This window comes from Roseomonas sp. TS2, from assembly GCF_058833935.1.
Genome location: NZ_JCACVY010000003.1, coordinates 55,667 through 102,752, shown reverse-complemented (window position 1 = coordinate 102,752; position 47,086 = coordinate 55,667). Strand labels below are relative to the sequence as shown.

The window sequence follows — 47,086 nt, the reverse complement described above, 5'->3', positions numbered from 1 at the left end:
CCGTGAGCGCCTCCGGGCCGGGCGGCACAGCCCCGGCCTCCGGCGCGGCCAGCGCCTCCAGCCGGGCGCGCAGCGCCGCGTCGTCGCCTGGCGGCTCGGCGCCGGTCTCGGCCAGGCCCGCCATGATGGTGCGGATGGCGTCGATCGAGGCCAGCACGGCGCTGACGCCTTCCGGCGTCACCGCCCGCTCGCCATCGCGGTAGAGGCCGAGCAGGTTCTCGGCCGCGTGCGCCACCCCCTCCAGCCGGGACAGGCCGAAGAAGCCGCAGGTGCCCTTGACGGTGTGCACCAGCCGGAAGATGCGGGCCAGGGTCTCGCCATCCGGCGCGCGTTCCAGCTGCACCAGGGCGGTGTCCAGCTCGGCCAGCGCCTCGTTGGTTTCGGTGAGGAACTCCGCGATGAGGTCGTCCACGCCCTTGATCCGTCTGCTGCCGCTGGAGGTCGGTCGAGGGGCGTGTCTGCCGGCAGTCTGTTAACCTCTTCTGTCCCGGCCGGTGGGAAAGCGGTCGGCGGGCCGGAATATTTCCGCCACGCGCCGCCTGCTTTCGCGGCGATCGTCAACATGTGGTTAGCAAAACGACCTCAGCCTTCCTCTGCCGCCCAAGGACCGGGCGGAGACGGAGGGTGCGGCGGATGATCCGCGCGGCGACCATCCATCCGGCCAGACCGCTCCACAAAAGGCAGGGGCGCTGGCCACGCCGCCCGAAAACTGGGCGGCGTCGGACAACAGGAATTCAGCCATGGCCCTCAATTCGGTCATCACCAATGCCGGCGCGATGGTGGCCCTGCAGTCGTTGAACAAGACCAACGACATGATGGACGTCACCCAGAAGCGCATCTCCACCGGCTACCGCGTCGCCGACTCCAAGGACGACGGTGCCGCTTTCGCCGTGGCGCAGAAGGTGCGCGGCGATGTGGCGGGCCTGACCAGCGCGAACGAGCAGCTCGGCGGCGCGACCGGCCTGCTCGACACCACGCTGACCGGCCTGAAGAGCATCTCCGAGACCCTCTCCAACGTGAAGTCGGTGATGACCAAGCTCGCCGACGACAAGATCGTTGGCGAGGAGCGTGCGAACTACGAGAGCCAGTATGCCCAGCTGCGCCAGCAGGTCGGTAGCTTCGTCAACGACTCCAGCTACAACGGCTCGTCGCTGCTGGGGACGTCGGCTGCTGCGGACGGCGCAACGGCGGCCGCCGGCACCAACTTCAAGGTGGTGCGCAGCGAAAAGCTGGCGACCTACGACCTGACCGGTCAGGACCAAGGCAACTTCGACCTGAGCGCTGTCAAGGACGACGCCGCGGCCACGCCGCCGGTGACCGGTGGTGTCTATGATCCGGCCACGGAAAACACTGCGGCGTTGCAGGCCGCCGCCTGGAAGACTGCGCTTGAGAACGATGCCGCTGGCGGCTTTGCCTTCGTCGAGAAGAACGTCAACGACGCATTGAACAAGTACGGTAACGACAGCAAGGCGATCAGCAACCAGGTCTCCTACAACAAGAGTAAGATGGAAGCTCTGGAGACCGGCCTCGGTGCGCTGATCGACGCGGACCTCGCCAAGGAATCCGCGCGCATGCAGTCGCTGACCATTCGCCAGCAGCTCGGCACCACCTCGCTGAGCACGGCGAACCAGGCGCCGTCCTCCCTGCTGAGCCTGTTCCGCTGATCGCGCCGCGGCGCTGACAGGACTCTGAAACAGCCGGGGGCCAAAAGGCCCCCGGCCACACTGCCAAGACGGGGCCGCCCGGCCCCAGCCGTCAAAACGAGAGGCTGGCACCGTGTACGCACAAAATCCCCAGGCCCTGCGCGCCTATGGCGCCGTGCAGGCCGCGCGGCCATTGCGCGAGCAGGAGGCGGAAGTCTACGCCATCCTCTCCGGCCGGCTGCGCGAGGCCGCCGCCAGCGGCGATCCCCTGGCCTTCACGCGCGCCCGCGCCGATGCGCGCCGCCTGTTCACCACGCTCCAGACGCTGGTGCTGCACGAATCCTGCGAATTGCCGCGCGAGCTGCGTGGCCTGATTGCCTCGGTCGCCGCCGCCGCGCTGCGCGACATCGAAGGCGGGGAGACCGATCTCGTGTTCCTGGCCGATATCTGCGACGATTTCGCCGCCGGCCTGCGCGCCCGCCCGGCCGTGGCGGCCGTGGCATGAGCGGCCGGCAGGAGGCCACTCCCGGCCAGGGCCGGCTGGTGCTGGACCTGCGCGCGGGCGACCGCATGCTGGTCAACGGCGCCGCACTGCAGTTCAAGACGCGCACCAGCGTCATGCTCTCCAACCGCGCCCGCTTCCTGTTCGGCAAGCAGATCATGGCGCCGGAGGAGGCGCGCACCCCGGCGCGGCGCGTCTATTTCGCCATCCAGGCCGCCTACATCGCCGAGGAGCATGAGCGCGCCGACTATATCGCCGAAGCGCGGCGGCTGGCGGGCGAGTATTCCGACGCCACCACCTCCGCCAAGGCGCGCCGCCTGCTGGCCGAGGCCATCGCGGACCTGGAGGCGAGCGATTGCTGGGAGGCGATGCGCCGCGTGCGCACCCTCTTCGCGCATGACGACGCGGTGCTCGGCCTCGCCGCCGTGGCGGGCTGAGCCGCCGCCATGGCCGTGAACCCCTACCTGCTGACGCTGTTCGGCGGCGCGGCGGAGACGAGCACGGCCATGTCTCCGGGCGAGACGGTGGCCTTCTACAACCAGTCGCTGAAGAACGCCGACAAGGAGACGGAGCGCCTGCGCGCCGACCCCATGGTCAAGCGCGACCTGGCGACGCTGTTCAAGGCGATCGACAAGGCGAAATCGCCCGAGGAGCTGCTGCGCAACCCGGAGGCGCGGCGCGTGCTGATGCAGGGCCTCGGCCTCGCCGACCAGGTGGAGAACGCCGGGCTGGCCATCAAGGCGCTGACCTCCGACCCCACGCAGAAGGACTCGCTCGCCCGGCAACTGCCGGATGCGCGCTGGGCCGGAGCGGCGGAGCAGCTCGGCTTCGCCAAGGATGGTCTCGCCAAGCTGAAGGACCCGGAGTTCCGCGCGGTGATCGCCGACGGGCTGGTGGAGTACAAGCGGCTCACCGCCATCTCCGACCGCAGCCAGGTGGTGGCGGATGCGCTGGTCATCCAGGCCCGGCCGGACACCAAGCCCGACATCTACACCGTGCTGGGCGACAAGGTGATGCGCCGCGTCGCCACCACCGTGGCGGGGCTGCCCAGCGAGCTGGCGCTGCAATCGGTGGAGGCGCAGGCGCGCAGCCTTTCCGCCCGCTTCGACACGGAGCAGCTGGCGGACCCCAAGAAGCGCGAGAAGCTGATCCAGCGCTATCTGGTCACCGCCTCCAGCAACGGCTTCAGCCTGAGCGTCTGAGCCACGCTGCGGATACAAAGACGGCCCCGCCGCGTTGCGCGCGGCGGGGCCGTCTTTGTATCCGGGGGAGGTGCGGCACCTCCCCCGCCGATGATCAGAAGCGGCGCTCGAACACCGTCACCACATCGCCCGGCTGCAGCAGGGTCTGCCGCTCGGCACGGAACTCGCGCGGCTGGCCGTCCGCGCCGATGCGGGTCAGGCCCACGTAATCGGTCACGGCGCGGTAGTTGAAGCCACCCGAGACGGCCACGGCGGCGAGTGCCGTCATGCCCGGCTGGTAGGGGGTCTGGCCGCCGCGCTCCACCATGCCCAGCACGAAGACCGGGCGGTATTCCTGGATCTCGACGGCGACGGACGGATCGTTGAACAGGTTGCGGCTGCGCAGGCTGCGCACGATCGCCGTCTCGGCCTCGCCCGTGGTGCGGCCCGAGACGGGGATGGCGCCGACCAGCGGCAGGGCGATGGTGCCCGTGTCGGTGATGCGGAACTCGCCCGTCAGGCGCGGGTCATTGAAGACGGTGACGCGAAGCTGATCGCCGGGGCCGAGCTTGTAGGGGCCCGCGGCGGTCTGCGGCAGGGGAGGGAGGTCGGCGCCCGGCGTCGCGCAGGCAGCCAGGGCGAGCAGGGCGCCCATGGCCAGGCCACGCAGCCCTGCGCGGAAGCCTTTCACCGAAAAAGCAGAACGAGGCATTTCTCACTCCCGGAATCTGGAAATCTGAGACAAAGCTCTACAGATGAACCGAACCTGAGCGAAGCAGAAATGGGTCGCTGCTCGATCAATAGTTGATGAGTACCAGATTCATTACAAAGAGAAGCGCAGCCGCACCTGGAACTGGTTGATACCGTATTCCCGCACGCCTTCCGGCGCGTCGAGCCGCTCGGTGTGCTGGTAGCTGGCCAGCAGCGCCATGTTGCGGTTGATCAGGTACTGCGCGCCGACCAGGGCGATGCCGTCGGTGACGGTGCCGCGCTCGGGGTAGTCGCGGTGCTCCGCCCGCAGCTCGCCCGTCAGGATGACGTTGCGCAGGAACTCATGGTCCACCGTGACGCGGCCGAGGGTGCGCGTGTAGCTGACATTGCTGGCGCGGATGGATTCCTCGATGGTCCGCTGCAGCGCGAAGGTCACTGTCGTCAGCTGCGAGGGAACCATGATCAGCTGGCCCTCGAAGGCGGGGCCGGACAGGTTCTTCAGCGTCGGGTCGTCGTAGCTGCGCTCGCGGTAGCCGGCGGTGAAGCGGGCCTGCCAGAGGCCGGTGAAATCGTACTGGAAGCCGGCCTGCGCCTCCCAGGTGAAGGAGTCGCGGCCGCGCTGCTCGCTGCGCTCGTAGGCGATGTCCTGCACCCGCACGAGGCCCAGCAGGTGGCGGCCCTCGACGACGCTGTAATCGGCCTCCAGCTCGCCCTGCAGCGAACTGTAGTCGTTGCTGGAGTTGATCTCCCGCTGCTCGCCGCTGATACGGTCCTCGTAGCGGATCATCCGGTACTCGGCCGAGGGCTTCAGCGACAGGCGGTTGAAGGCGGCGACGCCGCCCACCTCGAAGATGTGCTGGTCGTAGGGAACGGGGCGGCTGAAGCCGCCCTCCTGCACGTCGAAATTGTCAACGTCGAGATGCGCGCGCTGGTAGTTGTAGCGGCCGAAGACCGAGGAGGCACGGCCGATGTCGTAGCGCCCGTTGACGCCCACGGTATAGTCGTTCCAGTTCAGGCTGCTTTCGCGGAAATGCTGCCGGGAGGTTTGCGACGCGGTCAGGCCCAGCGCGTGGCGGGTCCAGAAGCTGTTGGCCGAGACGTTCAGCGTCTCGGTGAAGAACGCGTCCCCCTTCTCGTCCTGGCGGCCGGGCTGGAGGTTGTCGTCGTAGCCCAGCCCGGCTTCGAGCGAGCTGTCGATGCGGAAGCCGCTGAGGCGCACGCCGGCCGGGTCGTAGTCGGGGCGCTGGCGGGTCATCACGGTGACGCCGCGCGCCGTGGCCTCCGGGCCGATCGTCGCCGTCTGGGCGGCGGCCTCCAGCGGTGCAAGGGCCATCAGGCCGGGCAGGCACAGCAGGCCCAGGGCGGCGTGGCGGCGGCGCCGGCTCACACCGCCCTTCGCGGCGGCGCGGATCGTTGCGACCTCTCCCATGGCAGTCCGGAACGTGTTCTTTGGAGGCATCGGAGCGATCCCAACTTCAATTCGGCCGTGGCACCGCTCCATTGTGGAAACGGCGCAACATTTTTTCACGGAATCGGCTCAGATCAAGCCTTCTCTTCGCCTTCTAAGCGGCGGATAGCGCGGAGTTGCGCTTTTCCGGAAGGCTGCGTCCCTGGGGCAACGCCCACCCTGTCGCGGAAGCGGGGGGCTGGCAAGGCCATGGAGCGGGCCGGCGCCGCGGCGGCGGCGCTTTCCGGCCCGCTGTGGCCCTGCCGCGTCACCGCCCGGCCCGCTTCACGACTCCAGGCCGCCGCTCCCCGGGCCGTCGCCCAGCGTCATGAGGCTGGCATTGCCGCCGGCCGCGGTGGTGTTGATGCTGACGGAACGCTCCACCACCAGCATCTCCAGCGGCAGGCTGCCGCCGGGCCCGGCGGCGAGCACGGGGACGAGCGGGCCTTCCAGGGCCGCGGCGGCCTGGCACAGGGCCAGCCGCCCGGCCTCGTCGCCCTCGTGCAGCACGGCGGCGCAGCCGGCGGGGTCCGGCATGGCGGCAGGGGTGATCCAGGCGCGCAGCGGCTCCGGCAGGGAGGGCTGCAAGGCGGCGGGGGCCAGCAGGCGGACGGTGTTGCCGGCCATCAGCGCGGCATCGACCAGCCGGGCCAGCCCGGCCTCGGTCGTGACGCAGCAGAGCACCGGTCCGCGCGGGTACAGCCCGTGGCGGTTCTCCTCGCCCACCGGGCCGGGCAGCAGGCGGGGCGGCGCCAGCGGCGCCGGCGTGTCGGGCACCGGAAGGCCGCGACCGCCCAGCCATTCGCGCCAGAGCCGCGCCGGCTCCGGCAGGCTGCCCTCGGGCAATCCCATCGCGGCCGGGCAGGCGGCGAGCAGCCGGCGCAGGTAGAGCGGCCCGCCGGCCTTGGGGCCGGTGCCGGAAAGCCCGTGCCCGCCGAAGGGCTGCACCCCCACCACCGCGCCGATCTGGTTGCGGTTGACATAGATGTTGCCGGCCGGGGCCTGCTCCGCCAGCCGCCGGATGGTCGCGTCGATGCGCGAATGCACGCCGAAGGTCAGCGCGTAGCCGGTGGCCCGCAGGTCCCGCAGGAGGTCCCCCAGCGCCTCGCGGCGGAAGCGCAGCACGTGCAGCACCGGGCCGAACACCTCCCGCTCCAGCGCCGCCACCCGGTCGATCTCGATCAGGGTTGGCGCCACGAAGCTGCCCCGCGCGCAGTCCTCCGGCAGCGCCAGTGCGTGCACGGCGTGCCCCCTGCCGCGCATGGCCTCGACATGCGCCACGATGCCGGCGCGCGCCGCCTCGCTGATGACGGGCCCGACATCGGTGGAAAGCCGGTCCGGATTGCCGACCGAGAACTCCGCCATAGCGCCCTTCAGCATGGCCAGGATGCGGTCCGCCGCCTCCTCCTGCAGGCAGAGCAGGCGCAGGGCGGAGCAGCGCTGCCCGGCGCTGTCGAAGGCCGAGGCGAGCACATCGGCCACCACCTGCTCGGCCAGGGCGGAGCTGTCCACCACCATCGCGTTCTGCCCGCCCGTCTCGGCGACCAGCGGGACAGGGCGGCCATCGGCGCCGAGTCGCCCGGCGAGCTGCCGCTGGATCAGCCGCGCCACATCGGTGGAGCCGGTGAACATCACGCCCTGCACGCGCGGGTCGGCCACCAGCCGGGCGCCCACCGCGCCATCCCCGGGCAGGAGCTGCGCCGCCTCGGGCGGCACGCCCGCCTCGTGCAGCAGGCCGATGGCAAGGCTGGCGGTCAGCGGCGCCTCCTCCGCCGGCTTGGCCAGCACGGCATTGCCCGCCGCCAGCGCCGCCGCCACCTGGCCGGTGAAGATGGCCAGCGGGAAGTTCCAGGGCGAGATGCAGGCGACGGGGCCGAGCGGCCGGTGGGTCCCGCCGCCGAATTCCCGCGCCTGGGCGGCGTAGTAGCGGAGGAAGTCCACCGCCTCGCGCACCTCGCCCACGGCGTTGGGCAGCGACTTGCCCGCCTCCCGCACGAGCGGGCCGAGGAGGGCGGGCAGGCGCGCCTCCATCAGCCCGGCGGCGCGGTCCAGACAGTCGGCGCGGCGGGCGGCGGGCAGCGCCGCCCAGCCCGGCGCGGCCTCGGCGGCGCGGGCCAGGGCGGCCTCCACCGCGGCCGGCGTCGCCTCGGCCACATGGCCCACCACGTCCCGCCCATCGGCGGGGTTGCGCACGGGGCGCGGCGGGGCGGCCTCAGGCCCTTCAGCGGGCGGCACCGGCGCGGCCCGCAACGGCGCCGTGCCCGCGCGCAGCGTGCGGGCCAGCGCGGCCAGGCTGTGCTCGTCCGAGAGGTCGAGCCCGGCGGAATTGCGCCGCGACGCGCCGAACAGGTCCGGCGGCGCCGCGATGCCGTCATGCGGCCGGCCGGGCGGGACGAGGGCGGCGGCGGCGGCGACAGGGTCCGCCGCCAGCGCCTCCACCGGCACACGGGCGTCGTGGATGCGGTTCACGAAGGAGCTGTTGGCGCCGTTCTCCAGCAGCCGGCGCACCAGATAGGCCAGCAGCGTCTCATGCGTGCCGACCGGCGCGTAGATGCGGCAGGGCCGGTCCAGCTTCGCCGGGCCGACCACCTCTTCGTAGAGCGGCTCGCCCATGCCGTGCAGGCACTGGAACTCGTACTGGCCCGGCCGGTAGCGCTCCGGCCCGGCCATGGCGTGGATGGCGGCCAGCGTCCGCGCATTGTGCGTGGCGAATTGCGGGAACACCGCCTCCGGCGCGTCCAGCAGCCGCCGCGCGCAGGCGAGGAAGGAGACATCCGTGTGGATCTTGCGGGTGAAGACGGGGAAGCTCGCCAGCCCGTCCTGCTGGGCGCGCTTGATCTCGCTGTCCCAGTAGGCGCCCTTGACCAACCGCACCATCATCCGCCGCCCCGTGCGCCGCGCGAGGTCGATGACGAAGTCGATCACGTAGGGCGCGCGGCGCTGGTAGGCCTGCACCACGAAGCCGACGCCGTCCCACCCCGCCAGCCTGTCGTCGTGGCAGAGCGCCTCGAGCAGGTCGAGCGACAGCTCCAGCCGGTCCGCCTCCTCGGCGTCGATGTTGAGGCCGATGTCGTAGCGCCGCGCCAGCACGGCCAGCCCCGCCACGCGCGGCAGCAGCTCCGCCATCACCCGCCCGCGCTGCGCGCGGCTGTAGCGGGGGTGCAGCGCCGAGAGCTTGATGGAGATGCCCGGCCCCTCCTGGATGCCGCGCCCGGCCGAGGCGCGGCCGATCGCATGGATGGCGGCCTCGTAGTCGCGCAGGTAGCGGGCGGCGTCCTCCGCCGTCGCCGCCGCCTCGCCCAGCATGTCGTAGGAGTAGCGGAAGCCCTGCCGCTCCCGCGCCCGGCTGTTGGCCAGCGCCTCGGCGATGGTCTGGCCGGTGACGAACTGCTCGCCGAGCATCCGCATGGCGAGATCGACGCCGTGCCGGATGGCCGGCTCGCCGGCGCGGCGGAGCAGCCGGGTCAGGCTGGCGCCGAGCCCCGCCTCGCCCTCCGGCGCGGCCAGCCGGCCCGTCACCACCAGCCCCCAGGTGACGGCGTTGACGAAGAGCGAGCCGGAATGGCCGAGATGCCCCCGCCAGTCGCCGCCCGCGATCTTGTCGCGGATCAGCGCGTTCCGCGTGGCGGTGTCGGGGATGCGCAGCAGCGCCTCGGCCAGGCACATCAGTGCCACGCCCTCCTGGCTGGAGAGCGAGAATTCCTGCATCAGCGCCTCCACCCCGCCCTGGCGCGGCTTGCCGCGCAGGGCCTGCACCAGGCGCCGCGCCAGGGCGGCGGCCTGTTCCTCCTGAGCCGGCGGCAGGGCGGCGGCGGCCAGCAGGGGCGGCAGGCACTCCGGCTCCGGCCGCCGGTAGGCGGCGGTGACGGCGTCACGCAGCGGCCCCTGCGTGGGGAGCCCCTCCGCCAGGGCGAGGAAGGGTGTTGGCAGGGATTCAGCGCTCATCATGCGGTCTTTCGGCAGCACAGGGCCCGGGAGCCGGAGGAGCCGATCCTACCGCCGCGCTGGGTTGATCGACACGCGGCTTTCGGCGATTGGGCAGCATGATCGGCGCCACGGAGCCGGGTTGATAGTGAAAGCTTCGGATGATGGACCGTACAGACCGCATGATCCTTTCCGTTCTCCAGCGCGAGGGCCGGATCACGAATCTGGAACTGGCCGAGCGGATCGGCCTCTCCCCCACCGCCACCAGCGAGCGGATGCGGCGGCTGCTGAAGGAGGGCGTCGTCACCGGCTTCGGGGCGCGGCTGGATCCGCACCGGCTCGGCTTCGGCCTGCTCGTCTTCGTCGAGGTGCTGCTCGACAAGACGACGCCGGATGTCTTCACCCGCTTCGCCGCGGCGGTGAACCGGGCGCCGGAGGTGCTGGAATGCCACATGGTGGCCGGCGGCTTCGACTACCTGGTGAAGACGCGGGTGCAGGACATGGCGGCCTACCGGCGCTTCCTGGGGGATGTCCTGCTGGCCCTGCCCGGCGTGCGGGAGACACGCACCTATGCCGTGATGGAAGAGGTGAAGAGCGACGGCCCGCTGCCGCTCTGAGCGGGGCCGGAGCCGCCCGTTCCGGCCGGATGATTCCACCGGCCGTTCCCCCTGCTGCGCGTGCCACGCCGGGCGGGGCTACGGCCAGGCCGTAAGAATGGGTGGCGCGCCTCTGGCTGCGAATATCGCCCGGGCCGGCCGCCGCGGGGCGGCGATCGCCCGCCGGCCCGCAGGATGGCGCCGCTCTCCCCCGGCTCCCCGGCCCCGCCTCTGGAGGCGCGTGGTATCGATAACAAAAATTCTTGTCCGACAATCTGGTTCTGCGCGAGGATGGCGCCAAGCAAGACCCACCGCGCGAGGAACGATCCCATGGCTCCCATCAGCCGCCGCACCCTGCTGGGGGCGGCCGCGGCCCTGCCGCTGGCCGCCCCCGCCCTGGCCGCCTATCCGGAGCAGCCGGTGCGCGTCGTCGTGCCCTGGAATGCGGGAGGGCTGGCGGATGTGCTGATCCGCATTCTGGCGCAGCCGCTCTCCGCCGCGCTGGGCCAGAGCGTGGTGATCGAGAACCGCCCCGGCGCCAATGGCGCGGTGGGCACCCAGGCCGTGGCCCGCGCCGCGCCCGACGGGCACACGCTGATCCTGGCCAATGCCGAGACGCACGCGATCAACCCGCTCATCTACCCGAGGCTGGCCTACAACGCGGTGTCGGATTTCACGCCCGTCACGCTGTTCGCGCGCGGGCCCTTCGCGCTGATCCTGCGGCCGGGGCTGGGGGCGGAGGATCTCGCCGGCTTCCTCGGGCTGGTGCGGTCCAGGCCGGGGCAGGTCAGCTTCGCCTCCTGGGGCATCGGCAGCACCTCCCATCTGGCGATGGAGGCGCTGGCCCAGCAGGCGGGGCTGCAGATGCTGCATGTGCCGTTCACCGGCGCCGCGCCCGCCAGCACCGCCGTGTTCGGCGGGCAGGTGGACTGCATGTTCCTCAATGCCGGCCCGGCCGAGGCGCTGGCGCGCGACGGCAAGGCGCGCATCCTGGCGCTCGGCGCGGCGGAGCGGCTCGACCTGCTGCCGAACACGCCCACCATGATCGGGCTCGGCGTGCCGGTGGAGAGCGGAAACTGGTTCGGCCTTCTCGGCCCGGCGCGTATGCCCGCCTCCATCGCCCAGCGCCTCGCCACGGTGATGGCCGAGGCGCTGGCCGCGCCCGCGCTGCGCGCGGCGTTCCGCGGCCAGGCCGCCATCCCCGCTGCCACCTCGCCGGAGGAGACGGGCCGGTTCATCGCGCAGGACGCGGCGCGCTGGGCCTCGGTGGTGCGCGACCTGAACATCCGGCTGGAATGAGGGCCCGCCCGGCCGGGGAGGGGACCCTCCCTGGCTACCCTCCCTGGCACCTTGATCCTGGCCGGCGCCGCCTCAGCGGGCGCGCACCTCCACCCCCGCCCACTGCTCCACAACCTTGACGATGGAGGTGAAGTCGCTCTCCGCCCCGAAGGAAGCGCTGGTCACGGCCAGCATCTGCCGCACCGCGCTGCCCACCACCATCGGCACGCCCATCGCCTCCGCCTCGTCCACGCAGAGCCGCACATCCTTGTGCGAGAGCCCCGTGGCGAAGCCGAAGTCGAAGCTGCGGGGGATGACGGCGCGGGGGAACTTGTCCTGCGTCGCGCTGTTGCGGCCGCTGCTGGCGTTGATCACCTCGCACATCAGGGCCGGGTCCAGCCCGGCCTTCACGCCCATGACGATGGCCTCCGAGGAGATCGCCAGGGTGGCGGCGGCGAGGAGGTTGTTGCACAGCTTCATCACCTGCGCCTGGCCGGCCTCCTCCCCGCAGAAGAAGGGCCGCCCCAGCACCCGCAGCACCGGCTCCAGCGCCGCGAATTCGGCGCGGGGGCCCGAGACCATCAGCGCCAGCGCGCCCTGCTCGGCGCCGGTGATGCCGCCGCTCACCGGCGCGTCGAGGGCGACGCGGCCCTGCGCGGCGAAGGCGCCGGCCACCTGGCGGGCGATGCGCGGCCCGGTGGTGGACAGGTCGATGAAGCGCCGCGCCCTCTGGCCGTGCAGCAGCCCCTGCGGGCCCAGCCCCACCGCCTGCACCGCCTCCGGCGTCGGCAGGCTGCCCAGCACGATGTCCGACTGGTCGGCCAGCGCGGCGGGGGTGGCGGCGCGGCGCGCGCCCCGGGCCAGCAGCGGCGCCAGCGCCGTCTCCGCCGTGTCGCACACCACCAGCGGATACCCGGCCTCCAGCAGGCGCAGCGCCATGCGGCTGCCCATCTGCCCCAGCCCGACAAAGCCCAGAACCGGCTTCGACATCCTGCGTCCTCCCTGGGCCGTGCCGGCCCCTGGTCCGGGTCTAGGCAGCGTCCGGGCAGCGCACAAGCCGAATCATGATACCGGTATCATCAAAACCGCCATCTCTGGTTCAGGTGCTGGCGCGCTGGATGATCTCGAAGCGCAGATCCACCCGCACCGGCCCGGCCGACCGGCCCTGGATGCGGTCGAGCAGGATCTCCGCCGCGCGGCGGCCGATCTCGGCGCGCGGCAGGCGCAGGGTGGTGATGGGTGGCACCATCTGGCCCAGGATCTCGATGTTGTCGAAGGCGGCGATGCCGACGCGGCCTGGCACCGCCCAGCCGCGCCGCTGGCACTCGAACAGGGCGCCGACCGCCAGCACGTCGCCGGCGAAGAAGATGGCATCGGCCGGCACCGGACCTTCCGCCAGCCGCACCACCGCCTCGGCGCCGGAGGGCAGGCCGGGCGGCATTTCCAGCATCAGCCGCGGCTCCGGCGGCAGCCCGGCCTCGGCCAGCGCGGCACGGTAGCCGCCCTGGCGCGCCAGGGCCCGGTTGTTGCCGGCCGCCGGCAGGCTGACGAAGCCGATGCGCCGGTAGCCCAGCCGGTGCAGGTGCAGCGTCATGGCGCGCGAGGCCTCGTGGTTGGAGTAGCTCACCACCATGTCGAGCGGCTTCGGCGTCAGCGTGCCCGTCTCCACGACGGGGATGCCGGCGCGGCGGATCATGGCCCGTGCCGCCGCGGTGTGGCGGGTGTTGTGCAGCACCAGCCCCGCCACGCGCTGCGCCAGGAAGGCGGTGACCAGCGCCTCCTCCTCGGCGTCGCTGCCGCCGCAATCGGCGACCATGAGCTGATACCCGTTGCGCCGCAGCACCTCCGAGATGCCCTGGATGGTCGGCGCGAACAGCGAGTTCTCCAGGCTCGGCACGATCAGCCCGATGACCCGCGAATGCCGGGAGGAGAGGCTGCCCGCCAGCCGGTTCGGCACGTAGCCCGCGGCCTCGATCGCCGCCATCACGCGCTGGCGCACCTCAGCGGAGACCTTGCCGGGGTCGCTCAACACGCGGGAGACGGTCATGGTGGAGACGCCGGCGCGCTGCGCCACGTCCCGCATCCGCACCCCGCCCGGGGGCGGCCCGGCGGCATCGCCGCCATCATCCGGCACGGCGCGGCGCCCCGGCCTGTGTCATCGCCCGGCGATCTCCGGCCGGGCAGGGAAGGAACGACCAGCAATGGCTGAGCATGACGAAGACACCTACGAGATCCATGCCGTCAAATACGCGCGGCACGACCGGCCCGCGCATGAGAACTTCTTCGGCGGCGACCCGCATGACAACGCGCCGATGCCGCTCGACTATTTCGTCTGGGCGGTGGTCGGCCGCAAGCGCAGCTTCGTGCTGGACACCGGCTTCAGCGCCGAGGTGGCGGCGCGGCGCGGGCGGCGGCTGCTCTGCACCCCGGCCGAGGGGCTGCGGCGCATCGGCATCGAGGCCGGCGGCGTGGCCGATGTGGTGCTCTCCCACATGCATTACGACCATGCCGGCAACCACGACATGTTCCCCGCCGCCCGCTACCACATCCAGGACCGGGAGATGGCCTACTGCACCGGGCGCTGCATGTGCCACGGCCTGCTGCGCGCGCCCTTCGAGGCTGCGGACGTGAAGGCGATGGTGGACCGCGTCTTCGCCGGCCGCGCCAGCTTCCATGACGGCAGCGTGGAGCTGGCGCCCGGCATCAGCCTGCACCATGTCGGCGGGCATTCGCTGGGGCTGCAGGTGATGCGCGTGCGCACGCGGCGCGGCTGGGTGGTGCTGGCCTCCGATGCCACGCATTTCTACGCCAACCTCCAGCAACGCCGGCCTTTCCCCATCGTCGCCGACGTGGCGCAGATGCTGGAGGGCTACGACACGCTGCACCGCCTGGCCAGCTCGCCCGACCACATCATCCCCGGCCACGACCCCCTGGTGCTGGAGCGCTACCCGGCCTCCGCACCGGGACTGGAGGGGATGGTGGCCCGGCTGGACGCCGTGCCCCGCCCGGCATAGCGGGGCGCGGGCGGCTGGTCGCGCGCTTCATGTGGCGGACCAGCCGCCATCCACCGGCAGGGCGGCGCCGGTCAGGTCGCGGCCCGCCTCGCTGCAGAGGAAGGCGACCAGCCCGGCCACCGCCTCGGCGGCGATGAAGCGGCCGCTCGGCTGCTTGCCGGCCAGGATGTGGCTGGAAGCCGCGGCCCGGTCCAGGGCGCCGCCGGCCATGGCGGCGCGGATGCGCTCCTCGATGCCCGGGGTCAGCGTGGTGCCGGGGCAGAGGGCGTTGCAGGTGATGCCCTGCCGCGCCGTCTCCAGCGCCACGGCGCGGGTGAGGCCGATCAGCGCCGTCTTGGTGGCGACATAGCCGGCACGGTCTGTGGCGCCGACCAGCCCGTAGATCGAGGACATGTTGACGATCCGGCCCCAGCCCCGTGCCCGCATCCCCGGCAGGGCAAGGCGGATGGTATGGAAGGCGGCGGTGAGGTTCACCGCCAGATCCGCCTCCCAATCCTCCGGCGGCGTCGCCTCGATCGGGGCGAAATGCCGGGTCGCCGCGTTGTTGACGAGGATGTCGACTTCGCCCGCCTCGGCCATCATGGCGGCGATGGCGGCGGCGTCGGCCAGGTCCGCCCGGTGGTAACGCACGGCCACGCCGTGCCGCCGGGACAGGCCGCCGCACAGCTCCGCCGCCGGCCCTTCCGCGAGCAGGCCGTGCAGGACGATGTCGCATCCCATGGCCGCCAGGGCACCGGCCACGGCCAGGCCCAGCCCGCCGGTCGAGCCGGTGACGAGGGCGCGGCGCCGGCCGGTGCCTGCGCCGTCCTGTTGCACGCGCTGCCGCAATTGACCGTGCCTCCCGGATGGTCCAGGCTTGATATCGGTAACATAAGCCGAGGGCAAGCCGGGGAGAGCGCGGGAAGGGCCTGCGCCTCCCGGCGGCGCGGCCCGCAGCGGGGGGATCATCATGGGTGGAGACGGGCACGCTCCCTATGCCGGCGAGATCCTCGGCCGGTTCATCGCGGCCTCGCGCTGGGAGGAGATTCCCGCCTCGCTGCGGCATGAGGGCCGGCGTGCCCTGCTGAACTTCTTCGGCGGCGCGCTGGGCGTGGCGCGTGACCCGGCGGTGGAGACGGCGCTGCGCGTCATGGCGCCTTTCTCGGGCGGCGGCCATGCCACGGTGATCGGCCGCGCCGAGCGGCTGGACGCGATGGGCGCCGCCTTTGTCAACACCATCGCCGCCAACCTGCTGGATTACGACGACACGCATCTGGAGACGGTGATCCACCCCACCGCCCCCGTGGCGCCGCCGCTGCTGGCCCTGGCCGAGCAGCGCGGCCTGGGCGGCAAGGCGGTGCTGCATGCCTTCCTGCTGGGCGCCGAGGTGGAATGCCGCCTCGGCTGTGCCGTCTCGCCCGGGCATTATGCACGGGGCTGGCACATCACCTCCACCTGCGGCGTGTTCGGCGCGGCGGCGGGCTGCGCCCGGCTGCTGGGGCTGGACGCCGCGCAATGCTGGGCGGCGCTCGGCATCGCCGCCAGCCAGTCGGCCGGGCTGGTGGAGAACCTGCCGAGCGCGGCCAAGAATGTCGGCATGGGCAATGCGGCGCGCAACGGCCTGCTGGCCGCGCTCCTGGCCCAGGCCGGCTATGGCGCCGCGCCGGCCGCCATCGAGGGGCCGCTCGGCTGGGCGCGGGCCATGGGCGACGCCCCCGATCTCCGCCGCGTCACCGGGGGGCTCGGCACCCGCTGGGAATTCGCGCGCAACACCTACAAGCCCTACCCGAGCGGCATCGTCTTCCACGCCCTCATCGATGCCTGCCTGGCGCTGCGCGTGCCGGGGGAGGCGATCGCCGAGGTGGTGGTGGCCGGGAACCAGCTCCTGCTCGACCGCGGCGACCGGCCCGTGCGGAACGAGCGCGACGCGCGGGTGAGCATCCACCACACCGCGGCGGTGGTGCTGGCGCGGGGCGAGGCCGGGCCGGCGGCGTTCTCCCTCGCGGCGGTGCGGGACCCCGCCGTGGCGGCGCTGCGCGGCAGGGTGCGGGCGGTGCTGGACGACGGGCTGCCGCGCGGCGCGGCGCGTGTCACGCTGCGCACCGGCGGCGGGGAGGAGCGCAGCATCACCGTGACGGCACCGCGCGGCAGCGAGGGGCAGCCGCTCACGGATGCGGAGCTGGAGGCGAAGTACCGCGCCAACGCCAGCCTGGCCGGCATGGCGGCACGGGCGGAGGAGCAGATCGGGCTGCTCTGGTCGCTGGAGGACAACCCCGATATGGCTGGGTTGATGCGCGGCTTCGCGGCGGCCGCCTCGCCCAGATGACGGCGCCTCCGCGGCGGTCCGGGCGCGTCCTGCCGCGCTGGCCGGCGGCCGGAGCCACGGGCGCGGCGGGCGGGGAAGGCCAGGGGGTGGTTGCTTTTGCCCGCCGCCCTCCACTATTCTCACGTTCCGGTGATAGGCCGTGTGGCGTTTCAGGTGACGGACGGATTGTCGATGACCACCTCGGCCCTGCGTCACGCCTCGGCTCGTGGCGGTATGATGGAAGCGCGCTTCCAGGCGCTGGCGGCTGGGCTGGACGCCTCCCCGCTCGGATGTTGCCTCTTCGGGAGCGACGGGCAGCCCTTTTACCTCAACCGCGCCATGATCCGGCTGATCGGCGGATCGGAGGACAGCCTCTCCGGCAGCGGGGGGGCTGATAGCCTCGCGGCGCTGGCCGCCTTCCTGGACGAGCCCCTTGCGGCGGTGCTGCGTGCCGGCGGCACCGCCACGCTGGACTGGAAGGGCGGCCCGTCCAGCGCCGATGGCCGGCCGCGGACCTTGCGGCTCTCGCTCAGCCCCGTGGCGGGTGGGCAGGCGGGGGCCAGGGGGGCGCTGTGCGTCGCCAGCGACATCACGCCGCAGAAGGAGACCGAGGAAGCCCTCGGCCTGCTGTTCCGGCAGAACCCGGTGCCGATGTGGGTCTATGACCGGGAAACCCTGCGCTTCCTGGCGGTGAACGATGCGGCCGTGATGGCATATGGCTGGTCGCGCGAGGAGTTCCTGCGCATGACCATCCTGGATATCCGCGAGCCCTCGGAGCGTGAGCAGGTACGCGCTGCCGTCACGGCGCCCCGCCAGGCCTACCAGATCAGCCAGAACTGGCGGCATGTGGACGCCAAGGGCAGCGAGCGCATCGTCGATGTCCTCTCGCACCTTCTCGTCTTCGCCGGGCGGGACGCCGTGCTGGTCACGATCTGGGACGTGACGGACCGCGTCCGTGTGGAGGAGGCGCTGCGCGAGAGCGAGGAGAATCATCGGCACGCGATCGAGCTCAGCCCGCAGATCGCCTGGGTCGCCGACGAGAAGGGGGCGCTGATCACCATCAGCCCGCGCTGGAGCCGCCTGCTGGCCATGACGGAGGACGAGGTCCTGGAGATGGGCCGGCTCTCGGTGGTGCACCCCGATGACAGGGCGGAGGTGCTGCGGCACTGGAGGCGCTCTCTCGTCAGCGGCGAGCCGGTCGACCTGGAAGCCCGGTTCCGTCTGGCGGACGGGGAATATCGCTGGTTCCGTTCCCGGGCCACGGCGCGCCGCGACGCGGCGGGGCGGATTATCCGCTGGTACGGGATGGATGAAGACATCCACGACCACAGGCTGGCGCTGGAGGCACTGCGGGAAAGCGAGGAATTCGCCCGCGGCGTCGTCGAGAGCAGTGTGGTCTGCATCAAGGTGCTCGATCTCTCCGGCCGGCTCCTGTTCATGAACAAGGCCGGGGAAACGCTCATGGAGATCGAGGATTCCAGCCGCCTGCACGGGAAGGACTGGCTGGCCGCGCTGCCCGCCGAGATGGCGGCCAAGGCCCGCCAGGCGGTCGAGGCCGCGCGGGCCGGCGATGCCGGCAACTTCACCGGCTTCTGCCCCACCGTCCGCGGCAGGCCCAAATGGTGGGACGTGATCGTCTCGCCCGTGCGCAACGCGGCGGGCGCGGTGGTGCGGTTGCTCGTGGTGTCGCAGGACATCACGGAGAGGCGGCAGGCCGAGCAGCAGATCGCCTACCTGGCCTATCACGACCCGCTGACCGGCCTGCCCAATCGCCGGCTGTTCCAGGAGGACATCAAGCGACTCTTCGCCGAGAAGCGGGACGGGCAGATTCTCGCCCTGTACTACCTCGACCTCGACCACTTCAAAGGCATCAATGATGTGCTGGGCCATACCGCGGGGGATTGCCTGCTGCAGCAGGTGGCCAACCGGCTGGGGGCCGGCCAGGGGAAGGGCTGCAAGGTCTACCGTCTCGGCGGCGACGAATTCGCCCTGCTCCAGACGGGGCTGACAACGGCGGAGGAGGCGGCCGGCACGGCCCGGCATCTCCTGGCGCTGCTGGATGAGGACTATAATCTGGAGGGGCAGCTGGTCGCGGCGGGCACCAGCATCGGCCTCGCCCTGGCGCCCGAGCATGGCGAGACACCGGAAAGCCTGATCCGGAACGCCGACATTGCTCTCTATCATGCCAAATCCGGGGGGCGGGGCACCTTCCGCTTCTTCGAGCGGAGCATGGAGGCGGCGGCCCGCCGCAAGCAGATGCTGAAGGCCGGGCTGCGTACCGCCCTGCAGCGCGGCGAGCTTTCCCTGCATTTCCAGCCGCTCGTCGACCTGCGCAGCGGCCGCGTGACCTGCCTGGAGACGCTGCTGCGCTGGCATCACCCGGTGCATGGCCATGTCTCACCGGCCGAGTTCATCCCCCTCGCGGAGGAGAGCGGGCTGATCATCCGGATCGGCGAGTGGATTTTGCGCGGCGCCTGCGCGGAGGCGGCGCAATGGCCCGAGCCGGTGAATGTCGCCATCAACCTGTCGGCGGTGCAGTTCCGCGACCCGGGGCTGCTGTCCACCCTCGCCGAGACGCTGAAGCTGTCCGGGCTGCCCCCCGGGCGGGTGGAGCTGGAGATCACCGAATCGACGCTGCTGCAGGACGACCAGGCCAATATCGCGACGCTTGAGGCGCTGCGGGGCCTGGGCGTGCGCATCGCGCTCGACGATTTCGGCACAGGCTTCTCGTCGCTTGGCTATCTGCTGCGCATTCCGTTCGACAAGATCAAGATCGACCGCTCCTTCATCGCGGGCCTGCCGGGGCGGGTGGAGTCGAACGCCGTCATCAGCGCCGTCGTCAGCATGGGGCGCAGCCTCAGCCTGTCCGTCACGGCCGAGGGCGTGGAGAGCGCGGAGCAGCTTGCGGCGCTGCGGCAGCTCGGCTGCACCGAGGGGCAAGGCTATCTCTTCAGCCGGCCCGTGCCGGCGGCGAAGGTGGCCGCTCTGCTGCGGCAGCCGCCCTTCGCCTAGGCGGGCACGGCCCCGCTTCAGAACGCCCTGATGTAGCGGGTGCGGGCCCGCTCCAGCACGGAGAGCGTCCGCACCAGCGGCGCCACGGCGGGGACGCGATACTTGCAGTACATGAGCGACTGGATCGCGTTGCGCCGCAGGACCCGGCTGCGGCAGGCGCGCCAGATCTCCGGCGGAAGACGTTCGCGCAGCACCCGCGTCATCGGCAGATGCGGCATCCAGCGGTGCAGCCGGCGCGGCTGGCGGCGCACCAGAGTGCGATGATAGTGGTCGTCGTCGTGATCCTCGCGCGTCAGCAGCACTTCCGGCAGCTCGAGATGATCGCCTTCGAGCAGGTTCAGCGCCATGACGATCCAGTCATAGCCGAAGACGTCGATATCCTCGGGAAAGGACCGCTTCAGCGCCTCCGTGCGGTACACGCCATAGAAGCGGGAGACCTCGCCCGGATCCCAGAAGAAGCCGCGCAGGCGCTCGGCCGCGGTGCCCTGCAGCGCGAAGGTGCCGTTCGACATCTCCCGGCGCCCGGCCGGAGTGACCATGGCGACGCGCGAGGTGCTGGCCACGGCGTTGGGGTGGCGCTGCAGATTCTCCAGGTTCTTCTGGATGAACTCGGGCGCCCAGACATCGTCATGGCACGCCCAGAGGAAGTAGGGGGTCTTGGCCTGCATCAGCACGAAGCGGAAATTTCCGCAGATGCCGAGATTCTCCTTCTGCTCATGCAGCACGACGCGGCTGTCTTGCCGGGCATACTCGCGGCAGATCTCACGCGTTTCGTCGGTCGAGCAGTTGTCGGAGATGACGAGTTTGATGTTCCGGTGAGTCTGCGACAATAATGAGTCAATCGCGGTCTTGATCTGCTGCCCGCCGTTTCGAACAGGCATGCCAATCGTAACCTGCGTGTCTTCAGTCATGCTGCTCAATTCCTTGTCCGGCTTTCACGCCTAAACGCTTGGCTAGCCGATCGGCCCATTCCGAGGGTCTAAATTTTTTAAAATCTATTCCAAAAAACAAGCAGAAACAGAACAAATTTATGAGATCATCATTTGTAAGGATGATTGCTCGATTTTCATGCGGGATTGAGCGCCAGGGAGGATACGCAGGACAAGGAGAGGTTGTTTCGGTATTAAAATAACAATCTCGTACTGACTATTTGGTGATGTTCGTTCTCTCTATGCAAACTCGGTCTCATAAATCACACTGAGGCTATGTCTTGGGACAAATCGTCCCGGGATTTTCAAATGCCGCCCCAGCAGCGAGGGTTCTGAGATATGAAGGCAGTCATCTTGGCCGGTGGACTGGGAACCCGCCTTGCCGAGGAAACCTCGGTCCGCCCGAAGCCCATGGTTGAGATCGGCGGCCGGCCTATCCTTTGGCACATCATGAAAATATACAGCGCCCATGGCATCAACGATTTTGTTGTGTGCCTGGGATATCGCGGGAATGTCATCAAAGAATATTTTAAAAACTACTTCATGTACATGTCGGACGTCACGTTCGATCTGGAAAAGAACACCATGGAGGTCCACAACGCCCGCGCCGAGAACTGGCGTGTGACGCTGGTGGACACGGGCGAGGACAGCATGACGGGCGGCCGCATCAAGCGTGTCATGCCCTACCTGAAGGATGAGGAAGCTTTCTGCCTCACCTATGGCGACGGCGTCGGCAACATCGACATCACGGCCACCATCGCCCTGCACAAGGCGGAAGGCCGGCTGGCGACGATGACCGCGACCCAGCCTGCCGGCCGCTTCGGCGCGCTGCAGATCGAGGGCAAGCAGGTCACCGCCTTCAAGGAGAAGATCCAGGGCGATGGCGGCTGGATCAATGGCGGCTTCTTCGTGCTCAGTCCGAAGGTCGGCGACTATATCGAGGGCGATTCCACCGTCTGGGAAGACCAGCCGATCGAGCGCCTCTGCGCCGATGGGCAGATGACGGTCTACCAGCACCACGGCTTCTGGCATCCGATGGACACCATCCGCGACCGGAGCCATCTCGAGGGGCTGTGGACTTCCGGCAAGGCGCCGTGGCGCGTTTGGGGGTGCTGAAACCATGCGTATCCTGATCACCGGTAATATGGGCTATGTCGGCCCCGTCGTCGTCCGCCACCTGCGCCAGGTGTTCCCGCAGGCGCACCTGGTCGGCTACGACCGCGGCTGGTTCGGCCACTGCCTGACCACGAACGACCCGCTGCCCGAGACCCTGCTGGACGAGCAGAAGTTCGGCGACGTGCGCGAGATCGGCGTCGAGGAGCTGCGCGGCTTCGACGCGGTGGTGCACCTGGCCGCCATCTCGAACGACCCGATGGGCCAGCGCTTCGAGGCGGTGACGGACGCGATCAACCATCGCGCCAGCGTCGATGTCGCCAAGGCCGCGGCCGAGGCGGGGGTCAAGCGCTTCGTCTTCGCCTCAAGCTGCAGCGTCTACGGCTTCGCCGCCGATGGCCGCGCCCGCGTCGAGGAGGATCAGCTCAACCCGCTGACCGCCTATGCGCGCTCCAAGATCGACACCGAGACCTCGCTGCGCGCGCTCGACAACAGCGGCATGGTGGTCTCCTGCCTGCGCTTCGCGACGGCCTGCGGCATGTCGCCGCGCCTGCGCCTCGACCTGGTGCTGAACGACTTCGTCGCCGGCGCCCTGGCCAATGGCGAGGTGAGCGTGCTCAGCGACGGCACGCCCTGGCGGCCGCTGATCCATGTCCGCGACATGGCGCGCGCCATCGAGTGGGCGATCATCCGCGCGCCGGAGAATGGCGGCAACTTCCTCACCGTCAATGTCGGCACCGAGCGCTGGAACTACCAGGTGCGCGACCTGGCCGAGGCGGTGGGCCGTGCCATGCCGGAGGCCACGGTGTCCATCGCCACCTCGGCGCCGCCGGACAAGCGTTCCTACAAGGTGGATTTCTCGCTCTTCGCCAGGCTGGCGCCGGAGCACCAGCCGCAGGAGACGCTCGACGGCGCCATCGCCGAGCTGCGCGATGAGCTGAAGGCGCAGGGCTTCGCCGACCGGAACTACCGGAAGTCGGGCGCGATCCGCCTGGTGACGCTGGAGAAGCTGATCGCCTCCGGCACGGTGGACAACAACCTCGAACCGCAGAAGGCGGTGGCATGAAGTTCCACAAGACCCCGCTCCAGGACGCGTATGTGATCGAGATGGAGCCGCGCGCCGATGAGCGCGGCTTCTTCGCCCGCGCCTTCTGTGAGCAGGAATTCGCCGAAGCCGGCCTCGTCAGCCGCTACGCGCAGGTCAACAACTCCTTCAACCCCCGCAAGGGGACGCTGCGCGGCATGCATTACCAGCTGCCGCCCGCGGCGGAGGTGAAGCTGGTGCGCTGCCTGCGTGGCGCGCTCTACGACGTCATCGTCGACATGCGGCCGGATTCCGCCAGCTACGGCAAGCATTTCGGCATCGAGCTGAACGACGAGAACCGCAAGATGCTGTACGTGCCGCGCGGCTTCGCGCATGGCTTCGTCACGCTGCGGGACGACACCGAGGCCTTCTACATGGTCAGCGATGCCTACATGCCCGGCGGCGAGCGCGGCCTGCGCTACGACGACCCGCATCTCGGCATCGACTGGCCGATCCAGCCCGAGCTGGTCTCGGAGAAGGACCGCAACTGGCCGCTTTTCGACGCCGAGTTCCATGCCGTCGAGCAACTGCGCGGCGTGCGCTGAGCCGGCCGGAGACGCATCATGATCTATGACACGCTGCTGAAGGCCCGCGCGGCGGAAGGCAAGCCGGTTCGCGTCGGCATGTTCGGCGCCGGCTTCATGGCCAAGGGCATCACCAACCAGATCGTCAACTCCGTGCCCGGCATGGAGCTGGCGGTGATCTGCAACCGCAACATCGAGCGCGCCCGGCAGGCCTTCGAGATCGCCGGCGTGACCGATATCGCGGTGGTGGAGACGGATGCCGCGCTGGCCGAGGCGATCGCCCAGGGCCGCGCCGCCATCACCAGCGATCCGCTGCTGCTCTGCCGCTCGCCGGCGCTGGAATGCCTGGTGGATGCGACGGGTGCCATCGAGTACGGCGCCATGGTGACCATGGCGGCGATCGAGAACCGCAAGCACATGGTCTCGATGAACGCCGAGCTGGACGGCACGGTCGGCCCGCTGCTGAAGAAGAAGGCGGACGCCGCCGGCATCATCTTCACCGGCGCCGATGGCGACCAGCCCGGCGTGCAGATGAACCTGTTCCGCTTCGTCAGGTCGATCGGGCTGACGCCGCTGGTCTGCGGGAACATCAAGGGCCTGCAGGACCCCTACCGCAACCCGACGACGCAGGAAGGCTTCGCCAGGCAGTGGGGGCAGGACCCCTACATGGTGACCAGCTTCGCCGACGGCACCAAGATCAGCTTCGAGCAGGCCATCGTCGCCAATGCCACCGGCATGACGGTGAACCAGCGCGGCATGATCGGGCGTGACCACCGCGGCCATGTCGACGAGCTGACCCAGCTCTACGACGTGGAGATGCTGAAGGAGAAGGGCGGCATCGTCGACTACGTGGTCGGCAGCAAGCCCGGCCCCGGCATCTACGTTCTGGCCACGCATGACGACCCGAAGCAGCAGCACTACCTGAACCTGTACAAGCTGGGCACCGGCCCGCTCTACAGCTTCTACACCCCGTACCACCTCTGCCATTTCGAGATCCCGATCTCGGTGGCCCGCGTGGTGCTGTGCAATGACGCCGTGCTGCAGCCGATCGACGGCCCGCGCGTCGAGGTCGTGGCGACCGCCAAGAAGGACCTGAAGGCGGGCGAGGAGATCGACGCGCTCGGCGGCTACATGACCTACGGCCAGTGCGAGACCTACGAGATCTCGCGCCGGGAGACGCTGCTGCCCATGGGCTTGGCCCAGGGCTGTCGGCTGAAGCGCGACATCGCCAAGGATGCCGTGCTCACCTACGACGATGTGGAGATCCCCCCAGGTCGCCTCATCGACACGCTGCGGGCGGAGCAGGACAGGCTCTTCCCCGTGGCGTGACCCTCGGGCCGCGGGATTCCTCAGACCCCTATGGGGGATCCCGCGGGCGAGGAGCCCTGCTCCTGGCGCCGGATGGTGCGGATCATCAGCACCAGGTAGGAAAGCGCCTCGCAGCCATACAGCGCCACATAGCCGCCGATGAACACCTCCACCGGCCAGCCCTGCTGCGCCGTGAGCACCGCGAAGCCGAGCATGGCGGCCAGGGTGAGCGAGGCCCGGCGGGCCAGCGGCGCCAGGAACCCGGTGGCCGCCAGGAAGGCGCCGCAGAGGGTCTGCACCAGCATCAGCACCAGCATGACGCAGATGGCCGCCCGGACCGCCGGCGTGACCACGCCCGCCTGACCGAGCAGCAGGCCGAAGAACTGCTCGCCGAACAGGCCGATGACACCCGCGCCGCCCAGCATCGGCACCAGGCCGAGCAGGAAGGCGAGCCGCAGCGTGCGCCACAGCCCGGCCCTGTCCCCCTCGTGCCAGGCACGGGTCTGGTGCGGCAGCAGGGTCTCGGAGACGGTGAGGTAGGCGGTCGTGGCGAAGCGCGTCACCTTGTAGAACATGTCGAAGGCGACGAGGGCCAGCGCGTCCCGGTGCATCAGCGGGATGGCGTAGTAGGGGAAGATGTAGATCAGGAACTCGGAGATGGAGAGCTGCGCCGAGGCGGCGATGCCGCGCAGGTCCTGCCGCAGCACGGAGAAGCCGCGCCGCGCGCGCAGGCCCTGCTGCGCCAGCAGCGGCACGCGCCGCCGCGCCAGCGCGAACAGCACCGCAAGCCCCGCCAGCCACAGCGCCACGAAGGCCAGCGAGTAGGCCATCAGCGGCAGCCCCGCCAGCAGCGCCAGGGTCAGGCCGAACAGTGCCGAGCGGCGGATGAAGTCGATCGCCTCCGTCATCACATAGGCGTCAAAGGCATTGGCGGTGACGCGCAGGATCATCCAGGGCAGCGGCAGGGCGGAGCCGAGGAAGAGCAGCACATAGACCGGCCGGTAGGCCTCCACCCCAAGCCCGGCGGCCCAGACGGCCAGGCCGAAGAGCAGCGTGGCGAGAACCGCCAGGCCAGCATAGGACCACAGCGCGGCCATGGCGGCGCTGCCCAGATCCTCGCGCGAGGCCTGGCCGGGATGCAGGAAATCCTGCCGCATGCGGCCGAAGAGGCGGATGGAGATGCCGAGATCGGCCTGCAGGATCAGCGAGGCAAAGGCGATGACCGTGGCGAAGAAGGCGTAGTTCTCCAGCCCCACGATTCGCACCAGGCTGTAGGCCAGCAGGAAGCTCCACAGCGTGGCCAGCGCCGTGTTGGCCGATTTCAGCAGGAAGAAGGTGAGCGACTTGCGCACCGCCGCGCTGCGCAGCATCAGCGGCGGCCCATCCAGCGCTCGGCCTGGTCGCGCAGCCGGTGCCGGCCGGCGAAGGCGGTGAACTTGGCGTCGCGTACCCAGCGCATCACCCGCGGCGGCAGCGGCAGCGAGCGCAGCTTGCTCACCTCCGAGACGGCCGAGGCCCCGGGCGCCAAGTCGATCAGCAGGCCTGCCGCCAGGGCGCGGTTGCACCACTCCAGGTCCTCGGCCTCGTCCCAGGCGATGTCGTCGTTCAGCGGGCAGCGCGCGTGCACGTCCTTGCGCACCATGAAGAGACCGCCATCGACATAGGGGTAGCCCTGGTCGTAGAGGTCCAGATACTGCTCCGGCGTGCCGCGGCGCAGGCTGGAGGGCGTCAGCCGCGGCGCGTAGCCGGCCATGCCGCTGTCATGCACGCCGAGGGAGAGATAGTCCTCCATCCCCCCCGCGCCCTGCGACAGCACGCGCGGCGTGATGATCTCGAACTCCTCCGGCACATGCCGCAGCGTGTCGGGCGCCAGGGTGATGCGGCTGTGCATGATGGCCACGCGCGGGCCGCGCAGGGCGCGGATCAGCGCGTTCTTCTTCTGGCAGATCATCACCCGCGGGCCGGGCGGCAGATCGTGCACATGGTACCGCACCTGGGGGTAGCCCTCCAGGCAGCCCGCCGCTCCGGCGGGGCCGCTCACCATGATCTCCCCGCCATTCTCCGGCAGCAGCTCCGGCTGGCGCAGCAGCGAATCGAGGCAGGCGCGCAGGCGCGGCAGCTCCGCCTCCTGGCCGGAGAAGACCACGCCCGCGCCCCAGCCGGCCGGGGTGAGGGGGCGCGTGCGCACCATCTCGATCTCGCCCGCGGCCGTGTCGAGCCGCACCGGCGCCGCATCCTGCGCCAGCGCCTTGTAGGTCCATTGCCGGATCAGCTTGAAGGAGACGAAGCGCGGCCAGAGGTCGAAGACATTGGGCGAGCGGTCGCGCACCAGCAGCGTGCCGCCCGGCTCCAGCGCCCAGACCCCGTATTTCAGCGCATGCATCAGCAGGTTGCGGTAGACCAGCCGCTGGGTGTGGATGACGACGCGGGAGAGGCCGCGCATCCCCTTGAGGCGGTACAGGTCTTCCCGGCCCGAGACGACGAATTCTGTCATGGCATCAGCTTTCCGGTTGGTGCGGCGCGGCCTGGGGGAGCCGCCCCTGTTCAGGCTGAGGCGATGATGCCGCGCGCCCAGTCGCGGAAATCGGCAAAGGCGTGGAAGGTGCCGTCCACGCCCTCATGGATCCGCGGCGCGCTGGCGCCGGGGTGCAGCTTCTGGAAGGTGGCGGCGTTCAGCACCTTCTTGCTGGCCACAACGTCGCACTCCGCGTCGCCGATGAACCAGACCCGGTCGCCCGGCTGCAGCTCCAGCTTGGCGGCGGCGATCTCGAAGGGCTTCAGCCCGACCTTGTCGACGCCCGCCTCCTCCGAGGTGACGATGCTGTCGAAGTAGCGGTCGATGCCGAAATAGACGAGCTTGCGGAACTGGATCTGCGCCGTCAGGTCGGTCACCAGCGCCAGCGGCAGCCCGGCGGCGCGCAGCTCGATCAGCGTCTCCTCCGCGCCAGGGTAGAGCCGCGCCGTGGTCATCAGCGTGCGCCAGTAGGTCTGCTCCAGGTCCAGCGCGATCGCCGGCTGGCTGTTCAGGCCCAGCAGCTCGATCATGCGCTGGAAGTAGAGCAGGCGGTTGTGCGAGCTGGCCGTGGCGCCGAGCGTCTTCTTCACCTCCTCGCGGGCCAGGCGGAAGGCGCTGTTGAACTGCGCCGGCACCACCTTGAGCGACCGCTCCACCTTGGAGCGCACCGCCGCCATGGCACGCTCGTGCGGGCCGGCATACTCGTAGAGCGTGTCGTCGAGGTCGAAGAGGATGGCGCGGGGCTTCTCGCGCAGGGCCTCAGCGTTCAGGATCTTCATCGGTCTTGTCCTCAGCGCCGCTTCGGCGTCAGCTCGGCCAGCTGCAGCAGCACGATGAGCTGCATGATGCCCGTCATGCCCGGCTGCCACACCGGGTGCCGCGCCAGCAGCTCCTCCAGGTGCGGCACGAGCTGCAGCGCGGTGAAGTGGATGTCCTCCGGCTGCACGTCGCTGCCGTCGATCACCAGCTCGGCCATCGTGTTGGCGCCGGCCTGGGTCACGTCCACCTGGGCGCCGCACAGCGCGATCAGCAGCCGCGCCAGGCGGTCCAGGCTGATGGCGCTGCGCATCCGCACGCGCAGCTTCAGCGGCATCGGGCCGGTGTAGTTGATGTCCTCCAGCAGCACGGGGTCGGCCGGCATCAGCGAGAACACCACATCCGCATGCTCGCGCTGCGGGCGGATGAAGGCCTCGTAGTCCGGCATGCGCCGCTCGATGGAGGCGAGCACCCGCTCCAGGCTGTGGCCGCGCTGGCCGACATCGCGCCGGATCTTGAAGAAGCGGCGCAGCCCCTCGTCCATGTCAAGGTAGAGCCCGACATCGAGGCATTCGCGCAGGGCGGGCGGGTAGAGGGCGTGCAGCCCGGTGACCATCGCCACGTCGCTGGCCTGGATGCGGCGGGGCGGCGTGAACAGCCCGGTCGCGTGGTCGTAGTGGCGGCACATGATCGGCCGCCAGGCGAGCAGCGAGAGCGCGTCCCGCGTGAAGGCCTCGAGGTCGTTGGCGCGGGGGTCGAGATGGGTGAAGGCCTGCCACAGCTTCCCCCGCCGCTCGAACAGGTGGTAGTCATCCCCCGAGATGCCGGTGACGGCGCCTTCGCCGAACAGCCCGGCCATGGCCAGGGCCAGCGTGTCCTTGCCGGTGCCGCTGTCGCCGGCGATGCCGATGGCCAGCGGGCGCTGCGACAGGCCGAAGAAGTCGTTCTCGTCCAGGCCGCGCCGCAGCATGGTCAGGGCCAGCACGATGCCGAGCCCCATCAGCACGGAGACCATGATCGAGTTGAGCCGCAGCGCGGACATCATGTCCTCCGGCAGCAGGCTCAGCCAGCCCAGCGGCAGGCCGAGCAGCGGCACGGCCGGCGCCGCGGTGATGAGCGACTTGGCGGCGATGAGGACCACGGTGAAGGCCATCACCAGCCCGCTGGCGCGCGGGCCGGCGCGCAGCTGGAAGGTGACCAGGAAGGGGATGATCCAGAGATACCAGCCGACCGCCGAGGGGGTGAGCAGCAGCACCACCAGATAGGCCACGCCCAGCACGGTGTAGAGCAGGTCGAAGCTCATCCGCCCCACCTTCCAGGCACCGTACAGGCCCAGCAGGTAGACGACCGGCATGATGTAGAGCTTCTGGCCGGCGCCCAGCACGATGTCCACGTCCAGGATGGAGACCATGCCCGGATTGGCCACCAGCAGGCGCGGGTTGCTCGCCAGCATCTGCTGCACGGCCGGGGAGAAGAGCAGCGGCGGCACCAGCAGCAGCAGCGCCACCCCCATGCAGGCCAGCAGGAAGCCTGGCAGCGTGTCGCGATGCCGGCGGTGGCTCCACAGGAAGATCACCAGGAAGGGAACGACGGCGAGGATGCTGACCTTGGCGCCGATGCCGAGCCCTAGCACCACCCCAGCCCAGACCGGCGAATTGCGCTGCAGCAGCAGCAGGGAGAGGGCCAGCAGCAGGGTCGGCACCAGGTCCGTGTCGCCATGCCAGTAGGTGATGAACAGCACCAGCGGCGAGAGCCAGTAGAACAGCAGGACACGCTCGTCATGCCCCTCGTTCATCCGCCGCAGCACCAGCAGCAGGGCGAGGTCGGCGACCAGCAGGCTGACGCCCATGGCCATGCCCGTGAAGATCGTGCCGCTCTCGGCCAGGCGGTCCGCCAGCATGCCCGGTAGCAGGAACGGCGCATGGTACAGGTACATGACCGGGCCGTAGAAGAAATCCGGCGTCCGGCCATCCTGAAGCAGGAAGCTGGTCCAGGGGTCCAGGCTCGGCGCGGCCAGCGTCTGCGCCATGAACGGCGTGAACCAGTGGGCCTGGACCTCCGGCACCAGCAGCACGATCGCCGCGATGCGCAGGGCAAGGCCCAGCAGGAACCACCGGTCGGTCCGCAGGTCGATCGGTATCAGCGCCAAAGCTCGGGTGCTTTCGTGCAGACGGCGTGGGCGACGATGCCTTCCCGCGCCAGCAGGGCGCGCATGGCGGCGATCTCGGCCGGGTCGGTGCGGCCCTGCAGTTCCGGCGAGACGAGGCAGAGCTTCATGCCGGCATCCCGCAGCCGCGCCGCCTCCGCGCCCGAGAGGGGGAAGCGGGTGAAGCAGTCCACCCACACCCACTCCACCTTGCCGGCCAGGCTCAGCGCGGTCTCCACCGTCTCGAACTCGGAGACGCGCACGGCGCAGCGCCGCTCGCCGCGGCGGGCGGTGCGGATGAGGAAGGGGAAGGACTGGTCGAGGAAGAAGAAGTCCTCGATGCCGCGCGCGGCCATCAGGGCCAGCAGCCGGTCCTCCAGCCCCTCCTCCTTGACGTTGAGGATCAGCGTGCCGTGCCGGTAGCCGGCCAGCCATTCCTCGAAATCCGGGGCATCGGCCACGAAGGGGTCATGGTGGATGATCAGCCGGTCGCCCTGGCTGCGGATGTCCACCTCCACGCCCAGATCCACCGGCGTCGCGGCGAGTTGTTCGGGCGTGTTGCGGCGATGGGCGATCAGGATCATGCGCGGTCCTCCGTCTGCGGGGCGGGCTGGCGCGGCGGCGACCATTCGGGCGCCTGCACGGGGTCGGGGCGTGGCGGCTCGGGGGCGGCGTAGGCGGCCTCGAGCTCCGGCACGGCGGCGGGCGGCACGCGGCGGTCGCGCTCCAGCCGGTAGGGGTGCTGCGGCCATTTGTGGAAGCAGGACTGCCAGTAGGCGAAGCTGCGCAGCTCGTCCGGCGTGCCCCAGCCCAGGTAGTGCTCCACCTCGAACAGCGCGCAGGCCAGGCCCAGCTCCACCGCGTCGTTGATGCAGGTGTCGATGTAGAACTCGCCGTTCACCCGCGCCTGCCGGGCGATCATGCGCTCCGCCGCCGCCACGAAGTCGCGCGCCCGGCGGAAGGTGAAGGCGCCGATGACGATGGGGTCGGCGGCCGGGTCGGCCAGCGGCTCCTTCACCGCCACGCGGCGGATGCGGCCCGCGCCGTCGGCGTCGATCCAGCCATAGGATTGCGGGCGGCGCCGCGCGGCGGGATGGCCGCGCACGCCCCAGACCAGCACATCCGGCCCGCCTTCGGCCATCAGCGCGGAGAAGCGCCCGGCATCGAACAGCACGCCATTGTCGCAGGCGCCGATGGTGAGCGGCGCGTCAAGGTCCAGCCCCTCCATGCCGGCGAGGCAGGTGCTGGCCTGGCCCTCGGTCAGCTTCTCCAGCAGCACCGTCTCGGCCCCGGCGACACCCTCGGCCAGGGCGGCGGTGACGGCCTCCAGGAAGGGCAGGTCGCGGCGCAGGATGAAGCGCCGGCGCGGCGCCTCCGGCAGGTCGAGCGCCGCCTGCACCGCCATCGGGCGGCCGGAGACGGCGATCAGCGGCTTGGGCTGCTCGTAGCCGGCATCGCGGAAGCGCTGCCCGGCGCCGGCCATCGGCACCAGCACGGCGCCCGGCTGGGCGGGGGGCACCGGGGCGTCCGCCAGCGCGGCGAAGGCGCGGGACCAGCGCTGGTATTCCTCCAGGTCGGCCGGCGTGCCCCATTGCATGAAGTGCTGCAACTCATAGACCGCGACCGGCAGCCCGTCCGCCAGGATCGGCTTGTAGACCAGGCTGGCGTAGTACTCGCCATTCACCTGGATCCGCTGCCGCATCGTCTCCTCGCAATAGTGGCGGAGCAGCTCGGCGCTGGCGAAGTAGTAGGTGCCGGAGGAGGCGTATTCCTCCATCGGCCGGTCGGTGAAGGGCTGCTTCTCCTGGATGTCGCGCACCCAGCCCTGCTCGTGCCGCAGATAGGCGTAGTAGGTGGAGCCCAGCGAATGCGGGTGGAAGCCGCGATAGGCGGGGATGGCGCCGGCGCAGCGCGTCTCGGCGGTGAAGGCCTTGAAGTGCTGCCAGTCCCAGAAGCAGGTGAAGTCGCAGTAGTTCACCACCGTGGGCTTCGCCGGGTCGAGCTGCGGCACGGCCTGCAGCACGGCGTGCACCGGCCCCAGCTTGTGCGGCGCCACGCTGACGATGCGCCCCGTCGGGCACAGGCCGCGCAGGATCTCCTCCATGCGGTAGGCCGGCTCCGCCAGGTGATCGGCGTTGCAGATGAAGGTGACGTCCGTCTCGCCCGGGAAGAGGTCGAGCACATGGGCGATGATCGGCTTGCCATCCACCTCGATGAGCGGCTTCGGCACCGGATAGCCGGCGCGCCGGAAGCGCTCCCCGAAGCCGGACATGGGGATGACGATCTGCATGCTCTGGCGGTCCATTCTACGGTTTGGCGGTGTTCAGCGACTGCCGGTATTTCTCGGCGTCCCAGTCGAGCAGCTCGGCCTCCTGCGCGGGGCTGAGCACGGTCAGCGGCGCCGCGGGGTCGAGCCGCGGCAGCACCAGGCCCAGGCAGGCCGCCATTTCCTCCGCGCCGGCGCCGAGATCCGCGCGCAGCAGCGCACCGGCGCCCGCCACCAGCAGCAGGGCAGGGGCCGGCTCCGGCGGCTCGCGCAGCCATTCCGCGGCCTGTGCGGCGGAGAGGGTGGGGATCGGCGCGGGGCCGAGGAAGACCACGTGATCCGGGTAGAGCGCGCCGCGCGCGGCCATGCCGAAGCTCGCGGGGTCGGTCGCGGCCGCATGGGCCTCGGTGAGTTGCGCCGGGCGGTAGCGGCCGCCCGAGAGGCCAGCCAGCCGCTCCAGCAGCGGCAGGTCGGCCGGCGCCGCGGCGCGCGCGGGGGTGGCGAGGCGCCGCTCCACCGCGTCGAGGCGCGCCGCCGCCTCCTCCGGGCTGCTGCCGCCCACGATCAGGCCATGATTGCCGAGCACCAGGATGTCCGGCGCCCCGCCGAGCCGGGCCTGCACGGCGCGGGTCAGCGGCAGGCCGGGCTTGGCGTAGGGGATCCAGGCCCAGCGCAGGCCGCCAAGGCGCTCGGCCACCAGCGCCTCGCCATCGGCGCGCGGGGCGAAGGCCAGGGCGTTCACCGAATGCACGTGCAGCACCACGCGGTGCGGCAGCAGCGCATGCAGCGTGGTCTCGATGGACGGGCGCAGCGTGCCGGCGGGGTCGAGCAGGGCCGGCAGGGCGGGCTCGGCCTCATCCGCCTTCAGGCGGCGCAGCACCTCCGGCAGGTCGAGCCCGACGAAGATGGGCTGGCGCTCGGCGGCCGAAAGCCAGGTGCCGGAGGCCTTCACCCACAGCTCCCTGTCGCCGCGCTTCAGCGAGGTGTTGCCGCCCGCGCCCTGCACCAGGTCGCGGTTCGCGCCCAGGCGCGCCGAGAGGGCCGCGAGCGGCGCCAGCGCCGCGGCAAGCGAGGATGCCATGGCGGGGCTTCAGGCCTTGCCGGGCTGCGGGGCGCTCTCCAGCGCCCCGTAATCCGGCTTCGGCGTTCCCGCGCCGCGCGCCGCCGCGCTGCGCCGCTCGGCGATGGCATCGCGCAGCATCCGGCCACGCTCGCGCCAGTCGAAGGCGTGCTCGGCGGCGGTGAAGGCGTGCTCCTGGCGGCGGTTCAGCGCCGGCAGGTCGTCGATCTCGGCGATGACGCGCTGCATCAGCCCGTCCAGCTCCGGCTCCAGCAGCATCTCGCCGCTCACGCTCTCCGGCAGGCCGCTGGCGCAGGCGGTGAGCGCCGCCACGGGCACGCGGTTGAACACGTATTCCAGCAGCTTCATCTTGAAGCCGCCGCCGATCGGCTCGGCCAGCACGGCCATCCGGGCGCCGGCCAGGTGCGGCGCCGGGTCGTCGACGAAGCCGGTGAAGCGGGCGGCCTTGTAGCGGCCTTCCAGCTGTTGGCGCAGGTCGTCCGGCATGTCGCCGACGACGCGGATCTCGATCCCCGCCCGGGACAGCACCGGGTCCGCATGCTCGAGGAAGATGCGCAGGTTGGCCTGCTTGGCGCTCCAGCGGTAGGAGCCGAACAGCACGACGGCGCGCGGCGTCTCGGTGGTGATCTCGCGGCTCGCCACGCGCACGCCGTCATAGCCCGGCACCAGCGGCAGCATGGCCACACCCGGCGCGTTGGCGCCGAACAGCTCGGCATCGTGCTGGGTGATGGTGGTGACGAGATCGCTGCGGCGGGCGATCCAGCGCTCGAACCAGCGGGTCTTGACGTAGTTCTGGCCGAGATAGAGGCGCTTGCCGAGGCTGGCCGTGGCATCCTGCCACTGCATCTTGGTCACGCTTTCCTCATGGTCGTGCGTGACGAAGACGAAGGCGGGGCGGCCGGCCTCGAACAGATGGCGGTGCCGCAGCACCCAGCCCATGCCGTACTGGTCCACCACCACCACCTGCCACGGGCCCTGGGCGGCGAGGTCGCGCAGCGCCGCGCGGTAGGCCGGGGTGTCGTGGCGGGCGGCGACCAGCGGCATCGGGTTGGCCAGCGCCTGCAGCCGGCCACGCGGGCCGCCGGGCACGGTATGCCAGGTGACGCCGGGGATGGCCTGCGCCGGCGCATCGCCCGCGAAGCCGGCGAAGGTGATCTCGACCCCTGCCGAGGCCAGCGCGCCGGCCAGCTTGGCGGTGTAGATGCGGTCCCCGGCCGTGAGCGGAAAGGGCAGGGTGCGGGCGAGCCAGAGGCAACGGGTCATCAGGTCAGCTCCGGGACGGCCTTGGGGGCGGGGGCGGCCTCCCGCGCGGCGCAGGCCTTCAGGTGGTCGGCCAGACGCAGGGCGAGGGCGACGATCGTCAGCGTCGGGTTGGCATGGCTGCTGGTGGGAAACACCGCGGCGCTGGCCACATAGAGATTGGGCACGCCGTGCACCGCGCAATGAGCATCCACCACCCCGTCGCGCGGCGACTCGGCCATGCGCGCCGTGCCGATATGGTGGCCGCCCACCGGGGTGGAGGCGCGCACCTCGTCCTCGATGGTGGCATCGTCGAACGTCAGCGTGGCGGTGCCCGAGCGGGCGAAGGCGTCGCGCGCCACGCGCATGCTGCGCACCAGGCTGTCGATGTCCTGCCGGTGCAGGCGCCAATCCACCTGCAGGCGCGGCAGGCCGTAGGCATCCCGCTCCCCGGTGAGGGTCACGCGGCTGTCGGCATTCGGCACCTGCTCGGCGTTCACGTCGAGCGGGTAGCTGCCGTCGCGCGAGCGGACGACGACGAAGGGCAGCTTGCGGCTGGCGAAGGTGCGCTTGCGCAGCCAGGCCTGGCCGAATTTCAGCACGCCCGGGCTGTCCTTCACCACATTGGCCATGTGCGACAGCCAGAAGCGCGAATCGCGCACCATGCGGCCGCGGTTGGCGATCTCGATGGTGGCCAGCTTGCGCCGGTATTCCGGCAGGATGGCGTCCTTCACCAGATACATTGCGGAGAGCACGCCGCTGCCATGCGCCGGGTCCGCGATCAGCGGGTAGTGCAGCCGGAAGATGGTGTTCAGCAGCCCCTCGCGGCGCTGGGCCGCGGCGGAGAGGCCGAATTTGCGGCGGACATAGGTGCCGTCCTCCGTCACCTCGAAATCCAGCGCCACGGGCCGGTTCGAGGGGGTCAGGCGCAGGCGGCCCAGCGTGTTCTCGGCATGGCACATGTAGTAGCGGCCCAGCGCGCCGCTCTCGTTGCCGAGGCCGCCACGGCGCGACTCGTCGGAGGCCATCAGCAGCCGCGGCACTTCCAGCCCGCCCGTGGCCAGCACGTAGCGCCGCGCGCGGACGGTGAGGCCACGGCCCGGAGCGCTGGCGGCCTCCAGCCGCTGCACCGGCCCGGCCTGGCCCGCCGCGCCTTCGGTCACCAGCCGCAGCGCCTGGGCGTTGAGCAGGATGCGCACCTGCCGCGCGGCGGTGAGGCGGGCGAAGGTGGACTTGCCGAAATCGGTCGGGCGGCTGAAGCGCTCCAGCCGGTCGGCCACCAGGTCGGGGTCGCTGAAGCCCTCGATGGTGGGTGGCGCACCCGCCGGCAGGGCGGTGCCGACGTCATAGGCATAGGCGCCGGCCTCGCAATGCACCTGCGCCGCCGGGTAGTAGGCGGCGAGGTCGTCCCAGCCGATCGGCCAGCCGCTCCTCTCCACCCAGTCCCGCGCCTCGAGGTCGATCGGGTCGAAGGGCACGCAGCGGCCGCCCCAGATCGCCGTCGCGCCGCCGAGCACGCGGCGGCGGTACATGTGCGGCGGCGAGTGGCTGGAGCCGGGCGCCACGCTGCCCTGCAGCCCGTCCTGCTGCCTGGGATCGAATTTGCGGCCGCCGGCTTCCAGCAGCAGGACCGAGAGGCCGGAATCCTCCAGAGCGCTGGCCAGCGAGAGCCCGGCGGCGCCGCCGCCGACAATGCAGAGATCCGCTTCCAGCGTCGTGCCGGGGGCCAGGGAAAGCGCATCAAGGATCACGCGGAAATCTCCAGGGTTTGCCGGGCGTGGCGCAGCGCCTCGTCGAGATGCGCGGTGGAGGTGGTGCCGACCAGGGCGATGGCGTTGCGGTGGCCCAGGGCCTCGCCGATGGCGGCGGCCCGTGCCGGGGCTGCGGCGGCCTGGCCCGCGAAGATCTCGCGCAGCATCAGGCCCACGCCCTGGCTGGCGGCGGCGTCGAGCGCCGGGCGCATCGAGCGGGCCACCTCGAGCGGCACCTGCAGCGCGGCCACGGAGGGCACGCGCAGCGCGGCCTCCACCGTCTCCGCATCGTCGCAGGAGACGCCCCAGGCGCGCAGCTTGCCGGCCTTCACCTGCCCGTCGAGCATGGCGAAGGCGGCGCCTTCCCGCACCATCGCCGCGGTGGGGCTGTGCAGCAGGAAGAGGTCGATGCGATCGGTGCGCAGCCGGCGCAGGCTGGCCTCGATCGAGGATTGCAGATGCGCCGGCGAGACGTCGCGCGGCAGGGCGCCGGCGCGGCGGCTGGCGATGGCCGCCCGCAGCGCGGGCACATGCCCGGCCAGGAAGCGCAGCGGCGCCTTCACCAGGCTCGCCGCGCGCTGCGCCGGGGTGAAGCGCTGCCCCGCCTTGGTGACGAGGATGACCCCGTCCCGCCGCCCCTGCAGCGCGGCTCCGAGAAGCCGCTCGCTCTCGCCCTGGCCATAGATGTTGGCCGTGTCGAACAGGGTGACGCCGGCGTCCAGGGCATGGTGCAGCAGGCGGAGCGCGTCATCGCCGGTGCAGCCGCCGAGGGTGGAGCCCAGCCGGCTGCATCCCAGCCCGATCGCGGAAGCCTGCAGGCCGCTGCGCTGGCCGAGCGGGAGAAGGGGAAGGGTCATGCGGCATGCCGGCTGTTGAAGGTGGGAACCCAGCTCTGGCGCTCGCGCTCCGGCAGGGCCGAGGGCTGCTTCGGCCAGACGCAGAAGACCAGGATCATGATCTGCAGCCTGGGATCGAGTAGCATGCCGCCGAAGGTGAAGTAGCCGATCAGCAGCGAGGCGCTGATCCAGCGCGAGGGTGTGTTGCTGAACAGCGAGATGAAGAAGAAAGGCCAGAAGATGGCGGAGCCCATCAGGCCGTATTCGAACAGCATCTTCGCCCAGGCCGGATCATGGGCCTCATAGGCCACGAGCGGCGTGTGCTGCGCGTAGGAGCCCGGCCCGAGCCCGAAAATGACATCCCGCGCCGAGGAGAGCAGGAATTCCCCGATCAGCCAGGCGCCGGCGATGAAGCGCGCATTGGCGCTCGAATCCTCCGACTGGAACTCGTTGATCCGGTTCAGCAGGACGTCGATGTTCCAGAGGCTGCCGGTGACCACGGCCAGCACGACGAAGGCGAGGCCGCCCACGATGGCGCCGTAGGCCCGCAGATGCAGCATCAGCCAGGGCAGCACGAACAGCAGCAGGACCAGCCCGGTGCCGGAGTAGGAGGTGGGCAGGGCGATGCCGAAGGCCAGCAGCCGCAGGGTCACGCCGTAGAAGAGCAGCTCCAGCACGATGGCGATGGCCAGGTACTGGGAGAAGGTCGAAGGCTCCAGCAGGAAGAAGCCGTTGCTCTTGTAGTAGGGGGAATCCCAGGTCAGCGGGTTGGCAGTGTTGAAATTGGGCAGGAGGAAGGATTCGGGCACGAATTCGTGAAAGGTGAAGAGGTGCTCGGCGCCGATGGCGAACTGCGCAACGAACTGCGCCACGCCGCATACGGCGCAGACCAGGACCATCTTCTGGAAGGCGCTCACGCAGCCCCTGAACACGCCGTCGGTGACGTTCAACGCCAGGGTGAAGGGGGCGTACATCACCAGCATCAGCACCATCGAGGGCAGCGATGCGGTGCCGGCGTTCAGCGCGGTGCTGAGCGAGACGGCCGTGGCCAGAGCGAAGAAGGCCACGGTCCGCACCGGGTCGAGGGTGAAGACGCCCCTGACGGCCATCACCCCCAGCACCAGGAGGGTCACCAGCAGGTTGATCGCCAGCCCATCCTCGCCGATGGGGATCGCGAAGCGCTGCAGGAAGATCGAGGCGAACAGAGCCACGACCAGACAGCGGCGCACCATCCGGGCGTCTTCGGATTCCGAGGAATCCCGCAGTCCCGGGCGAAGGGGTGGCATCATGGATGGATCTGCATCGTCAGGAGGGAGGGGCTCACGCAATCGCGCGAGAAGCCGGGCGGTTTCGGGCTTCTTCCCGATTTTTTTGCGCTGCACAAAACACTATGCTGAAAGCGGCGGGCTGAAGCTTGACCGTCGCCTTTTCCGCCACGGTCGCGCCAGCATGCAATCCTGCAGGCGGCCGATCGGGAAAACGCAGTCGGTACCAACAACATTCCGTCCTCCAGGCATGAAGTGCCGGATGCGCGACATGACAAGCGGGCGTCGGCAAGGGCCTGACACCGCGTAAAATGACGTCACGAAGGCTCTAAAGAGACACATTATCATTCACCAGCCACATTCGTGTGAGGCTAGGACGATTATTTGGACAGATCGTTGAGGCTGTGTTTAGTAACGCTGCACCCTGCGGGTCTCAGCATGGCACCGGAAAACCCGGCGCCCCGCCGCTGCCCAATGTTGGCAACCTTTGCGATTGTCCAGTGGCCTTCATGAGGCAAACCCTATGCGCCTGACCGATCTTCTCAGCCTTTTGTGGCGACGCAAAATGACGCTGGCCTTCGCGGCCCTTGTCACGGCTGTGCTGGGCTTCGTCGTTGCGAAGTCCCTGCCCGTCCGCTTCGCCAGCGAAGGCTTGCTGCTGGTCGAGAACCGCGAGCCGCCCATCCCCGAGTTGAACCAATCCGTCGCCAATGCGCCTCCCGGCATGCAGCGGATCCGGACGGAAGCGGATATCCTGCGCTCGCGCCGGCTGGCCGAGGAGGTGGTCCGCACGCTGGAACTCCATCAGAAGGAGGAGCAGGAAAGCGGCTTCTCCAAGGCCATGCAGGACGCGGGCGATTGGGCACGCGGGCTCATGGCCTCGGCGGGCCGCTGGTGGAGCGAGACGGTGGACGGCGTGCCCCCCGCCCCGGCGGAGCCGGAGCAGCCGCTCGACCGTGTCGCGCTGGCCATCGAGGAGCTGCAGCAGCGGCTCAGCATCCGCACCTCCGACAACAGCAACGTGGTGAGCGTCCGCTACCTGTCGCCCTCCCCGGACGAGGCGGCGCAGGTGGTGAACATCCTGATGGAGCGCTACATCTCCCTCGAGGTGGCCGCCAAGCGGGACACCACCCTGCAGGCCAATGAGTGGCTGACCGAGCGGCTCACCGCGCTGCGCGAGGATGTCGAGCAGGCGGACCGCAAGATCCAGGCCTTCCGGCGCGAGAGCGGCCTGCTGGAGACGGCGCAGGGCTCGCTCGGCGCCCTGCAGCTGAACGAGCAGCAGGCCCGCGTGGCGCTGGCCCGGCAGGAGCTGGCCCGCGCCCAGGCGGCGCTGGACAGCGTGATGCGCTCCGGCCTGCGCGGCAGCGCCTCCAGCGAGGCGCTGGCCTCGCCGGTGATCCAGAGCCTGCGCGACCGCGAGGCGGAGATCGTCCAGCGCGCCGCCACGCTCGGCCAGCGCCTTGGCCCGCGCCATCCCGACCGCCTGGCCGCCGAGGCCGAGCTGCGCGACCTGCAGCGGCAGATCGCCGGCGAGACCAGCCGCATCGTCACCTCGCTGCGGCGTGAGGTGGATGCCGCGCGCGACCGCCTGCAGGACGCCCAGGCCTCGCTGGCCACCACCACCACCACCGCCCGCAGCGGTGCCCAGGCCGAGGTGATGCTTGCGCAGCTGACGCGCGACGCGGAGGCGAAGCGGCAGGTCTACCAGGCCTTCCTGACCCGCACGGAGCAGACCCGCCTGGCCTCTGCCCAGTTCCCGGCGGCGCGCGTCATCTCGCCGGCCGCCGTGCCCTTCCGTCCGAACGGCCCGCCGGCCTCCGTCGTGGCGGCGTTCAGCGGCTTCATCGGCCTGTTCCTGATGGGTGGCCTGCTGGTGCTGCGCCGGATGACGCATGGCACGGTCAACTCGGTGCAGGATCTGGTGACCATCACCGGCATCCAGAATGCCGGCAGCCTGCCGGCGCTCGGCAGCGGCCGCCGCCGCCGGATGCCGGGGATGGTGATGGAGCAGGGGCAGTCCGGCATCGCCGAGACGCTGCGCGCCCTGCGCCTGACCATGCAGTCCGTGGCCGGCGGCGGGCCCGCCAACACGGTGCTGGTCACCTCGCCCGGCATCGGCGACGGCAAGAGCACCGTGGCGGCCTCCATGGCGCGCCTCTCGGCGGCCGACGGGCTGCGGGTGCTGCTGCTGGAGACCGACATGCGCCGGCCGCAGATGTCCACCATCTTCGGCGCGCCCTGGCCGGGCCGCAGCATCGAGGCGGTGCTGAACGGCGAGACGCGCTTCGAGGACGCCGTGCAGGTGGACGAGCGCTCGGGCCTGCACACCCTGCTCTCCGACCGCTCCTCGCCCAACCCGCAGGCGCTGATCGAATCCCGGCAGTTTGCCGAGCTGATCAGCCGCGCGCGGCGTGAGTACCACCTGGTGATCATGGACAGCCCGCCGGTCATGCGGGTGGCGGATGCGGTCGTGCTGTCGCAGCACGCGGACTCCGTCCTGTTCGCGGTCGGCTGGGAGCGGGCGCCGCGCACCATGGTGCTGGAAGCCATACGGCGCCTGCCGCGCTCCATGCGGGCGCGCATGGCGACGGTGCTGACGCGCGTGCGCCCCGGCCGGCTGGACCCGCTCGGCTACTATGCGGGCTATGCCAAGAGCGCGTCGCCGGATCTCAAGCGTCTGCCCGCGCCGGGCGCCTGAGCTTCCTCGGCTATCCCCATCGGCGCCGCCGGCCTCCCGCCGGCGGCGCCTTTTTCATGCAGGGGAGGGAGGAGCGCCGCCCGCCGCTTCCCTCCGGCCGCCCCGTCGCCTCGGCGGCTTGGCAGGCTTCCCCGGGACCGCCTGGCTGCTATTTCGGCGCTACTCGTAAAATCCTTGTCAGGCAGGCGGATTTGCCTGTTTTCTCCGAAACCGTCATGTCGATGGTGCGCTGCACCATGGAATGGTAGCGCCGAAAAGGCCCTCTTTCCCCTCGTACAGATAAGAAGAAATCTGTCCCAGACCGAGGGACAACTTCAGGTTGTGGAACTCTACTGCACAACTCTCGGCATTACTTCTTATGGACACAGACAGTTGAAAGCACTCGCAGACGCGTTTTCAAAAATATTCTATCTTAGTCAACTGTTTCGTGTATTTTTAGACGGCGAAAGACGGATACCTTACCGGCCATCTGTAACCGGAGTTGCCCAATGACCCATGCAAATTGGCCAAATAATATCCAGATCGACAATTCGACATCTCTGGATGCCCAACTCTATGGGCGGCTGGAGAGCAAGAACAGTTTCTGGCATCATGTCGCCAAGCGTTCGCTGGATATTCTGGCTTCAGGCATGGCGCTCGTTGTGCTGGCTCCGCTTTTCCTCATCGTCATGGCCATCGTGGCGGCCGATGGTGGGCCGGCCATCTTCGGCCATTCGCGCATCGGGCGCGGTGGCAGGAGCTTCCGCTGCCTGAAGTTCCGCAGCATGGTGCCGAACGCGGCCGAGGTGCTGGCGCAGCTGCTGCAGAACGATCCGGAGGCGGCGCGCCTCTGGGCCACCAGCCGCAAGCTGCCGCGCGACCCGCGTGTCACCCGCATCGGCCGCTTCCTTCGCGCCACCAGCCTCGACGAGCTGCCGCAGCTCCTCAACGTCCTGCGCGGCGACATGAGCCTGGTCGGCCCCCGCCCCGTGGTGCAGGAGGAGCTCGACCAGCACTATGGTGTGGCCGCCGCCAGCTACCTGATGGTGCGCCCCGGCATCACCGGCCTGTGGCAGATCAGCGGCCGCAGCGACACCAGCTACACCGAGCGCGTGGCGCTGGATTGCCGCTACGTGCGCGAGTTCTCCTTCTGGCGCGACCTGAAGATCCTCTTCAAGACCGTCCCGGCCGTGCTGTTCAGCCGCGGCGCCTACTGAGGCGGCGGCAGCCACCAAGGGGAACTCCGGAGATGGCTTCGCGGTATGGCGAAGCCATTTTTCGTTGCGCCCTCCGCCTTGACGCCAAGCAACATTCCCTTTGTCCAGACAAGGTTCCACGACGGACATGATGGCTCGCAACGTCCTCGCCAATCTGGTCGGAATGGCGGTCTCCATCGCGGTGCAGGCAGGGCTTGCCTTCGGCGGCTACCGGCTCGCCGGCGCCGAGCAATATGGCCTGATCGGCTTCTTCACCGTGCTGATGACGGCAGCCGCCATCTTCGATGCCGGCCTCGGCCAGACGGCGACGCGGGCGGTCGCGCGCCAGCAGGTGGAGGACCCGGCCGGCACCGGCTCGCTCGTCTTCAACTTCCTGCTGATCTACCTGGCCTTGGCCACCATCCTCGTCCTCGCCGTCTGGGCGGGCTCCGGGCTGCTGGCCCGGCACTGGCTGAAGCCGCAGGACATCGAGACCTCCTATGTGGCCTCCAGCCTCGTGCTGATGGGGATTGCCATGGGCATCCAGCGCCTGCGCGGCGTGTTCCAGGCCACGCTGGAAGGGCTGGAGCGGCAGGTCACCTGCAATGTGCTGCTCGCCTCCACCGGCATCCTGCGCCTCGTCCTGGGCCTCGGCGCCCTGGCCGTGGAGCCGAGCGCGCACGCCTTCTTCTGGAGCCAGATCGTCGCCAGCATCGTCGAGACCGGCAGCTTCGCGCTGGTGGTGGCGCGCGTCGTGCCCGGCGCCTTCCGGCCGCGCCGGCTGGAGATGGCACTGATCGGCCAGACCGTGGCCTTCGCCGGCACCAACATGGCCTCCGCCGCCACGGGCACCTTCGTGCAGATCGCCGACTCCCTCGTCATCAGCGCCATGCTGCCGCTCTCCGTCTTCGGCACCTATTCGCTGGTCTCCACCATGTGCTCGGCCATGGTGCGGCTGACCACGCCGCTCATCACCGCCACCTTCCCGCGCATGTCCGCCTATGTCCGCGGCGAGCACATCCAGGAGCTGCGGGTGCTGTTCTTCACCGCCTCGCAGGCCACCTTCGCGCTGATGCTGACGGCGGCGGGCGCGCTGGTCTTCTTCGGTGCCGCCTTCATCGAGCTGGTCAGCGGCCGGCCCGACGCGGCGCGGGAGTTCGCGCCCGTGCTGGCGGCGCTGGCCGCCGCCTATGCGCTGAGCGGCCTCTGCCGCCCCTCCCACGCCCTGCAGATGGCGGAGGGCGACCCGGCGACGGCGCTGAAGTCGAACCTCGTCACCGGCGCGCTCTACCTGCCCGCCATCCTGCTGCTGACGCCGCGCTACGGCGTCATCCTTCCGGCGCTCTGCCTGATCGGCGCCAACGGGCTGGCCTTCGTGATCTTCACCGCCACGGCCTTCCGCAACCGGCTGAAGGGGCTCGCCGGGCGCTGGCTGCGCAGCAGCGTGCTGCCGCAGCTGGTGGCGGTGGGCCTCGCCTACGGGCTGGTGTGCTTCGTCACGCCGGAGAGCCTGCCGCTGCTGACGCGCCTGGCGATCGCGGTGGGCGCCTCGGGGCTGGCTCTCGCGGCCGCCGTGCTGGCGAGCGACCATCTGCGGGTGCACCTGCCCGGCCTGCGGCGCGGCAGGGGCGCCCAGGCGCGGGCCTGAAGCCGGGCGGGGGCGCCGTCAGCCGGGGCGCTTCAGGCCGCTCAGGGCCTCGGCCAGCTCCCGCGCCGCCTGCTGCAGCGCCGGCAGCAGCTTCTGCACGACGCTCCCCTGGTCGATGGCATCGCGCAGATACATCAGGTTCAGCGCGGCGATGGCCACGCCTCCCTCCAGCACCGGCACGCCGATGGCGCTGGCCATCCCACCATAGTCGCGCGCTGCATAGGCCTCATCCATCCCGGCATAGCCCTCGGTGCGGATGCGGTGCAGCAGGGCTTCCAGCGACGCCGGCTGCCGGGCGGGCTCGTTCCAGGGCTCGGGCAGGCGGGCGGCGCGTTCCAGCGCCTGGCGCCGGTCCGCCTCGCTGCAATGGGCGAGATAGGCACGGCCGAGCGAGGTGGCCAGGATCGGCGCGCGGAAGCCGGGCCGGCGCTCGAACAGGAAGCGCCCGCCCTCGCCGCGGCTGGTGTGCACCACCACCATGGCATCGCCGTCGAACACGCCGATATCGGAGGGCCAGCCGATGCCGCGCCGCAGCCGCGTCATCACCGGCGTGGCGGCAAGCCCGACCTCGCGTTGCAGCTCATAGCCGGCGCTCAGTTCCAGGGTGCGGCCCGTGGGGAGGTAGCGCGGCTGGCCTGGCTGGCGCGCCACGAAGCCGGCATGGATCAGCGTCTCCAGCATCCGCACCACGGTGGGCTGGTTCAGGCCGGTCGCCTCATGGATCTCGCGCACCGTGGCGCTGCGCAGGTGGTTCACCGCCCGCAGCACCTCCAGGCCCCGCAGCACGGCGGTGACAGGCTCGTAGGAGGGCATGCCCGGCGGACTCCTCGCAAAGACGGCCGGCTTCAAGGAAAGCCCCAGGCCAGCCGATTCCCGGTTCACGGCCCGGGAGGAGCGTGTCATAGTCCCTATGAAACGTCATTTCAAACAATGAAACTCTGCCTCGGATGCAGAACCGCGCGCCATCTTGCACAAGGCGCCGCAGGCCAGGGAGGAGACGCCGCATGCGCCATCACGCGCCCGCGGAGGAGTCCGTGAACGGGGAAGGGGAGGGCGCCGCCGCGCCGGGACCGCTGGCCGGGCTGAAGGTGCTGGACCTCTCCCGCGTGCTGGCGGCGCCCTGGGCCACCCAGGTCCTGGGCGACCTCGGCGCCGAGGTGCTGAAGGTGGAGCAGCCCGGCGGCGGCGACGACACCCGCCGCTGGGGCCCGCCCTTCCTGGAGGATGGCTCGGAGCGGCCGGACGCGGCCTACTACCTCTGCGCCAACCGCAACAAGCAGTCCCTCGCCATCGACTTCGCCCGGCCGGAGGGCGCCGCGCTGGTCCGCCGCCTCGCCCTGCAAGCGGACATCCTGGTGGAGAATTTCCGCACCGGCGGCCTGGAGAAGTACGGGCTGGACAAGGCCACGCTCTGCGCCGCCAACCCGCGGCTGATCTACTGCTCCATCACCGGCTTCGGCCATACCGGCCCTTATGCCCAGCGTGGCGGCTACGATTTCCTGATCCAGGGCATGAGCGGCCTGATGAGCATCACCGGCCGGCCCGATGGCGCGCCGGGCGCCGGGCCGATGAAGGTGGGCCTGCCGGTGAGCGACCTCTTCACCGGCCTCTATGCCACCATCTCCATCCTGGCGGCCCTGCGCGAGCGTGACCGCAGCGGTCAGGGCCAGCATCTCGACTGCTCGCTGCTCGACAGCCAGCTTGCCCTGCTGGTCAACCAGGGGATGAACTACCTGGTGGGCGGCGCGGTGCCGCAGCGGCTCGGTAACGACCATCCCAACGTGGTGCCCTACCGGGACTTCGCCGCGGCGGACGACTACGTCATCGTCGCCTGCGGCAATGACGGGCAGTTCCGCGCGCTCTGCCAGCTGCTCGGCCTGGACGAGATGGCCGAGGACCCGCGCTACGCGACCAATGCCGGCCGCGCGCGCGAGCGGCGGACGCTGGAGCTGGCGCTGGCCAAGGCCATCGCCCCCTGGAAGGCGGCCGACCTGCTGGCGGCCATGGCGAAGGCCGGCGTGCCCGGCGGCCCCATCAACACCATCGACCAGGTGCTGGCCGACCCGCAGGTGGCGGCGCGCGGCCTGCTGCAGGCCATGCGCCGCGCCGATGGCACGGCGCTGACGGTGATCGGCTATCCCGGCCGGTTCTCCCGCACGCCGCCCAGCTACCGCCAGGCGCCGCCCTGGCTGGGCCAGGACACCGAGGCGGTGCTGGCGGGCACGCTGGGTCTTGAGCCCCGGGAGATCGCGCGCCTGCAGGCGGCGGGCGTGGTGCAGTGCGCCGTGCCCCGTGCCGCGCGTCAGGATGTGGAGTTGCCGGCATGACGTCCTCTCCGCTCGTCGGGCGCCGCGCCCTGCTGGCCGCCGCCACCTTGCCCGCGGCCCTCGCGGCCAATCCTGCCGCCCAGGCCCAGGCCCAGGCCCAGGCCCAGGGTCATGCCCAGGCTCATGCCTGGCCGCAGCGCCCCGTCCGGCTGATCATCCCCTTCCCGCCCGGCGGCCCGACCGACATCGTCGCGCGCGTGCTGGCCGAGCGGATCGGCCGCGAGATCGGCCAGGCCGTGGTGGCCGAGAACCGGCCCGGGGCCAATGGCAACATCGGCAACGACGCCGTGGCCAAGGCGGAGCCCGACGGCTACACGGTGCTCTACAACACCTCCTCCGTCGCGCTCAGCCCGGCGCTCTATGCCCAGCTGCCCTATGACGCGCTGCGCGACCTGCGGCCCGTGGCGCTGACGGCCACCATCCCGCTGGTGCTGGCGGTGAACGCCGAGCTGCCGGTGCGGGACGTGGCGGGCTTCGTCGCGCATCTCAGGGCACGGCCGGGGCAGCTCACCTATGGCTCGGCGGGCAATGGCAACGTCACCCATCTCGCCGCCTTCATGCTGCTGCGCGCCCAGGGGCTCGAGGCGGTGCACGTGCCCTATCGCGGCAGCGCGCCGGCGCTGCTGGATGCCGCCGCCGGCCGCGTGCAGTTCCTCACCGACACGGTGAATTCCGCCCTTCCGCTGATCCGCGATGGCCGCCTGCGGGCGCTGGCCGTCACCAGCCCGCGCCGCATCGCGCCGCTGCCCGATGTGCCGGCCCTGGCGGAGACCCTGATGCCCGGCTTCGAGGTGGGAGCCTGGCAGGGGATGATGCTGCCTGCGCGCACG

38 protein-coding genes (1 of these 38 only partly in view) are annotated in these 47,086 nt (G+C 70.6%); 18 read left to right on the top strand and 20 right to left on the bottom strand.

Annotated features, from left to right (window positions below):
• A partial coding sequence (locus ACZJYS_RS01520; RefSeq protein WP_493175392.1) for an Hpt domain-containing protein occupies positions 1 to 412 on the bottom strand: 412 nt, incomplete at its 3' end.
• Between the two features lie 328 nt (positions 413 to 740).
• Here ACZJYS_RS01520 and ACZJYS_RS01515 point away from each other — a divergent pair.
• From ACZJYS_RS01515 to ACZJYS_RS01500, 4 genes are all read left to right on the top strand, one after another.
• Positions 741 to 1,664 carry a flagellin gene (locus tag ACZJYS_RS01515; protein ID WP_493175391.1) on the top strand — a complete coding sequence of 308 codons (924 nt, stop codon included), beginning with the start codon at positions 741 to 743 and terminating at the stop codon, positions 1,662 to 1,664.
• A gap of 112 nt (positions 1,665 to 1,776) precedes the next feature.
• On the top strand, positions 1,777 to 2,148 hold the full coding sequence (locus ACZJYS_RS01510) for a flagellar biosynthesis regulator FlaF (RefSeq protein ID WP_109517126.1): 372 nt from the start codon (positions 1,777 to 1,779) through the stop codon (positions 2,146 to 2,148).
• Positions 2,145 to 2,582, top strand: a complete 438-nt coding sequence (locus ACZJYS_RS01505) for a flagellar biosynthesis repressor FlbT (RefSeq protein ID WP_493175389.1) — start codon at positions 2,145 to 2,147, stop codon at positions 2,580 to 2,582. The genes ACZJYS_RS01510 and ACZJYS_RS01505 overlap by 4 nt, the downstream gene beginning before the upstream one ends.
• 9 nt (positions 2,583 to 2,591) lie before the next feature.
• The gene (locus ACZJYS_RS01500; protein ID WP_109517124.1) at positions 2,592 to 3,347 is read left to right on the top strand and encodes a DUF1217 domain-containing protein; all 756 of its coding nucleotides are present in this window, start codon (positions 2,592 to 2,594) and stop codon (positions 3,345 to 3,347) included.
• Positions 3,348 to 3,441: 94 nt separating this feature from the next.
• Here ACZJYS_RS01500 and ACZJYS_RS01495 read toward each other — a convergent pair whose 3' ends face one another.
• The 3 genes from ACZJYS_RS01495 to putA form a co-directional block, all read right to left on the bottom strand.
• The gene (locus ACZJYS_RS01495; RefSeq protein WP_109517123.1) at positions 3,442 to 4,038 is read right to left on the bottom strand and encodes a polysaccharide biosynthesis/export family protein; all 597 of its coding nucleotides are present in this window, start codon (positions 4,036 to 4,038) and stop codon (positions 3,442 to 3,444) included.
• A gap of 111 nt (positions 4,039 to 4,149) precedes the next feature.
• On the bottom strand, positions 4,150 to 5,466 hold the full coding sequence (locus tag ACZJYS_RS01490; protein ID WP_109517122.1) for an outer membrane beta-barrel protein: 1,317 nt from the start codon (positions 5,464 to 5,466) through the stop codon (positions 4,150 to 4,152).
• 303 nt (positions 5,467 to 5,769) lie between these two features.
• Entirely contained in the window at positions 5,770 to 9,429 is a 3,660-nt protein-coding gene (putA, locus tag ACZJYS_RS01485; RefSeq protein WP_493175386.1) for a bifunctional proline dehydrogenase/L-glutamate gamma-semialdehyde dehydrogenase PutA, read from the bottom strand.
• Between the two features lie 140 nt (positions 9,430 to 9,569).
• Here putA and ACZJYS_RS01480 point away from each other — a divergent pair, with 140 nt between their 5' ends.
• Both ACZJYS_RS01480 and ACZJYS_RS01475 read left to right on the top strand, forming a co-directional pair.
• The gene (locus ACZJYS_RS01480; RefSeq protein WP_109517120.1) at positions 9,570 to 10,025 is read left to right on the top strand and encodes an Lrp/AsnC ligand binding domain-containing protein; all 456 of its coding nucleotides are present in this window, start codon (positions 9,570 to 9,572) and stop codon (positions 10,023 to 10,025) included.
• A gap of 309 nt (positions 10,026 to 10,334) precedes the next feature.
• Positions 10,335 to 11,303 (top strand): Bug family tripartite tricarboxylate transporter substrate binding protein, encoded by a 969-nt coding sequence (locus tag ACZJYS_RS01475; RefSeq protein WP_493175384.1) that lies wholly within the window; start codon positions 10,335 to 10,337, stop codon positions 11,301 to 11,303.
• 72 nt (positions 11,304 to 11,375) lie between these two features.
• On the opposite strand, the gene ACZJYS_RS01470 is transcribed toward ACZJYS_RS01475, so the two are convergent.
• On the bottom strand, positions 11,376 to 12,272 hold the full coding sequence (locus ACZJYS_RS01470) for an NAD(P)-dependent oxidoreductase (RefSeq protein ID WP_493175382.1): 897 nt from the start codon (positions 12,270 to 12,272) through the stop codon (positions 11,376 to 11,378).
• 109 nt (positions 12,273 to 12,381) lie between these two features.
• Positions 12,382 to 13,416 (bottom strand): LacI family DNA-binding transcriptional regulator, encoded by a 1,035-nt coding sequence (locus ACZJYS_RS01465; RefSeq protein ID WP_493175380.1) that lies wholly within the window; start codon positions 13,414 to 13,416, stop codon positions 12,382 to 12,384.
• Between the two features lie 67 nt (positions 13,417 to 13,483).
• Here ACZJYS_RS01465 and ACZJYS_RS01460 point away from each other — a divergent pair, with 67 nt between their 5' ends.
• Complete coding sequence (locus tag ACZJYS_RS01460) at positions 13,484 to 14,296, top strand: N-acyl homoserine lactonase family protein (RefSeq protein ID WP_493175378.1); 813 nt, start codon at positions 13,484 to 13,486, stop codon at positions 14,294 to 14,296.
• 27 nt (positions 14,297 to 14,323) lie between these two features.
• Here the strand turns inward: ACZJYS_RS01460 and ACZJYS_RS01455 are convergent, their stop codons facing one another.
• Positions 14,324 to 15,112 carry an SDR family NAD(P)-dependent oxidoreductase gene (locus ACZJYS_RS01455; protein WP_493175377.1) on the bottom strand — a complete coding sequence of 263 codons (789 nt, stop codon included), beginning with the start codon at positions 15,110 to 15,112 and terminating at the stop codon, positions 14,324 to 14,326.
• 133 nt (positions 15,113 to 15,245) lie between these two features.
• On the opposite strand from ACZJYS_RS01455, the gene ACZJYS_RS01450 reads away from it, so the two are divergent.
• Both ACZJYS_RS01450 and ACZJYS_RS01445 read left to right on the top strand, forming a co-directional pair.
• A complete protein-coding gene (locus ACZJYS_RS01450; RefSeq protein ID WP_493175375.1) occupies positions 15,246 to 16,601 on the top strand; it encodes an MmgE/PrpD family protein in 1,356 nt (451 codons plus the stop codon).
• A 171-nt stretch (positions 16,602 to 16,772) separates the two neighbouring features.
• Positions 16,773 to 19,592 (top strand): bifunctional diguanylate cyclase/phosphodiesterase, encoded by a 2,820-nt coding sequence (locus tag ACZJYS_RS01445; RefSeq protein ID WP_493175374.1) that lies wholly within the window; start codon positions 16,773 to 16,775, stop codon positions 19,590 to 19,592.
• Positions 19,593 to 19,609: 17 nt separating this feature from the next.
• Here the strand turns inward: ACZJYS_RS01445 and ACZJYS_RS01440 are convergent, their stop codons facing one another.
• Positions 19,610 to 20,503, bottom strand: a complete 894-nt coding sequence (locus ACZJYS_RS01440; protein WP_493175372.1) for a glycosyltransferase family 2 protein — start codon at positions 20,501 to 20,503, stop codon at positions 19,610 to 19,612.
• 357 nt (positions 20,504 to 20,860) lie between these two features.
• Here ACZJYS_RS01440 and rfbF point away from each other — a divergent pair, with 357 nt between their 5' ends.
• From rfbF to ACZJYS_RS01420, 4 genes are read left to right on the top strand one after another with little or no spacing between them, the layout of a single operon-like run.
• Entirely contained in the window at positions 20,861 to 21,637 is a 777-nt protein-coding gene (rfbF, locus tag ACZJYS_RS01435; RefSeq protein WP_109517113.1) for a glucose-1-phosphate cytidylyltransferase, read from the top strand.
• A 4-nt stretch (positions 21,638 to 21,641) separates the two neighbouring features.
• Complete coding sequence (locus tag ACZJYS_RS01430; protein WP_109517112.1) at positions 21,642 to 22,700, top strand: NAD-dependent epimerase/dehydratase family protein; 1,059 nt, start codon at positions 21,642 to 21,644, stop codon at positions 22,698 to 22,700.
• Complete coding sequence (gene rfbC, locus ACZJYS_RS01425; protein WP_493175371.1) at positions 22,697 to 23,263, top strand: dTDP-4-dehydrorhamnose 3,5-epimerase; 567 nt, start codon at positions 22,697 to 22,699, stop codon at positions 23,261 to 23,263. Before ACZJYS_RS01430 ends, rfbC begins: the two co-directional genes overlap by 4 nt.
• 18 nt (positions 23,264 to 23,281) lie before the next feature.
• Positions 23,282 to 24,571 (top strand): NAD(P)H-dependent oxidoreductase, encoded by a 1,290-nt coding sequence (locus ACZJYS_RS01420; protein ID WP_493175369.1) that lies wholly within the window; start codon positions 23,282 to 23,284, stop codon positions 24,569 to 24,571.
• A 20-nt stretch (positions 24,572 to 24,591) separates the two neighbouring features.
• On the opposite strand, the gene ACZJYS_RS01415 is transcribed toward ACZJYS_RS01420, so the two are convergent.
• Genes ACZJYS_RS01415 through ACZJYS_RS01365 form a run of 11 tightly spaced genes read right to left on the bottom strand, consistent with a single transcriptional unit; the run spans position 24,592 to position 38,372 of the window.
• Positions 24,592 to 25,920 carry a polysaccharide biosynthesis protein gene (locus ACZJYS_RS01415; RefSeq protein WP_493175368.1) on the bottom strand — a complete coding sequence of 443 codons (1,329 nt, stop codon included), beginning with the start codon at positions 25,918 to 25,920 and terminating at the stop codon, positions 24,592 to 24,594.
• Positions 25,920 to 27,044 (bottom strand): glycosyltransferase family 2 protein, encoded by a 1,125-nt coding sequence (locus ACZJYS_RS01410; protein ID WP_109517109.1) that lies wholly within the window; start codon positions 27,042 to 27,044, stop codon positions 25,920 to 25,922. Before ACZJYS_RS01410 ends, ACZJYS_RS01415 begins: the two co-directional genes overlap by 1 nt.
• Before the next feature lie 50 nt (positions 27,045 to 27,094).
• The gene (locus ACZJYS_RS01405; protein WP_109517108.1) at positions 27,095 to 27,844 is read right to left on the bottom strand and encodes an HAD family hydrolase; all 750 of its coding nucleotides are present in this window, start codon (positions 27,842 to 27,844) and stop codon (positions 27,095 to 27,097) included.
• 11 nt (positions 27,845 to 27,855) lie between these two features.
• Complete coding sequence (locus ACZJYS_RS01400) at positions 27,856 to 29,970, bottom strand: glycosyltransferase 87 family protein (RefSeq protein ID WP_379651239.1); 2,115 nt, start codon at positions 29,968 to 29,970, stop codon at positions 27,856 to 27,858.
• The gene (locus ACZJYS_RS01395; protein ID WP_109517106.1) at positions 29,961 to 30,551 is read right to left on the bottom strand and encodes a phosphatidylinositol-specific phospholipase C/glycerophosphodiester phosphodiesterase family protein; all 591 of its coding nucleotides are present in this window, start codon (positions 30,549 to 30,551) and stop codon (positions 29,961 to 29,963) included. Before ACZJYS_RS01395 ends, ACZJYS_RS01400 begins: the two co-directional genes overlap by 10 nt.
• Entirely contained in the window at positions 30,548 to 32,272 is a 1,725-nt protein-coding gene (locus ACZJYS_RS01390) for an NTP transferase domain-containing protein (protein WP_493175365.1), read from the bottom strand. The genes ACZJYS_RS01395 and ACZJYS_RS01390 overlap by 4 nt, the downstream gene beginning before the upstream one ends.
• 1 nt (position 32,273) lies before the next feature.
• On the bottom strand, positions 32,274 to 33,314 hold the full coding sequence (locus tag ACZJYS_RS01385) for a class II aldolase/adducin family protein (protein WP_493175364.1): 1,041 nt from the start codon (positions 33,312 to 33,314) through the stop codon (positions 32,274 to 32,276).
• Between the two features lie 9 nt (positions 33,315 to 33,323).
• Entirely contained in the window at positions 33,324 to 34,577 is a 1,254-nt protein-coding gene (locus ACZJYS_RS01380; protein WP_493175363.1) for a glycosyltransferase, read from the bottom strand.
• A complete protein-coding gene (locus ACZJYS_RS01375; RefSeq protein ID WP_493175361.1) occupies positions 34,577 to 36,304 on the bottom strand; it encodes a GMC oxidoreductase in 1,728 nt (575 codons plus the stop codon). The genes ACZJYS_RS01380 and ACZJYS_RS01375 overlap by 1 nt, the downstream gene beginning before the upstream one ends.
• A complete protein-coding gene (locus ACZJYS_RS01370) occupies positions 36,301 to 37,161 on the bottom strand; it encodes an aldo/keto reductase (RefSeq protein ID WP_493175360.1) in 861 nt (286 codons plus the stop codon). The genes ACZJYS_RS01375 and ACZJYS_RS01370 overlap by 4 nt, the downstream gene beginning before the upstream one ends.
• On the bottom strand, positions 37,158 to 38,372 hold the full coding sequence (locus tag ACZJYS_RS01365) for a hypothetical protein (protein WP_109517101.1): 1,215 nt from the start codon (positions 38,370 to 38,372) through the stop codon (positions 37,158 to 37,160). Before ACZJYS_RS01365 ends, ACZJYS_RS01370 begins: the two co-directional genes overlap by 4 nt.
• Before the next feature lie 556 nt (positions 38,373 to 38,928).
• Here ACZJYS_RS01365 and ACZJYS_RS01360 point away from each other — a divergent pair.
• The 3 genes from ACZJYS_RS01360 (at position 38,929) to ACZJYS_RS01350 (ending at position 43,929) form a co-directional block, all read left to right on the top strand.
• Positions 38,929 to 41,106: a GumC family protein gene (locus tag ACZJYS_RS01360; protein ID WP_379651254.1), complete on the top strand. Its 2,178-nt coding sequence runs from the start codon at positions 38,929 to 38,931 to the stop codon at positions 41,104 to 41,106.
• A gap of 488 nt (positions 41,107 to 41,594) precedes the next feature.
• Positions 41,595 to 42,302 (top strand): sugar transferase, encoded by a 708-nt coding sequence (locus ACZJYS_RS01355; protein WP_109517099.1) that lies wholly within the window; start codon positions 41,595 to 41,597, stop codon positions 42,300 to 42,302.
• Positions 42,303 to 42,429: 127 nt separating this feature from the next.
• On the top strand, positions 42,430 to 43,929 hold the full coding sequence (locus ACZJYS_RS01350; protein WP_493175359.1) for a lipopolysaccharide biosynthesis protein: 1,500 nt from the start codon (positions 42,430 to 42,432) through the stop codon (positions 43,927 to 43,929).
• Positions 43,930 to 43,947: 18 nt separating this feature from the next.
• On the opposite strand, the gene ACZJYS_RS01345 is transcribed toward ACZJYS_RS01350, so the two are convergent.
• Positions 43,948 to 44,742 (bottom strand): IclR family transcriptional regulator domain-containing protein, encoded by a 795-nt coding sequence (locus ACZJYS_RS01345; protein ID WP_493175357.1) that lies wholly within the window; start codon positions 44,740 to 44,742, stop codon positions 43,948 to 43,950.
• A gap of 191 nt (positions 44,743 to 44,933) precedes the next feature.
• On the opposite strand from ACZJYS_RS01345, the gene ACZJYS_RS01340 reads away from it, so the two are divergent.
• Together ACZJYS_RS01340 and ACZJYS_RS01335 are read left to right on the top strand one after the other, a co-directional pair.
• Positions 44,934 to 46,256, top strand: a complete 1,323-nt coding sequence (locus ACZJYS_RS01340; protein WP_493175356.1) for a CaiB/BaiF CoA transferase family protein — start codon at positions 44,934 to 44,936, stop codon at positions 46,254 to 46,256.
• On the top strand, positions 46,253 to 47,086 hold the 5' portion of the coding sequence (locus tag ACZJYS_RS01335; RefSeq protein WP_493175355.1) for a tripartite tricarboxylate transporter substrate binding protein. The gene runs 192 nt beyond the window's last position; the window shows 834 of its 1,026 coding nt (coding positions 1–834); its start codon is at positions 46,253 to 46,255; the stop codon falls past the right edge of the window. The genes ACZJYS_RS01340 and ACZJYS_RS01335 overlap by 4 nt, the downstream gene beginning before the upstream one ends.

Bases quoted from the DNA above. Each gene is read 5' to 3' on its own strand.
- ACZJYS_RS01515 (WP_493175391.1), top strand. From the start codon at position 741: ATGGCCCTCAATTCGGTCATCACCAATGCCGGCGCGATGGTGGCCCTG.
- ACZJYS_RS01505 (WP_493175389.1), top strand. From the start codon at position 2,145: ATGAGCGGCCGGCAGGAGGCCACTCCCGGCCAGGGCCGGCTGGTGCTG.
- ACZJYS_RS01500 (WP_109517124.1), top strand. From the start codon at position 2,592: ATGGCCGTGAACCCCTACCTGCTGACGCTGTTCGGCGGCGCGGCGGAG.
- ACZJYS_RS01495 (WP_109517123.1), bottom strand. From the start codon at position 4,038: ATGCCTCGTTCTGCTTTTTCGGTGAAAGGCTTCCGCGCAGGGCTGCGT.
- ACZJYS_RS01490 (WP_109517122.1), bottom strand. From the start codon at position 5,466: ATGGGAGAGGTCGCAACGATCCGCGCCGCCGCGAAGGGCGGTGTGAGC.
- putA (WP_493175386.1), bottom strand. From the start codon at position 9,429: ATGAGCGCTGAATCCCTGCCAACACCCTTCCTCGCCCTGGCGGAGGGG.
- ACZJYS_RS01480 (WP_109517120.1), top strand. From the start codon at position 9,570: ATGATGGACCGTACAGACCGCATGATCCTTTCCGTTCTCCAGCGCGAG.
- ACZJYS_RS01475 (WP_493175384.1), top strand. From the start codon at position 10,335: ATGGCTCCCATCAGCCGCCGCACCCTGCTGGGGGCGGCCGCGGCCCTG.
- ACZJYS_RS01470 (WP_493175382.1), bottom strand. From the start codon at position 12,272: ATGTCGAAGCCGGTTCTGGGCTTTGTCGGGCTGGGGCAGATGGGCAGC.
- ACZJYS_RS01460 (WP_493175378.1), top strand. From the start codon at position 13,484: ATGGCTGAGCATGACGAAGACACCTACGAGATCCATGCCGTCAAATAC.
- ACZJYS_RS01450 (WP_493175375.1), top strand. From the start codon at position 15,246: ATGGGTGGAGACGGGCACGCTCCCTATGCCGGCGAGATCCTCGGCCGG.
- ACZJYS_RS01445 (WP_493175374.1), top strand. From the start codon at position 16,773: ATGACCACCTCGGCCCTGCGTCACGCCTCGGCTCGTGGCGGTATGATG.
- ACZJYS_RS01440 (WP_493175372.1), bottom strand. From the start codon at position 20,503: ATGACTGAAGACACGCAGGTTACGATTGGCATGCCTGTTCGAAACGGC.
- rfbF (WP_109517113.1), top strand. From the start codon at position 20,861: ATGAAGGCAGTCATCTTGGCCGGTGGACTGGGAACCCGCCTTGCCGAG.
- ACZJYS_RS01430 (WP_109517112.1), top strand. From the start codon at position 21,642: ATGCGTATCCTGATCACCGGTAATATGGGCTATGTCGGCCCCGTCGTC.
- rfbC (WP_493175371.1), top strand. From the start codon at position 22,697: ATGAAGTTCCACAAGACCCCGCTCCAGGACGCGTATGTGATCGAGATG.
- ACZJYS_RS01420 (WP_493175369.1), top strand. From the start codon at position 23,282: ATGATCTATGACACGCTGCTGAAGGCCCGCGCGGCGGAAGGCAAGCCG.
- ACZJYS_RS01415 (WP_493175368.1), bottom strand. From the start codon at position 25,920: ATGCTGCGCAGCGCGGCGGTGCGCAAGTCGCTCACCTTCTTCCTGCTG.
- ACZJYS_RS01410 (WP_109517109.1), bottom strand. From the start codon at position 27,044: ATGACAGAATTCGTCGTCTCGGGCCGGGAAGACCTGTACCGCCTCAAG.
- ACZJYS_RS01405 (WP_109517108.1), bottom strand. From the start codon at position 27,844: ATGAAGATCCTGAACGCTGAGGCCCTGCGCGAGAAGCCCCGCGCCATC.
- ACZJYS_RS01395 (WP_109517106.1), bottom strand. From the start codon at position 30,551: ATGATCCTGATCGCCCATCGCCGCAACACGCCCGAACAACTCGCCGCG.
- ACZJYS_RS01390 (WP_493175365.1), bottom strand. From the start codon at position 32,272: ATGGACCGCCAGAGCATGCAGATCGTCATCCCCATGTCCGGCTTCGGG.
- ACZJYS_RS01385 (WP_493175364.1), bottom strand. From the start codon at position 33,314: ATGGCATCCTCGCTTGCCGCGGCGCTGGCGCCGCTCGCGGCCCTCTCG.
- ACZJYS_RS01380 (WP_493175363.1), bottom strand. From the start codon at position 34,577: ATGACCCGTTGCCTCTGGCTCGCCCGCACCCTGCCCTTTCCGCTCACG.
- ACZJYS_RS01370 (WP_493175360.1), bottom strand. From the start codon at position 37,161: ATGACCCTTCCCCTTCTCCCGCTCGGCCAGCGCAGCGGCCTGCAGGCT.
- ACZJYS_RS01365 (WP_109517101.1), bottom strand. From the start codon at position 38,372: ATGGTGCGCCGCTGTCTGGTCGTGGCTCTGTTCGCCTCGATCTTCCTG.
- ACZJYS_RS01360 (WP_379651254.1), top strand. From the start codon at position 38,929: ATGCGCCTGACCGATCTTCTCAGCCTTTTGTGGCGACGCAAAATGACG.
- ACZJYS_RS01355 (WP_109517099.1), top strand. From the start codon at position 41,595: ATGACCCATGCAAATTGGCCAAATAATATCCAGATCGACAATTCGACA.
- ACZJYS_RS01350 (WP_493175359.1), top strand. From the start codon at position 42,430: ATGATGGCTCGCAACGTCCTCGCCAATCTGGTCGGAATGGCGGTCTCC.
- ACZJYS_RS01345 (WP_493175357.1), bottom strand. From the start codon at position 44,742: ATGCCCTCCTACGAGCCTGTCACCGCCGTGCTGCGGGGCCTGGAGGTG.
- ACZJYS_RS01340 (WP_493175356.1), top strand. From the start codon at position 44,934: ATGCGCCATCACGCGCCCGCGGAGGAGTCCGTGAACGGGGAAGGGGAG.